This window comes from Archangium sp. Cb G35 (assembly GCF_001896145.1).
Lineage (GTDB): Bacteria > Myxococcota > Myxococcia > Myxococcales > Myxococcaceae > Archangium > Archangium violaceum.
This window is the reverse complement of the sequence record NZ_MPOI01000015.1, coordinates 285,165-342,835: the sequence shown is the minus strand read 5'-3', so window position 1 is coordinate 342,835 and position 57,671 is coordinate 285,165. Positions and strand designations below refer to the sequence as shown.

41 protein-coding genes (2 of these 41 cut by a window edge) are annotated in these 57,671 nt (G+C 68.6%); 14 read left to right on the top strand and 27 right to left on the bottom strand.

The features are described from left to right. From BO221_RS57475 to lspA (BO221_RS40240), 4 genes are all read right to left on the bottom strand, one after another. On the bottom strand, positions 1-390 hold the beginning of the coding sequence (locus tag BO221_RS57475; RefSeq protein WP_158080001.1) for an MXAN_5187 C-terminal domain-containing protein. It extends 729 nt beyond the left edge of the window; the window shows 390 of its 1,119 coding nt (coding positions 1-390); its start codon is at positions 388-390; the stop codon falls past the left edge of the window. Positions 391-431: 41 nt separating this feature from the next. Then, entirely contained in the window at positions 432-1,748 is a 1,317-nt protein-coding gene (locus BO221_RS40250; RefSeq protein ID WP_073566215.1) for a prolipoprotein diacylglyceryl transferase, read from the bottom strand. Between the two features lie 111 nt (positions 1,749-1,859). Beyond that, entirely contained in the window at positions 1,860-2,489 is a 630-nt protein-coding gene (gene lspA, locus BO221_RS40245) for a signal peptidase II (protein ID WP_073566214.1), read from the bottom strand. A gap of 9 nt (positions 2,490-2,498) precedes the next feature. Continuing rightward, complete coding sequence (gene lspA / locus BO221_RS40240; RefSeq protein WP_073566213.1) at positions 2,499-3,116, bottom strand: signal peptidase II; 618 nt, start codon at positions 3,114-3,116, stop codon at positions 2,499-2,501. A 133-nt stretch (positions 3,117-3,249) separates the two neighbouring features. Between lspA (BO221_RS40240) and BO221_RS40235 the strand changes: the two genes are divergently transcribed. Next, on the top strand, positions 3,250-3,603 hold the full coding sequence (locus tag BO221_RS40235; RefSeq protein WP_233166472.1) for a hypothetical protein: 354 nt from the start codon (positions 3,250-3,252) through the stop codon (positions 3,601-3,603). Continuing rightward, positions 3,600-4,352: a Mut7-C RNAse domain-containing protein gene (locus tag BO221_RS40230; RefSeq protein WP_073566212.1), complete on the top strand. Its 753-nt coding sequence runs from the start codon at positions 3,600-3,602 to the stop codon at positions 4,350-4,352. Before BO221_RS40235 ends, BO221_RS40230 begins: the two co-directional genes overlap by 4 nt. Before the next feature lie 15 nt (positions 4,353-4,367). On the opposite strand, the gene BO221_RS40225 is transcribed toward BO221_RS40230, so the two are convergent. The 12 genes from BO221_RS40225 to BO221_RS40170 all read right to left on the bottom strand — a co-directional run bounded on the left by BO221_RS40225 (position 4,368) and on the right by BO221_RS40170 (position 23,148). Next, positions 4,368-6,368, bottom strand: coding sequence for a hypothetical protein (locus tag BO221_RS40225; RefSeq protein ID WP_073566211.1), 2,001 nt, complete (start codon positions 6,366-6,368; stop codon positions 4,368-4,370). A 71-nt stretch (positions 6,369-6,439) separates the two neighbouring features. Beyond that, the gene (locus BO221_RS40220) at positions 6,440-10,894 is read right to left on the bottom strand and encodes a M15 family metallopeptidase (RefSeq protein WP_073566210.1); all 4,455 of its coding nucleotides are present in this window, start codon (positions 10,892-10,894) and stop codon (positions 6,440-6,442) included. Then, a complete protein-coding gene (locus BO221_RS40215) occupies positions 10,891-11,715 on the bottom strand; it encodes a hypothetical protein (RefSeq protein WP_233166471.1) in 825 nt (274 codons plus the stop codon). The genes BO221_RS40220 and BO221_RS40215 overlap by 4 nt, the downstream gene beginning before the upstream one ends. A gap of 220 nt (positions 11,716-11,935) precedes the next feature. Then, positions 11,936-12,691, bottom strand: coding sequence for a hypothetical protein (locus BO221_RS40210; protein ID WP_143195968.1), 756 nt, complete (start codon positions 12,689-12,691; stop codon positions 11,936-11,938). 15 nt (positions 12,692-12,706) lie between these two features. Further along, a complete protein-coding gene (locus BO221_RS40205; protein ID WP_073566207.1) occupies positions 12,707-13,495 on the bottom strand; it encodes an SDR family NAD(P)-dependent oxidoreductase in 789 nt (262 codons plus the stop codon). A gap of 68 nt (positions 13,496-13,563) precedes the next feature. Next, positions 13,564-14,265, bottom strand: coding sequence for a hypothetical protein (locus tag BO221_RS40200; protein WP_143195967.1), 702 nt, complete (start codon positions 14,263-14,265; stop codon positions 13,564-13,566). A gap of 193 nt (positions 14,266-14,458) precedes the next feature. Continuing rightward, complete coding sequence (gene ileS, locus BO221_RS40195; RefSeq protein WP_073566205.1) at positions 14,459-17,353, bottom strand: isoleucine--tRNA ligase; 2,895 nt, start codon at positions 17,351-17,353, stop codon at positions 14,459-14,461. A 94-nt stretch (positions 17,354-17,447) separates the two neighbouring features. Continuing rightward, positions 17,448-18,245: a hypothetical protein gene (locus BO221_RS40190; protein WP_073566204.1), complete on the bottom strand. Its 798-nt coding sequence runs from the start codon at positions 18,243-18,245 to the stop codon at positions 17,448-17,450. Beyond that, complete coding sequence (locus BO221_RS40185) at positions 18,227-19,186, bottom strand: TadE family protein (protein WP_073566203.1); 960 nt, start codon at positions 19,184-19,186, stop codon at positions 18,227-18,229. Before BO221_RS40185 ends, BO221_RS40190 begins: the two co-directional genes overlap by 19 nt. Next, a complete protein-coding gene (locus BO221_RS55630) occupies positions 19,180-20,787 on the bottom strand; it encodes a pilus assembly protein TadG-related protein (protein ID WP_073566202.1) in 1,608 nt (535 codons plus the stop codon). Before BO221_RS55630 ends, BO221_RS40185 begins: the two co-directional genes overlap by 7 nt. Beyond that, entirely contained in the window at positions 20,787-21,542 is a 756-nt protein-coding gene (locus tag BO221_RS40175) for a TadE family protein (RefSeq protein WP_233166470.1), read from the bottom strand. Before BO221_RS40175 ends, BO221_RS55630 begins: the two co-directional genes overlap by 1 nt. Before the next feature lie 157 nt (positions 21,543-21,699). Beyond that, on the bottom strand, positions 21,700-23,148 hold the full coding sequence (locus BO221_RS40170) for a sigma 54-interacting transcriptional regulator (protein WP_083682167.1): 1,449 nt from the start codon (positions 23,146-23,148) through the stop codon (positions 21,700-21,702). A gap of 69 nt (positions 23,149-23,217) precedes the next feature. Between BO221_RS40170 and BO221_RS40165 the strand changes: the two genes are divergently transcribed. The 4 genes from BO221_RS40165 (at position 23,218) to BO221_RS40150 (ending at position 27,540) form a co-directional block, all read left to right on the top strand. After that, a complete protein-coding gene (locus tag BO221_RS40165) occupies positions 23,218-24,258 on the top strand; it encodes a RimK family alpha-L-glutamate ligase (RefSeq protein WP_073566200.1) in 1,041 nt (346 codons plus the stop codon). Positions 24,259-24,395: 137 nt separating this feature from the next. Further along, the gene (locus BO221_RS40160; RefSeq protein ID WP_073566199.1) at positions 24,396-25,067 is read left to right on the top strand and encodes a DsbA family protein; all 672 of its coding nucleotides are present in this window, start codon (positions 24,396-24,398) and stop codon (positions 25,065-25,067) included. A gap of 115 nt (positions 25,068-25,182) precedes the next feature. Next, positions 25,183-26,499 carry a hypothetical protein gene (locus BO221_RS40155; RefSeq protein ID WP_073566198.1) on the top strand — a complete coding sequence of 439 codons (1,317 nt, stop codon included), beginning with the start codon at positions 25,183-25,185 and terminating at the stop codon, positions 26,497-26,499. Positions 26,500-26,682: 183 nt separating this feature from the next. Next, the gene (locus BO221_RS40150; protein WP_073566197.1) at positions 26,683-27,540 is read left to right on the top strand and encodes a carboxypeptidase-like regulatory domain-containing protein; all 858 of its coding nucleotides are present in this window, start codon (positions 26,683-26,685) and stop codon (positions 27,538-27,540) included. Positions 27,541-27,600: 60 nt separating this feature from the next. Here BO221_RS40150 and BO221_RS40145 read toward each other — a convergent pair whose 3' ends face one another. The 4 genes from BO221_RS40145 to BO221_RS40130 form a co-directional block, all read right to left on the bottom strand. Then, positions 27,601-28,227 carry a hypothetical protein gene (locus BO221_RS40145; RefSeq protein WP_073566196.1) on the bottom strand — a complete coding sequence of 209 codons (627 nt, stop codon included), beginning with the start codon at positions 28,225-28,227 and terminating at the stop codon, positions 27,601-27,603. Further along, complete coding sequence (locus BO221_RS40140) at positions 28,224-28,739, bottom strand: hypothetical protein (RefSeq protein ID WP_073566195.1); 516 nt, start codon at positions 28,737-28,739, stop codon at positions 28,224-28,226. Before BO221_RS40140 ends, BO221_RS40145 begins: the two co-directional genes overlap by 4 nt. Before the next feature lie 283 nt (positions 28,740-29,022). Further along, positions 29,023-30,174, bottom strand: a complete 1,152-nt coding sequence (locus BO221_RS40135; RefSeq protein ID WP_198956289.1) for an LpqB family beta-propeller domain-containing protein — start codon at positions 30,172-30,174, stop codon at positions 29,023-29,025. A gap of 13 nt (positions 30,175-30,187) precedes the next feature. Continuing rightward, on the bottom strand, positions 30,188-31,798 hold the full coding sequence (locus BO221_RS40130) for an N-acetylmuramoyl-L-alanine amidase (protein ID WP_073566194.1): 1,611 nt from the start codon (positions 31,796-31,798) through the stop codon (positions 30,188-30,190). Positions 31,799-32,012: 214 nt separating this feature from the next. Here BO221_RS40130 and BO221_RS40125 point away from each other — a divergent pair, with 214 nt between their 5' ends. Next, complete coding sequence (locus BO221_RS40125) at positions 32,013-32,747, top strand: metallophosphoesterase (protein WP_073566193.1); 735 nt, start codon at positions 32,013-32,015, stop codon at positions 32,745-32,747. A gap of 63 nt (positions 32,748-32,810) precedes the next feature. Here the strand turns inward: BO221_RS40125 and BO221_RS40120 are convergent, their stop codons facing one another. From BO221_RS40120 to BO221_RS40110, 3 genes are all read right to left on the bottom strand, one after another. Further along, positions 32,811-35,105 (bottom strand): HYR domain-containing protein, encoded by a 2,295-nt coding sequence (locus BO221_RS40120; RefSeq protein ID WP_143195966.1) that lies wholly within the window; start codon positions 35,103-35,105, stop codon positions 32,811-32,813. 253 nt (positions 35,106-35,358) lie between these two features. Continuing rightward, positions 35,359-36,102 (bottom strand): retron system putative HNH endonuclease, encoded by a 744-nt coding sequence (locus BO221_RS40115; protein WP_073566191.1) that lies wholly within the window; start codon positions 36,100-36,102, stop codon positions 35,359-35,361. Continuing rightward, positions 36,099-37,466 carry an AAA family ATPase gene (locus BO221_RS40110; RefSeq protein ID WP_073566291.1) on the bottom strand — a complete coding sequence of 456 codons (1,368 nt, stop codon included), beginning with the start codon at positions 37,464-37,466 and terminating at the stop codon, positions 36,099-36,101. Before BO221_RS40110 ends, BO221_RS40115 begins: the two co-directional genes overlap by 4 nt. Positions 37,467-37,619: 153 nt before the next feature. On the opposite strand from BO221_RS40110, the gene BO221_RS40105 reads away from it, so the two are divergent. After that, the gene (locus BO221_RS40105; RefSeq protein ID WP_198956284.1) at positions 37,620-38,471 is read left to right on the top strand and encodes a bifunctional 2-polyprenyl-6-hydroxyphenol methylase/3-demethylubiquinol 3-O-methyltransferase UbiG; all 852 of its coding nucleotides are present in this window, start codon (positions 37,620-37,622) and stop codon (positions 38,469-38,471) included. On the opposite strand, the gene BO221_RS40100 is transcribed toward BO221_RS40105, so the two are convergent. Then, the gene (locus BO221_RS40100; RefSeq protein WP_073566190.1) at positions 38,472-40,385 is read right to left on the bottom strand and encodes a potassium transporter Kup; all 1,914 of its coding nucleotides are present in this window, start codon (positions 40,383-40,385) and stop codon (positions 38,472-38,474) included. A 300-nt stretch (positions 40,386-40,685) separates the two neighbouring features. Here BO221_RS40100 and BO221_RS53100 point away from each other — a divergent pair, with 300 nt between their 5' ends. The 3 genes from BO221_RS53100 to BO221_RS40070 all read left to right on the top strand — a co-directional run bounded on the left by BO221_RS53100 (position 40,686) and on the right by BO221_RS40070 (position 46,014). Then, entirely contained in the window at positions 40,686-43,931 is a 3,246-nt protein-coding gene (locus BO221_RS53100; protein WP_158080000.1) for a GAF domain-containing protein, read from the top strand. 114 nt (positions 43,932-44,045) lie between these two features. Then, positions 44,046-44,300 (top strand): DUF378 domain-containing protein, encoded by a 255-nt coding sequence (locus BO221_RS40075; protein ID WP_198956283.1) that lies wholly within the window; start codon positions 44,046-44,048, stop codon positions 44,298-44,300. Between the two features lie 43 nt (positions 44,301-44,343). Beyond that, on the top strand, positions 44,344-46,014 hold the full coding sequence (locus tag BO221_RS40070; RefSeq protein WP_073566189.1) for a hypothetical protein: 1,671 nt from the start codon (positions 44,344-44,346) through the stop codon (positions 46,012-46,014). A gap of 58 nt (positions 46,015-46,072) precedes the next feature. Here the strand turns inward: BO221_RS40070 and BO221_RS40065 are convergent, their stop codons facing one another. Next, positions 46,073-48,043: a lipoxygenase family protein gene (locus BO221_RS40065; protein WP_073566188.1), complete on the bottom strand. Its 1,971-nt coding sequence runs from the start codon at positions 48,041-48,043 to the stop codon at positions 46,073-46,075. 198 nt (positions 48,044-48,241) lie between these two features. On the opposite strand from BO221_RS40065, the gene BO221_RS40060 reads away from it, so the two are divergent. From BO221_RS40060 to BO221_RS40050, 3 genes are read left to right on the top strand one after another with little or no spacing between them, the layout of a single operon-like run. Then, complete coding sequence (locus BO221_RS40060) at positions 48,242-51,505, top strand: kelch repeat-containing protein (protein WP_158079999.1); 3,264 nt, start codon at positions 48,242-48,244, stop codon at positions 51,503-51,505. A gap of 5 nt (positions 51,506-51,510) precedes the next feature. Further along, complete coding sequence (locus tag BO221_RS40055; protein WP_073566186.1) at positions 51,511-53,898, top strand: tetratricopeptide repeat protein; 2,388 nt, start codon at positions 51,511-51,513, stop codon at positions 53,896-53,898. Between the two features lie 2 nt (positions 53,899-53,900). Continuing rightward, on the top strand, positions 53,901-55,361 hold the full coding sequence (locus tag BO221_RS40050; protein ID WP_073566185.1) for a CHAT domain-containing protein: 1,461 nt from the start codon (positions 53,901-53,903) through the stop codon (positions 55,359-55,361). Positions 55,362-55,590: 229 nt separating this feature from the next. On the opposite strand, the gene BO221_RS40045 is transcribed toward BO221_RS40050, so the two are convergent. Next, positions 55,591-57,276 (bottom strand): C25 family cysteine peptidase, encoded by a 1,686-nt coding sequence (locus tag BO221_RS40045; protein ID WP_073566184.1) that lies wholly within the window; start codon positions 57,274-57,276, stop codon positions 55,591-55,593. 11 nt (positions 57,277-57,287) lie between these two features. Further along, positions 57,288-57,671, bottom strand: the 3' portion of a protein-coding gene (gene mtnC / locus BO221_RS40040; RefSeq protein WP_073566183.1) for an acireductone synthase. Its footprint extends 294 nt past the window's final position; the window shows 384 of its 678 coding nt (coding positions 295-678); its start codon lies off the right edge, out of view; the stop codon is at positions 57,288-57,290.

The window sequence follows — 57,671 nt, the reverse complement described above, 5'->3', positions numbered from 1 at the left end:
GGTGCCGTTCTCGATTTCCTGCAGCGTGCGCTGCCAGAGCCGCTCGTACGTGGCGAACTTGGTGGCGATGGCCTGCACGCGGAACTTCGCCGCGGTGTTGCGGATGAAGCTGGTCTTCAGCCGCTCCAGCCGCTTCTTGAGGTCCTCGTACGCCCGCGTCGGCGGCAGGCGCTCGTTCCCCATGAAGTAGAACTCGTAGGCCACCTTGAGGGCGGCGATGTCGGCCTCGATGGCGTCACACTCCTGGAACGCCACCTCACTGCCCGACATCGTGGGCATCCCGGACTTGGTGTCACCACTGGCCGCTGCCAGCTTGGCGGACGACTTCGCCGAGGTTCCGGCCTTCAAGGCCTGGTTCTTCGTGGACGACTTCGAGGACTCGTACGCCATGGGTTCCTAGAGTGTCCTCAAGACGCGGCCGGGGATCAACCTCAGGCAGGGCTCGGTGTCGGGCCGACGCCAGCCGCCTCGCCTGCCCGGCGGATCCGCCGGTACAGCAAAGTCGCACCGAAGGTGAACATGCACAGGGAGATGAACTGGCTGGTGGAGATGTTGTACCAGGCCTCCAGGGGCACCGAGTCGGCCAGCCGCGAGGCGCCCAGGGACTCGAGCAGGCCGTGCAGGGTACCGCGCTCGGTGTCGCCGCGGAACAGCTCCACCGAGGTGCGCAGCACCGCGTAGCACATCAGCCACATGGCGAAAATCTGGCCGTGGAAGCGCCGGTAGCGCCGCGCGAAGAGCAGCGCCAGGAAGAGGACGAGCTGGCCCACGGACTCGAAGATCTGCGTGGGGTAGATGGGCAGCGTGGTGCCGTGCTGCGCCACCCAGTCCGAGATGCGCACGGCGCCGGGGGCCATGTGGTGCAGGATTTCCCCGGTGGCCTCCACCACGTAGCGCGAGTCCTGCGCCTGCGACTGGAAGGCGAGGCTGGAGGTCCCCCCGAGCCGCCCGAAGAGGTCCTTGGCCAGCCCCGAGCCGGGGAAGTGGACGGCGAAGCGCGTACCGGCCGCGGTGACGTCCCCCCAGCAGCAGCCGGCGGAGAAGCACCCCAGGCGGCCCAGGCACTGGCCCAGCGACACGGTGGGGATGGCCAGGTCCGCCAGCCGCATGAACTCCATGTGGTGCTGCTTCGCGAAGAGCAGCGAGGCCAGGGCCGCGCCGATGAGGCCGCCGTAGAAGACGAGCCCTCCGCCCAGGGAGAACACCTGCGTCCAGTCGCGCGCGTAGTCCTTCCAGTTGACGAGGATGAAGAGGACGCGGCTGCCCACCAGGCCGCCCACCAGCGCGTAGAAGCCGAAGTCCATCATGGCCTCCTGCTTGCGCGGGCCCTCGGTGTCCACCCACTGGCCGCCGCCCTGGGCGTCCGGCACCCACGTGGGCTTGCGCCACTCCTCGCGCGCCAGCCGCGCCGCCACCGTCAGGGCCGTCATGAAGCCCGTGGCCAGCAGCACGCCGTAGGAGTGGATGGGGATGCCCTCACCCTTGCCACCGGGGATGGCGGACGCGGGCAGCGCATAGCGCAGGCCGAACCACGCCAGGACCGCGGCGAAGGCCCCGTAACCGAGCGCGCGCTGCATCCGGTCGCTGGAGGTGGGGGCCTCGGGCTTCTCCCCGGGGGCCTTGGGCGTGCCCACGGCACCGCTCCAGCCGTTGTAGGCGATGTAGCCCACGACGCCGAGCGCCAGGGCGTACAGGACGAGCTGGGACCAGAGGGAGGTGAAGGTGAAGTGGACGAGAACGGGAAGCATGGGCAGGAGCCTCGGAGACGCGAGGCCGCGCAGGTTACCCGTTCACGGCGCCGCGAGGGTGGGGAGTGGCGGTCCTCGCTCGGGACCGCCCGCAGGGGGAGCGGCCCGCCGTCAGGCGGTGGCCGACTTGTCCTGCTTGGGCGTTTCCTTGTCGTCGGGCGTCTCCTTGCGCACGAAGGCGTCCACCATGAGCAGCCCCACGCCCACGACGATGGCCGAGTCCGCCACGTTGAAGGAAGGCCAGGCGGCCTTGTCGTACCAATGGGCCTCGAGGAAATCGATGACGAAGGCCCGGGCGATGCGGTCGATGTAATTGCCGATGGCGCCGCCCAGCACCAGGGGCAGGCCCCACAGGGCCCAGCGCTCCTGGGGGTCCTTCCCGCTCAGCTTGCTGAAGTACCAGGTGATGAGCACCACCGCGGCGATGCTCACCACGTGGAAGAGCATGCCGCGCGTGGCGGGCGGAAGGGTGCGGAACAGGCCCCAGGCCGCGCCCGGGTTCTCCGCGTAGCGCAGGCGGAAGAAGGACTCGGAGACCTCGATGTACCGCTTGGAGCGGTAGTGCAGCCCATCGAAGCCCAGGGGAGGGGGCTCGCCGTACATCGCCGACAGCCGCTCGCCCAGCGTGGGCCGGTCATCGAAGCGCGTGGTCAGCTCGCGGACGACGAGGTACTTCGTCCACTGGTCGAGGACGATGACGCCGAGCGCCACCGCCAGCAGGAGGATGTATTTGCGAGGCACGGGAGGTGTTTATACCACCTGCCCCCCGGGCGTCACGGTTTCCACGGGCTTGCGCTCCAGGAAGGAGTCCAGCAGGAGCAGACCCACACCGACGCAGATGGCGGCATCGGCCACGTTGAAGGTGGGCCAGCGCATGCCGGGCTGGTTGCGCCAGTGCCAGTCGATGAAGTCGATGACGTAGCCGCGCAGGAGCCGGTCCACGAAGTTGCCCAGCGCGCCGCCCGCCACGAGCGCGAGCGCCCAGCGCACCCGCCTCTGGTCCGGGGTGAGCCGCACGTACATGAAGCCGATGAAGCCGAGCGCCACCAGGCTGACGAGGTGGAAGAAGGGCCGGCGCACGGAGTCGGGCAGGTTGCCGAAGAGGCCCCAGGCGGCACCCGGGTTCTCCACGTAGCGGAAGTGCCAGTAGTTCTCGATGAACTCGTAGTGCTTCAAGCGCCGGTCCCCCTCCGGTGCTGGCGGCCTGTTGTCCAGGTTCTGCTCGGAGACGAAGCCCGTCACGCGGGCGAAGCCGGTACGCCCATCGAGCGCCTCCGTGAGGTGGGCCACGGCCAGGTACTTGGTCACCTGGTCGGCGGCGAGGGTGGCGAGGCCCACGAGGATCAGGACACGAAAGCGGTGCATCATGAGACCCCCAGGTCTACCCTGGTGCTGGGGGCCTGACAACCGGCGCCGAAAGCAGCCGGGCGGGCATCGGGTTGACTCGCTGGAAGCCTCGAAGTGGGGCATGGTGGGGACGATGGAGACTGTTCAGCCACCCGTGACGCCGAATCCAAACGAGACACCCAACGCCCCGGCCGTGGCCCCGGCGAAGCCGAAGCTGATGGAGCGCCTGCAGGCCTTCATCGTCCGCTACGGCCCGCTGGCCCTGGTGGTGCACTACGCCATCTTCGGCCTGTGCCTGGTGGGCTTCATGCTGCTCATCCGCGCGGGCTTCCAGGTGGAGGGCGCCATGGGGGCCGCGAGCACCTTCACCGGGGCGTACCTCGCCTGCCAGGTCATCAAGATTCCGCGCTTCGCCGCCACGTTCGCGCTCACGCCGCTGCTCGACAGGCTCATCCGGCGCCTGCGCAACAAGGGTCCCAACCCGGCCGATCCGCCCGCCGGGCCATGACGCGGCTCCAGGTCCGTTTCTACGGCGCGCTCAACGACTTCCTCGCACCCGAGCGGCGCGGGGTGGAGTTCGTCCACACCGTGCAGGGCACGCCCGCGGTGAAGGATCTCATCGAGTCGCTCGGCCCGCCCCACCCCGAGGTGGACGTGGTGCTGGTGGATGGAGAGGCGGTGGATTTCTCCCGCCGCGTGGGGGACGGGCAGCGGCTGGCCGTCTACCCCGCCTTCACCTCCATCGACGTGACGCCGCTGGTGCGCGTGGGGCCCCCTGCCCTGCCCGAGCCGCGATTCCTGCTGGACGTGGGGCTCGGCCGGCTCGCGGGCCTGCTGCGCATGCTCGGCTTCGACACGCTGTGGCGCAACGACTACGCGGATGACGTGCTCGCCCGGCAGTCACGCGAGGAGCGGCGCATCCTGCTCACGCGGGACATCGGCGTGCTCAAGCGCTCCGAGGTCGTCCACGGGTACTTCCCCCGCGAGACGGACCCCTCGCAGCAATTGGTGGAGGTGGTGCGGCGCTTCCAGCTCACCGCGCACATGCGCCCCTTCTCGCGGTGCATCCCGTGCAATGGCGTGCTCTCGGGGGCCTCGCCCGAGGAGGTGCGGGGCCGCGTGCCCGAGAACGTACACGCCACGTTCACCCGCTTCCAGCAGTGCCCCGAGTGCAAGCGGGTGTTCTGGGCGGGCTCGCACCACGACCGCATGCAGGTCATCATCGACAAGCTGCGCGAGCTGGAGCAGCAACCGTAGGCGCGGCGTACACGCCTACGTCTTCTTGGCCTCGACGGTGGCGGCGTACAGGAAGAGCGCCTTGCGCCAGGCGTTCCGGTTCTCAGGCGTGCCCATGGTGTGACAATTCTCGGCGGCCACGGCCCAGTTGCGGGCCATGGCGGCCTTGGTGAGCGTGTCGAACAGGTAGTCCTTGCCCGGCTTGTTCGCCTTCCCCGGGAACTTGCCCACTCCCACGTTGTAGACGATGTCGAGCAACCCGCGACGGGCGGCGCGGGGATAGCTGTGGAAGTTGGGGAACTTTGTCACGAGGTGGGGGAGGAACTCGTCGACGAGCCGCTTCCTGGCGAGCTCGCGGATGGTCTGGTCGGTGAGCGCGATGGTCGGCCGCAGCGCGTAATCCGTGGCCCGCATGGCCTTGGGCAGATTCTGGACGTCCGTGAAGGCCTTGGCGATCTCCGCCTCCGTCGCCGGCTTGCCGGTGTCCATGTTCTGGAAGGGCAGTCCCTTGGCCGCCATCACGTCGTTGGGAGCGTTCTTCTCCAGGCGGCTGAGCATGTTGCCGGCCCCCACCGTCACATGGCCCACGGTATCCCGGTACATGTACGGGACCACGCCTTCCCAGGCGATGATGTCGAGCCACATCTCCTCGAAGGTGATGACCGTCTTCTGATCTCCCGCGTCGACCGGCGGCGCCGGGTTCGTGGTGAGCCCCGAATTGCGCCGCTTGGGCTTCGGGGGCCGCGTCATCAGCGAAACGCCCTCTTGCGAGCAGATCCAATCGGCATCCGGGTCCCAGGACAGCCCCTGACCCTTGAAGGCGGAGAACTTGTCCTCGTCGAAGTCCAGGTAGGCAGCCATGGGGCCCGGCTTTCCGTCGCGCGCCGCGGCGGGGAACGAGAGGATCGCGAAGGCTTGCGGCTCGGCCTGGGGGATGAGGCAGAGGGACTCCTGAGGAGCCGTGGCAATCAGGGGCGGCGCGGGCTCCGAGGGGGCCAGCGGATCCGCCTTCCAGGGCAGGTGCCGTTCTCCCAGGTAGGCCTCGAAAACCCCTTCGTCATCCAAGGCGATCTGGATCCGGGACGCACGGTAGTCCGGAGGCTCCGCTCCAGCGGCGGCCGCGGGTTCCACCAGCGCCACGTCGAGCATGAGATGGGCGCGCGGGGCCACGCCGGAAATCTTCCCGCTCACCTCCCAGGTGCCATGCCAGCTCCTGTCATACTCGATCTTGAACTCCTCGAGCTTCGGCTTCGGGAGCCGGATGAAGTCCCGCTTTTCGAGCAGCAACGTCTGGGGACCGCCCGCCCGGCTCGCCCCCCAGAGCTGCCAGCCGAACTCGTAGCTTCCGGCTTCCTCCTCGCCCACGTCCGCGAGCTGCTCACAGGAATCGCCCGTGAAGCCGATGGCCCAGTTCCGATCGCCCGACCACCAGCTGCCCGCATCCCACCGGTGGGAGAAGGCGCTCCGGGGCACCGTGGCCGCGATCTCCGTCGAGCCGTCATCCACCTCGATGACACGCAGCTCGAGCTCCGCCTTCTTGAAGATCCACCCGAAGTCGGGCGAGAAGGTCACGAGCGAACCCAGGAGCATCTGCTCCGGCTTGGGCAGCTTCGTGTGGATGGCACAGGTGTTGTTGAACCGGAGGGACGGCGGGAAGGTGGCCATCTCGGAGTGGGGGAAGTCCGGCGTGAGGGAGAAGCCCACCAGCCCCTCGCCGACCAGACGCTGGGCCACCACGTCGAGGACAGGGCTCTTGCCCGCGACCTCGACATGGAACTGACCATCCGGTGCGACCTTCATCACCGCGTCATCCACGGGGTACGAGGCCGTCTTCTCCCCGATCTTCACCAGCCAGGTCAGCGCACACTTCACGTCTCCAGGCTTGAAGTTCTTGCCCTTGCCTCGGATGGGGACGTCGATGAGCAGCTCGCCCGGGCTCGCGAGGTTCCGCGTGGCCGCGGTATCCATCGAGTTGAACGTGATGGAGGTCCGAGGGACGAGCACGAAGGAGATGGAGTTGCGATACCCCGCGCTCAAGCGGGTCGACTCGGTTTCCCTCACGGCGCTCGGAACCGGAGCGGCGGTCTGTCCTGCGCTGCCTTGTGTGCTCATTTGACGAGTCCCAAGTCCTTGGAGGTGACCTCAGGGGTGGAAGCCGCCTGGACGGCGATGCCGTGAATCGTGAGCGGGTCTCCTTCCCTGGCCACCCGGGGACGCCAGGTGAAGCGGAAGGGGCCCTGGTCCTTCTTGAGCGCGGCTTTGGGAAGGGTGGCCTCGAAGACCCCCGTCTCCGTGCAGCGCCCGAAGTGCGCGCGGGCCGAGACCGTGTAGCGGATGGACCCGGTGATGACCGCGTCCTCCTGCCACAGCGCCTCCACCGGCTGCTCACCAGCGCCGTCCGCGGACAGATCACCGGTGAGGACGGAAACCTCCTGCCCCACGCCCGCCCGGACCATCCGCTCACAGACGAGCTGGAGATCGACATCGGTGGGGACGAAACGGGCCTTGCCCACGAACCGGATGTCCGACTTCCGGGGCTCCAGCGTGAGCTCATCGAGGCTCGGCTTGACCTCGACCTTCCAGCGCACCGGAGGCGGAGGCGTGGCCACCTTCTGGGGTTGCGTGATGCTGGCGGAGAACTCGAGCGTCGCGCCCCAACGGTCCGGGAGGACCTCGTTCTTCTTGAGCAGCTCCCAATCCGCCCTGACCACCGAGCCCACGAGGGTGCTCTTCGATTCCGCCCCTCCGGTGAGCTTGAGGGTGGGGCCGGCCGCGGTCCATTGACGGACATCGCCGTGGAGACGCACCTCCGTGATGAGCTTGCCCCGGCCCATCTTGATGACCTGGTCGCCGAACTCGAACCGGCTCACGGGGGGCAATTCCTTGTCCGCGGCGAGCTCGAGGAAGTCATTGCCACAGGCGGCCTTGATGTCCTCCACCGAGGCCTCGATCAGGTTCGCCTCGCCCTCCACGGCGGGCTTGCCTGCCAGCAGCGTGTGCCCGCCGTTGGGCGCGATGAAGTGGGGACGGACATGGAGGCTGTCCCCCTCCTGGGAGAGCGCCTGCGCGGCGAGCCGCCCCAACGCGGGCCCCGGATCGAACTCGAAGCCGAGCGGGCCGGAGTCCGGCTTCGGCTCGTAGGTGAGCCGGATTGCCGGTTCGTCCTCCGCCCGCACGACCTGGAGGTCGGGCTGGTCGGAGAGCTGCGGCAGCCTGTCCACGATGGCCTGGAGATCCTCGGCTTTGTTCGAGGCGGGAATGACAAGCAGTTCAACACCGGAGTCCTCGAGCCGCATCACCGTCAGGGGAATGTCCTTGTCCGTGCGGCTCCTGGGCCGGCAGACGTCCCGCAGTTCCTGGAGCCGGCGCGCCAGGGGAACCGCCAGGACGAATTCCGTCGCGACACCCATGAAGACCGGTCCCAGACGCTTGTGGCTCACGAACTCCTGGAAGGAGAAGTTGGGCGTGACCTTGGGGTTGCTCTTCGCCTTCTCCACTCCCACGATGAACTCACCCTTGAACCGGAGCCCTCCCTCCACCCGTTGCTCGGGAGGTCTCTGAGCGGTGACGGGAATCGCCAGCTTGCTGAAAGCCCGCGCCTCGGGCTCACCCGTCTTGGGTACTCGCCAGTACTCGAACACGATGTAGCCGGAGAGGGCAGCAGGCCAGTTCGCGCTGATGGTGAAACCACCCGTAACGAGGGTCCGGAGCTTGCCGCTGGGATCAGGCTTGCCCGTGCCAAGCGAGAAGCTCTGCCCGGAGAGCTCGGGCTTGGACATGTCGAGCACCGTCGTCCCGGTCTTCACGGGCTCGAAGCGCTGGTCTGCCCCGTTGGTGGCGTACAGTTCCCACTTCCCCCAGAAGGAGAAGCGGAAGCGCCCCAGGGCGACGCCCTCGTTGTAGGCCGTGCGGCACACCCGCATCGGCCCTTGTGACGGGCCGCCTTCCCGTGCGCTCACCCAGAAAGAGACATCGGCCGCGTTCGTGCCGTCCGTCGTGCCGTAGCCGTGCTGCACCAGCACGGGAAGCATCTCCGTTCCAACCAGCGGCCGTGGATCCTTGTAGAGCACGCCCAGGTAGGGCGGCTGCTGGGTACTCTCGTCGCGCTTGAGCGTGCCCGGCGGCCACGTCTTCTTGAGTGCAACGGCGCCCTTCTCGATCAACAGGTCGGTGAGCCACAGCGCCGTGACCGGGTGCATGGTGATGATCTTCGCGTCCTCGGGCAGCAGATGGCCGTCCGCCCCGAAGAGGCTCTTGCTGGCGTCCGGTCCCAGCACCGGAACCTCACCGAACTTGTCCTCACTGGTCTTCGGACGGGACCACCAGCACAGCGGCAGGAGCTGTTTCTTCACCTCCTTGAAGGCATCTTCCTCATCCGGCAGGTCGATGTGCCCCGCCTTTTTGCGAGCCTCGAGCTGCTCGCTCAGACCCTTCGGCGTCCACTCGTTCAGATGGTCCAGCACGAGGTTGCGCCAGCGCTGGGTCACGGCCTTCTCGAAGAGGGCCTCACGGCTCTCCAGGCGCTTCGGACGCACCTCCTCCGCCTTCACCACCAGGGGCTGATCCAGGAAGAAGTGCTCCGACCAGAGCACGATCTCATCCGCTTCCGCGGGCACGGTCAGAGTGACCTTGCCCTGGTTCGGAGTGAGCGTGAGGCGCTGCCCTCGCCGGGCTTCCGGCAGCGGGACGCCCGCCTTCTGGTAGGTGACCTCAAGGACACAGGACTCACTCCCCGGCTCGCCCTTGTACTCGTGCGGATTCGAGAACTCGAGCTCGAAGGGATAGGTGAACGGTGGGGCCTGGGTGTCACTGGAAGACCCACCCGCCGGAAAGAACATCTTGCCGTCGTTGAAATGCCTCCGCAGCGCCGTGCCGTACTTGTCGTTGAGCAGGTCCTTGACGAGATCGACTCCGGTCTGCCCGAGGATGCTCTGGACCTCGTTGGTGGCATCCGTCGTGCCCGATGCAGGCATCTCCAGGAAGTTGTCCGGCCGGTGCTCCTGGACCTGCTTGAACAGGTTCTTCAACCTCCCCGACTTCTCCAGGAGGAGCTCGAGCCCCCCCTCGCCGCCCGAGAGGGAGAACAGCTCCCAGTGCAGATATTTGGGCGGCGCCTCGGTGACGAGAGGGCCCTGGGTGACGAAGCCGATCGTCTCACCCGCGGCCACGGGGAAGATGGGCCGGTCGAAGGTGACGATGGAGCCTTCCTTGAAGGCCTGGATGGCTTCCTCGACGTCCTTGGGGCTCGGCTTGCCGAGGGCCACGATGCGCTCGCCGCTCCTGGCGGGCAGGGGCTGCTCGCGTCCCTGGACCTTGAAGGAGGCCGCCTCGGGCGCCACCTTCTCCTTGGCCCAGAAGGTCTTGCCAACATCCGTGCTGAGCGGATCCAGGTTCACCACTCCGCCAAACTGCATCTTCAGGAAGGACGCGAGCCAGGGAGCCTTCTCGAAATCTTCGTTCGCCCTGTCCCACTGCGGGGACGCCAGGTGCATGTACAGGCTGTAGAGCGGATGGACCTGCTCGGACTCCTTGCCCTCCTCGACCGCCGCCAGCTCGTGGCGGATCAGCACGAAGCCCAGGTGGCGGCCCTCGGTGACTTCCCGGAGAAACGCGTTGTCTCCACCCGTCCCGGGCGCCATGAGCCGCGCGGCCACGACGTACCCGGGCATGGCCGCCTGAACCGGCACCAGGGTCTTGGGCGAGTCCGGCTCCAGATGCACACCCCCGTGCAGGTTCTGCTGCTGTCCGAGCGGGAAGTAGCCCCCCTTGCCGCTCTCGTTGAGAAAGAAGTACTTGAGCGGCGACTCGCGCTTCTGCTCCGCGTTGAAGGGGAAGAACACCTGCGGTGGCTCCTCGTCGGGGAGCCCGGCCACGGTGGCGCGCAGGTACTCGAAGTGCATGTAGTCGTGGTAGTAGCCACCCCAGTGGAACCCGAAGCTCGCCATGATCTCCACGATTCTTCGTGGCATGTCGAAGCGTTTGGTCTCATCGAACGGGTTCGTCTTGTCATTCAGGTCGATGGCGTTGCCCCAGGAATGATTGGAGAGCAGCTCCTTCTTGGGCCTGTGGCCCTTCCTCCACGGAACGAGCTCATCGAAGGACTGGTGTTTGAGATCGTGCCTGGCGCACTCGACGTTCCAGTTGCCCATGAAGCCAGGCTGCTTACGCAGCTCGGCGTATTCAGGACGGTCCACGAGCACGGCCTTGACCTGGTCATTCAGCTTGTAACGGAAGTAGTGGCCGCCGACCGCATGCAGCACATAGGGCAGGTTGGCTGCCTTGATCTTCTCGAACGCCGCCGCGAAGAGAGGCGCCAGCTTGCGGTTGACGTCGATCTTCCGGACCTGGTTCTTCAGCGGCCCGAAGCCCACCAACTCCACGGGAACGATGTGGTTGGCGCAGAAGCTCTCGAGAAGGGGATTGCCGAAGACCTTGGAGATCTTCCCGAACGAATCGCCGCCCTCGAATTCGTCCTTGGTCTTCGGATCACCGTAGTTGGAGGAGTGCCTGACCTCGACCTTGGTGGTGCACAGCCGGGTTGGCTCCTGATAGCCGTAGCTCATGGGACCTTCACCTTGGTGAACTTGCCCTTGCCCCACTTGAGCACCGACGTGCGCTCTCCGGTGCCGGCGATGGTGTGGACGATCTCGGGCACGCCGTCATTGTCGATGTCCTGGACGCTCATCAACTCGGTCTCCGGACCACCGTCATGGCCCGCGTCGATGGAGTGGAGCCGCTTCTTCTTGGGAACGTCGTAGACGCGCAGACGGACCTGCGTGCCCTGGGCCGGCGCCGAATAGGAGTGCGCGAACGCGAACACGCCTGGCACTACGGTGTGGATGCAGGAGGTGACCTGTTCCGCATCGCATGGCGCCGACACGGAGTCGGTCATCAGGTTCTTCATCCCGTCGCACGACACCACGGTGATCGTCTTGGTGAGCTGGTCCTTCTTACACTCCGTCTGTGCCCCAACGAGCAGGACTCCGTCCTTCTCCAGGATCCACGAGGCGGGGTCAATGACGGGGTTCTTGCGGCTGATCTTGCACGTGGGCGAATCGGTCACCAGATACGCCCCGGGAGTGGTGAGGCGCGGGAGATAGGCGCCCGTATAGAGATGGGTCATCTCCGTGTACACCTGCTTCTCCATCGCCTCACCTTCCGCCCGATCCTGGAACCTGCCCACGGCCCTGTAGACCTTTCCCTTCTGACGAAAGAGATGGCGCTCCCCGAGAAACTCGTAGGGCTTCATCGGCTCCCGAGGGTCGTATGGCGCCAGGGGCGTGCCATCGTTCTTCCGCTCACCAATCTGGATGACGAGAGTCCGGCCATCCCAGTCCTGGTCGCAGAGCGGCTCCGCGCGGGCCCATTGTGGCGCGGCGAGCACCACCAGGGCACCTACGGCCGAAAGGGTTCTCCAACCCGCCGCGCAACCGCGGGAAGCACCTTCATTGACAGGCAACATCGAGAGCCACCTTTCTGGATTCAAGAATCCCCCCCAAGGCCACATGGCATTCCAGCCAGCGGCGGGATTCTAGAGCAACAACACGACAACGGAGCACCTGCCCTTCACGACGGCAGGTACCGCCCGGAAATTTACGATGCGGTCATCGCAGGCGTTCCAAGACCTGGAAAACGCCCTTCGGATGGGTACGGGTCAGCACGAAAGCCGCCAGGTCGGCAATGCTTCCACCGGTGGCACCCAAGCTGCGGAAAACGAGCACGTCCTCGTACCCGTCGGCATTGAAATCCCCGGTCGCCCACCACTGCAGGTAACCCTCGTCACTTTCACCTTGAACCTGGAGCTCACGCCACTGAGCGCCGTTCGGCGCCATCTCGAATCGCAGCGCCTTGTCGACGTCATGCCAGGAGCGCCCCGTGCGCGCGGCCTTGGCGAGCCGCCCGGCGTCTTCATCGGAGAACGCCGCCGCCAGGGCCGCCGGAAGCACCTCGCCGGGAGCCTTCATCGTGAGGACCTCCCGCACATGACTGACACGCGAAGGTTGGGCCCGGGCCACCCGCTGCAGGGCGCGGCACTGGATGAACTTCATCTGGAAGGCGTGGAACTCGTGGGTCACCGTGACGTCAACGTCGTTCACGCCGACTCCATCCAGGTCGGTACACCGGCGAAGCTCGCGCTCCCGCCGCGCCGGAAGTTTCCCCTCGCGAAGCGTATAGGGTGCACGCCACTCATGGGTGAGGGCCGCGGCGGCCTCCTCAGGTGAGGTGGCCTGGAGCCCTGGCATCACCTGCACGGGCAGAGACGCGGAAGCCTCGCGCTTTTGCGCATGGGCCGCGGCGAAGGGCATCAGCCAGGTGAAGGACAGCAGCGCGAGAAGAGTCCGTGTGCCGTTGATGCTCATGCTCATCCCCTCGATTCAGTCCACGAAGCGGTTGAGCTGGTAGCCGCCATCCACGTCCCAGATGGCGCCCGTCACGAAGCCGCCATCCTTCTCGTCGAGCAGCGTCAGGGCATGCCGAGCGAGCTCCTCGGCGGGGAGGACGCGCTGGATGAGGCTGTTGTCGAGCGCCGCCTGCTCGAAGCCCGGCACCGCATCCGCCACCGAGCGGAAGGCCGGTGTCTCGATGGCGCCGGGGCACAGGGCGTTCACGCGAATCCCACGCGCGGCGAGCTCGATGGCCCACGTCTGCGTCAGGTGCTGCACCGCCGCTTTCGTCGCGCCGTAGATGGCGATGTTCGGCAGGGGGCGGCGGCCCGCCGCCGATGAGATGTTCAGGATGGCCGCGCCCTTGCGTCCGCTCATCACCTTCACGGCCGCGTCGGTGAACACCACCGTCCCCCGCACGTTCACCGCGAACATCGCGTCCACGTCCTCCATCGAGAACGCACCCACCACCCCGGGGCGGAGGATTCCCGCGTTGTTCACGAGCAGGTCCAGCCCTCCGTGGCGGCTCACCGCTGCTTCCACGGCGCGCTCGGCCGTCTCCCGGCTCGCCACGTCTCCCACCATGTACGAGGCGTGGTGCCCCAGCTTCCGCACGGCCTCCTCGAGCTTGTCCTCGCGCCGGGCAACCAGCACCACCCGCGCGCCCTCCTCGACGAGCCTGGCCGCTATCGCGAAGCCGATTCCCTCACTCCCACCCGTGATGACCGCTGACTTTCCCGCGAAGCGCATGTGCTGCCCCTTGAGTGCCACGTGTCCCATCGTGGTGGTCTCACTGTCACTCCGGGCACCACCCCGCGCAAGCCACCGCGGGTCAAAGGCCGGCCAGGTCACTCGATGACGATGGGCGCCTCGACCAGATTCGTGAACTCCGCCTCACAGGAGCTGAAGCCCTCGCACGCCTCTACCCCCATGGTCACCTGGCCGGTCAGGAGCAGGCGGTAGCGGCCGGGCCGCAACGCGGGCAGGGTGAACCGGACGTGGTTGCCCTGCACGGAGAGGTTCTGGATCCCATGCCATCCCCCGCCCTCGTCCCCCACCACATCCAGCATCATCTTCCCGGGCCGATCGGTCACCGGTAGCCACTCGAGGTCGACCTCCGCCCCAGGGCGGAGGATGGCCTCCTGCTGACCGTTCACCCGGATTTGCCGTGGCGAAACAAGCGACTGGAAGACCGCTCGCATCCTCGAGCGGCCATCCGAGAGGACGAACTCGGTGAGCGGCTCGTCGGCCGGGCGTGACGGGCTACTGAAGTGGGGGTACGCGCAGGAGGAGACCTTACCGACACCCATCTCCACATTGCCCCGGTTCACCAGGGTCGTGCTCTCCCCGTCGAAGGTGAGATGGGTGTCGGCGGGAATCCGGTAGCAGTCCTGGCCCAGGCTCCAATCGAAATAAACGATGGCCGCCGTGGACCCGCTCGTGTACGGCACGAAGAGCTTCAGGCCCGGGATGTCCCGCAGCTCCCGGTCGAGCAGCGTGGGACCACAGGCGGTGACGGCGAAGGCCAACAACGGCATCAGCTTGTTCATGAGCACGCCGCGTTGCAGGGTCCACGCCAGCACCTGTACACGGCACGTTGCGCGGCACTGTGTGCAACCGGTGTCACGGCGGCTGCACACGTCAGGACACGCGTTGCACGGAGCGCGCACACAGGGGCTCGATACCCTCACCCCGTCCCTCTCCCGGTGGGAGAGGGGTTGTTTCCGGGCCCCTGCTCCCGGCTCAGCCCAGCGCTTCCTGGCACTTCTCGCAGACGGGCGCTCCCGAGGCCACCTTCTCGGAGTAGGTCCAGCAGCGCGGGCACTTCTCGCCCTGCGCCGTCAGCACCTCCGCCTTCACGTCCTCGCCCAGCGCCTGCGCCACGTTCAGCGCCTGCGCCTTCTCGCCCGCCGCGTCCGCCAGCTCCACCTGGCTCACGATGAACAGCCCCGGCAGCTCCGCCGCGTTCGCCTTCAGGAACTCCAGCGCCTTGCCACTCGCGCTCAGCACCACCCGCGCCTCCAGCGATGCGCCAATCATCTTGTCCCGGCGCGCCGCCTCCAGCAGTCCCTGCACCGCGCTGCGCACCGCGAAGAGCTTCCCGTACCGCTCGGACAGCGCCGCGTCCGGCTTCACCGCCGGCTCCGGGAAGTCCGTCAGGTACACGCTCTCCGCCTTCTTCCCCGGCAGGTACTGCCACGCCTCCTCCGAGGTGAAGCTCATCACCGGCGCCAGCAGCTGCAGCAGCACCGTGGCCACCTCGTGCAGCACCGTCTGCGCGCTGCGCCGCGCGTGGCCCGCCGCCTTCGACGTGTACAGCCGGTCCTTCAGGATGTCGAAGTACACCGCCGACAGGTCACTCGCGCAGAAGTCCACCACCGTCGCGTACACCAGGTGGAACTCGTACGCGTCGTACGCCTTGCGCACCCGCGCCACCACCTCCGCCAGCCGGCCCCGCGCCCACGTGTCCAGCGGCAGCAGCTTGTCCGCCGGCACCGCGTCCTTCTCCGGCTCGAAGTCGTACAGGTTGCTCAGCGCGTAGCGGATGGTGTTGCGGATCTTCCGGTAGCCCTCGCTCAGACCCTTCATGATCTGATCCGACAGGCGCACGTCGTTGCGGTAGTCGCTGCTCGCCACCCACAGCCGCAGCACCTCCGCGCCGTACTGCTGGATGAGCTTCTCCGGCGCCACGGTGTTGCCGAGGCTCTTGCTCATCTTCTGGCCCTGGCCGTCCACCACGAAGCCGTGCGTCAGGCATGCCTTGTACGGCGACATGTCGCGCGTGCCCACCGCCACCAGGATGGACGAGTGGAACCAGCCACGGTGCTGATCGCTGCCCTCGAGGAACAGGTCCGCCGGCACCCGCTGCCGCCGCTCGGACACCGCGCTGAACGCGCACGCCGAGTCGAACCACACATCCAGGATGTCCGTCTCGCGGCGGAACTCCGTCTTGCCGCACTTCTTGCACGGGTAGCCCGCGGGGAGGAACTCCTTCACCGGCGTGCGGTACCACACGCCCGCGCCCTCCTTCTCCACCGCGTCCGCCACCTTCTCCATCAGTTCCGCGGAGATGATGGAGTCGTCACACCCCTCGCAGTACGCGATGGGGATGGGCACGCCCCACGTGCGCTGGCGGCTGATGCACCAGTCCGGCCGCGTCTCCAGCATGCCCCGGATGCGGCTGTGCCCCCACGAGGGCACCCACTGCACCTTGTCCACCTCGTCCAGCACCTGCTGCCGGTACGACTTGTCCCCCTTCAGCGGCTTGTCCAGCGGGATGAACCACTGGTACGTCGCGCTGAGGATGACCGGGTTGTGGCAGCGCCAGCAGTGCGGGTAGCTGTGCTCGACCTTGTCCGACTTGTCGTTGAGCAGCACGCCCTTCTCTGCCAGCATGTCGATGACGATCGGGTTGGCCTCGAAGACCTTCTTGCCCGTCAGCCTCTCGCCCACGCTCTCGTCGTAACGGCCGTCCAGGCGCACCGGGTTGTAGATGTCGAGCCCGTACTTCAGGCCCACCTCGTAGTCCTCCTGGCCGTGTCCCGGCGCCGTGTGCACCAGGCCCGTACCGGCCTCCAGCGTCACGTGCTCGCCCAGGAGGATCTTCCCCTGCCGCTCGTAGAAGACGTGCTGGTAGGTGCAGCCCTCCAGCTCGTCTCCGCGCGCGTAGGCGACAATCCGCTCGGGGTCCACCAGCGACGCCGCGGCGACTTCCTCGCCGCCCGGCAGCTTCGCGTTCTTCACCGCCAGCTCGTCCGCCTTCACCTCGGCCAGCACCTTGGGCAGCAGATCCTTCGCCACGCAGATGACGCGCTCGCCGAGCGTGTAGAACACGTACTCGTACTCGCCGTTCATCGCGATGGCGAGGTTGGCCGGCAGCGTCCAGGGCGTGGTGGTCCAGATGACGAAGGAGACGTTCTTCCCCTTCAGCTTCGGCACCTTCTCCGCCACCTCGGGGCCCGCCGGGAAGGCCACGTACACGGAGGGGCTCGCGTGGTCCTCGTACTCCACCTCGGCCTCGGCCAGCGCCGTCTGGTCCGTCACGCAGAAGTACACCGGCTTCTTGCGCCGGTAGAGCATGTCCCGCTTCGCGAACGTGGCCAGCTCGCGGATCTCCTGCGCCTCGTAGGAGAAGTCGAGCGTGCGGTACGGATGGTCCCAATCACCGAGCACGCCCAGGCGCTTGAACTCGGTGCGCTGGATGTCGATGAACTCCATCGCGTACGTGCGGCACTGCTCCAGGAAGGACTCCCGGTCCAGCGTGCGCTTGTCGATCTTCTTGTCCTTCAGCCGCTTCTCCACCGCCTGTTCAATCGGCAGACCGTGGGTGTCCCAGCCGGGGATGTAGTCGCACCGGCGGCCGGCGAGGTTGCGGTACTTGACGACGATGTCCTTGAGGATCTTGTTGAGCGCGTGGCCCGCGTGGATGTGGCCGTTGGCGTACGGGGGCCCATCCGTCAGCACGAAGGGCTCGGCGGCCGCGCGCCGCTCGAGAATCTTCCCCCAAATCCCCTTCTCCGCCCACCAGCCGAGCATCTTCGGCTCCAGCTGGGCCAGGTTCCCCTTCATGGGGAAGTCCGTCTTCGGGAGATTGACCGAGTCCTTGTAATCCTTCGGAGGGGTGCCGGTGTCGCTCATGACCTCGGGCCGTAACACGGGCCCGCAGGCGCTTCAATCCGCAAGCGTACCCGGTGCCTCCCAGCGACGGTCCCGGGCGGATCGCCTCCGGGGCTCAGCGCTTGCCCGGTTCGAGCTGCGAGCGGCCGGGCTGGGGGCCTTCCCGGACGTCCCGTTCCAGCACGTCCTCGACGACGGTGCGGCGCAGGACGATGACCGCCACGCGGCCCTCCTTCACGGGGCGCACCGACACCCGAAGCTCCTCGCCGCCCCGGCGCCACGTCCCCTCGGACGTCTCGGAGTACCCCGCCCCGCGCAGCTCCTTCAGGTAGAAGTCCCGTACCTTGTCCTGCTCGGCCGCCGCCAGGTACGTCATCGTGCGAGCGCCCTCCATCTCGCTCTGCATCAGGTCCGTCCCGCCGGGGAAGACGGGGGCGAAGGCGGACTGCTCGCGCCGGGCCAGGCCCAGGTTGGCCTCACCCAGCACCACCGTGGTGGACCCATCCGGGTTGGGCTGCAGCACGAAGGTGTAGGAGATGAGCCGGTCCGTATCCAACGCGGTGAGCTGCGGCTCCGCCAGCCATTGGGTGCGGTGATGGTCCGGCGGAATGTAGAAGCCCGCCGCCTCGAAGCGATCCACCAGGTGCTGGAGGATGACCTGGGGCTTCTCCGCGCTCTTCACCGAGCGCAGCTTCACCGGGATGCCATCGGCCCTCATCACCCCCGGCATCTCCACCCACTCCAGCACCCGGGGCACGTCCCAACTGAAGGCCACCGGCTGCCCGGATGCCGCCGCCCGCCGCGCGGACGCCGCCGGCTGCTGGGAGGCGGCCGGCTGCGCGGACGCCGTCCCCACTCCCCACAGCACCGCCAGCAGCAGTCCCCTCCGGACGCTCACGTGGAGGAAGGACATTTGTTTCCCAGGAAGCACGTCTTCCGATTCCTGTACGCCCTGTCGTACTCCTGGCTGCGGCTGTTCAGGCCCGGCGTCGTCTCCCAGTCCCTCGTGTCCTGGTCACCTCCGGGCATGTCCGACTCCAGGAAGTTGCTCGTCCTGCCCCGGAAGCTCATCCAGAACCTGCCCGGATCGATGGGGGCCTGGCCCACGATGGAGCGCGCCAGCGACACCGAGGAGCCATCCACCGCGTTGTGCTTGTCGTAGACCACCTTCGCCGAGTCGTAATAGGCGCTGTTGCCGCAATTGCGCAGCTGGCACTCGGCGGACTCGGCGCGGCTGGACAGGGCCCAGTCGTCCAGGAGGATGCCGAAGCCCCCGGCGCACTCGCCCCCGTTCGCGCGGCCCATGCCACACACGGGAATGGAGCCCATGGTGTAGTGGGGCACGCTGAAGAAGCCGCCCTTGCCCTTGTCCAGGAAGCTGCGGGTGAACTTCTTCACGGGCGAGAGCTCCGCCTGCGCGTTGCAGCGCATGCCGCCCACGTTCCGGTACACCGTGTTGTTGGTGGACGCGGAGGGCTGGAAATGGATGTCCACCGCCTCACCGCAGGTGACCTGGAGATCCTGGGCCGAGGTGAAGAGCTGGACCAGCCGGGTGCGCCCCTGTTTCGAGGCGCGGCCGTCGAAGTCCTTGTAGCGCTCGGTGGCGAGCTGGCCCGGCTTGTTCGAGCTGATGAGGTTGGTGAGGGCGTCGAAGTTCCTCGGCAGCTCGTGCATCTTCGCGCTGGTGGTGTCCCACAGCGCGCTGGCGGCCGCCTCCTGCACCTTGAGCGAGAGGTAGCCCACCTCGGCGAAGTGGATGCCGAAGATGAGCACGGTGACGAAGAGGAGCAGCCCGAGCGCCAGCTCCGTGGTGCCCTGGCCGCGCTCCGATGCCCTGCCGCGAAGCCTTACCATCCCTTGTACCCCTTCTTCTTGAGCGCCTCGTAGGCCTCGGCGGTGAAGCCCGCGGCATCGCTCAGCGTGTCCCTCAAGTCCGAGGTCTCCCCTTCCCTGTCCACGTGGGCCGACACGAGCGTGGCCCGCCAGAAGGGATTGAGGAAGTTGGGCGGCTCCTGCCAGTGGGGGCCCCAGCGCTTGTAGTAGGCGATGCCCGCGGAGAGCGCCGTGGCCTTGGAGATGTCCGTGCCGCCATTGGCGTCGGACAGCTCGATGCCCCGGTTGTCGAACTCGACGCCCTCCTTCTTCGGGGAGAAGCGGAAGCGGAACATGAGGTTCCACGGGTCCGCGCGCTTGAGGGGGCGCTCCTTGTAGTTGCGCTGGATGACGGCGTAGTTCTTGGGCTGGCCCCAGTTGTCATCCCCCTGGTTCACCAGGTTGAAGTTGTAGTCCATGTGCGAAGGCCACATGCCCGGGCACAGGGTGCACTCGCCCATGGTGTGCCGCTGCTCGGCGTCGGGGTCACCCCGGCGCGTGCCGCCGCCCTCCCACCGGTGCCTGTCCCCGGTATCCCCCAGGTGGGTGCTGCGCACGTGCGCCCGGGCTTCGGCGCTGCCCGGCCGGGACGTTATCGGGCACGGCAACTGGCCCCGGCCGAAGGTGACGCGCACACTGCCATGGTCATCCCCCCACACCTCGGTGGCGTCGATGGTGGGCCCGGCATGCGCCTCCTGCCCCTCGGCGGGGAAGTAGCTGCTGCCGCTGTTGGAGACACTCACGACGACATCCAGGGGGGGCAGCAGCGTCTGCAGCTTGCTCTTGATGGCCCCACCTGCCCCGCGCCCCGTGACGAAGGAGAAGCCACGGCTGCCCATGGCGGCATCGACGAAGTGCAGCTTGCGGCCCGCGCTGCGGCGCAGGCAGGCGGCGCCCTTGCCCGTGCAGCTCGCGCGGCCCTCGAGCTCGTCCCTGTTGACCTGGAACACCTTCGGCTCCATCAGGTCCCTGCCACCGAACGCGGCGCCCTTCTTCGCCTCGGCGACGATGCGCCGGGAGAGCTCCGCCCCGATGACGGCCGTCTCGAGCCGCCCATAGACCTCCTTCTGCTCCTCCCAGATGGAGGAGAGCTGCAGCGCGCCCGCCTCGTCGCCCGCGGGCTTGTCCAGGCCATCCCAGGCGCGATCGACATCCTTTTCCTTCTGGAGGAGGTCCTTCTGCGTATCGAGGATGTCCTTCACCGCCTGGGTGGCGCAGCGGCAGAGCGCGGCGTTGCCCGAGGCACAAGCGGAGGCGGCGATGGTCTCGTACTGAAGGAGGGGCCCGTCGTAGGCCTTGCTGGCCGCGAGGATGGTGCCGCGGTAGTAGCCACTCCAGGAGATGAGGCTCTCCACGCCCGTCATGGCCACCATGTGGCCCATCAGCGCCCGGTTCATCAGGGAGATGGAGTTGAAGGCGCGGGCGGTGGCCACGGCGTTGGAGTAGGCGGCGGCATCCGCCAGCGTCTGCAACTCCATCTTCTCCTTGGCCTTCATGCCAATGGAGAGCGTCATCGTCACCATCAGCACCAGCAACAGCAGGCTGAGCGCGAAGACCACCAGCGTCTGTCCACGGCGTCTCATCACAGCCCCTCCGGAGTGGAAGCGCAGTTCTGCTGCTCGAAGTGCACCGCGCGCGCGGGCGTCATCATCCGCATGCCGTAGGTGGCCTGGATGGGGAAGACGTACTGTTTGGCGTTGACCCGGGAGCTCAGCTCGTCACGGATTTGCGGATCCAGGTTGATGACGGTCGCGGAGCCCTTGTCCCAGCCCGCCTTGGCGTCCGCCGGATTGAGCGGGTTGGCGGCGTCGTACTTCTTCAACCCCAGGTGGGCCAGCATCATGCGGCTGATGACCCAGTCCGCGAAGGGGATGCGCAGCCGGTACCAGTAGATGAGCCGGACCTCCAGGCGCATGGCGTCCGAGCCATCTCCCGTGGGCAGGTCGAAGTTGGCATCCTCCGCGCCGGCGATGGCGGACGCCCGGGGCGACTCGCGCACCAGCCAGAAGATGGGGCCATCGTGCCGGCCATCCTTGCCCCTGCCCTTCTGGTACGCGGGCTCCGGATTGTCGGCGTTGGAGCCGATGCGGTCCTTCCACGCCGAGGCCAGCTTCTCCGCCGCCGAGCCGCCCCCCGAGAGGTAGGGCGTCACGCTGGGCAGCAATCCCGCCAGCGCCGCGTGCACCATGGGCACGCAGTCACCGTGGTTGCGGCTGCCCGCACGCACCGCCTGGAACGCCGCGTACTCCGCCATGATGCGGCCCTGCAGCATCATGAAGAGCTGCAGCGTCCCCAGCACGAGGAAGATGACGAGCGGCAGCGTCAGCGCGGCTTCCACAGCCGCCTGACCGGATTCATGTCCCTGGGGGGATCGGGACTCCACGGTGCTCATATCAGGGCCTTTGTCACACTCCACCGCTGACTTTCCCATCGGTCAACTGGACCGGTGGAGGGGCTCGGACGCCTGCTTGCGACATTTGTCCTGACGCACCGCATCAACGCGGTTTCATGCCCTTGGCGTCGAGCTGGTACTTCTTCACCAGGCGCTCGATGGACTTGCGGTGCAGGCCACTTTCACGGGCAGCGCGGGAGAGGTTGCCCTCGCAGCGGGTGAGGACGCTGGTGACGTACTCGCGCTCGAAGTTCTCCAGCAGCTGCTCCTTGGCGTCCTTGAAGGTGAGGTGCTCGTTGAAGGGCAGCGGCCCCTCGCGCTGCTGGCCGCGTACGCGGGGCGGCAGGTGCTCGGGCAGCACCTCCTCGCCGTCGCTGAAGGCCAGCACGTGGGAGAGCACGTTCATCAGCTCTCGCACGTTGCCCGGCCACCCGTAGGCCATCAGCAGCGACAGGGCCTCGGGGGAAATCCGCTTGCGCCCGTGCCGCGCCATCACCTCCGGGTCCGCCAGCCCCCGCTTGAGGATCAGCGGAATGTCCTCGCGGCGCTCGCGCAAGGGCGGCAGCTGGAGGTTGATGACGGACAGGCGGAAGAAGAGATCCTCGCGGAAGTTGCCCGCCGCTATCTCCTTGGGCAGGTCGCGGTTGGTGGCGGCGATCACCCGGCAGTCCACCTCCAGGGTGTCGTTGCCGCCCACGCGCCGCACCTCGCGGTTCTCCAGCACGCGCAACAGCTTGGGCTGCAGGTCCAGCCGCAGCTCGCCCAGCTCGTCCAGGAAGATGGTGCCCCCGTGCGCCCGCTCGAAGGCGCCCGGCCGCGCCGCCATGGCCCCCGTGAAGGAGCCCTTCTCGTGGCCGAACAGCTCGCTCTCGATGAGGTTGGGCGGAATGGCGCCGCAGTCCAGCACCACCATGGGCCCCTTCTTGCGCCCGCTCAGCTCGTGGATGGCCTGTGCCACCAGCTCCTTGCCCGTCCCCGTCTCGCCTCCGATGATGACGGACACGTCCATGGGGGCGATCTTCTTGATGAGCGCGAACACCTGCCTCATCTTCACGCTCTGCCCCACCAGCCCGCACAGCTCGCCCTCGCGGTCCGGCTCGACCGTCACCTCCTCGTCGATGGGGGCGAAGGTGAGGGTGGAGGAGCCGGCGCGAATCTGGGCGCCGGCCGAGAGGTAGGCGCGTTCAATCCGCCGCCCATCCAGGAAGGTGCCGTTGGTGGAGTTGAGGTCCACCAGCAGCCAGCCCCGCTCGGTGTTGATGATTTCGAAGTGGTGGCGGCTGGCGGTCCGGTCCTCGGCGAGCACCAGGTCGTTGGTGGGGTGGGCCCCACAGCGCAGACGCTCCTTGTCGGAAACGAGGGACTTGCCCTCGTCCGGCCCGGCGGACACCTGGATGCGACACTTGCGCAACTTGAGCGTGGCACGCGACTCGAGCACCAGGACCTCGGTGCCGGAGCCCACGCCCCCATCGGCCGGGGCGATGATGGAGTCGAGACCGTTCTCTCCGGGGTTGGTGAGAACGTCGTCCGGGTGCGCTTCCTTTGGATTCATCACTTTTCGATGATAGCAAACACGGGCGACGCCACCCGCCTCCGCCCGTGGTAGGCTCGCCCTCCTTCCATGCCCGCCAAGAAGGTCTCGTCCAAGAAGGCGCCCGCCCGGGCCCGCCCGAAGGCCCCCGCTCGCCCCGTCGAGCCACAGCCGTCCGACACCCCGGAAGCCTCGGCTCCCCGGAAGCCCCGGGCCAAGAAGACGGTGGTCATCCTCTCGCGGAAGCGCTCCCTGTACTCCACCCGGCGGCTGGTGGAGGCCGTCAAGCAGCACGGCCACCGGCCCCTGGTGCTGGACACCCTGCGCTGCACCATGGTGCTCGCCCCGGGCCAGCCGCGGATGCTCTACCGCGGCGTGGACATCAAGGGCGTGGATGTCGTCATCCCCCGCATCGGCGCCTCCATCACCGGCTACGGCCTGGCGGTGGTGAAGCACTTCGAGATGATGGGGATAGCAGTGCTCAACGGTGCCGGGGCCATCTCCCAGAGCCGCGACAAGCTCCGGGCGCTCCAGCTCTTGTGCGCGGGCGGGCTGGACGTGCCCCGGACGGTGATGGCGCATGACCGCAGCAACGTGCGCAAGCTCGTGGAGGAGGTGGGCGGACTGCCCGTCATCATCAAACTGCTGCGCGGCACCCAGGGCGTGGGGGTGATGATCGCCCATTCGCTCCAGGAGGTGCAGACCATCGTCAACACCTTCTGGGACCTGGGGCAGGAGGTGGTGCTCCAGGAGTTCGTCGCCGAGAGCAAGGGCCGGGACGTGCGCGCCCTGGTGGTGGGCAACAAGGTGGTGGGCGCCATGCAGCGGCGCGCCAAGAAGGGCGAGTTCCGCTCCAACATCCACCGCGGCGGCGAGGGCCACCCGGTGGAGCTGCCCTCCTCCTATGTGGAGGTGGCGGTGAAGGCCGCGCACCTGCTGGGGCTGGAGCTCGCCGGCGTGGACATGCTCGAGGGCCGGGACGGGCCGCGGTTGATGGAGCTCAACTCCAGCCCGGGCTTCGAGGGCCTGGAGCGAGCGACGAAGCAGGACATCGCCGGGGCGATCGTCGACCATGCGATCACCCTGGCGCGGACGCACGCGGCGGCGGGAGTTCCGTTACAGGCAGTGTGAAGCGCGGCTGCGACGCCCGTGGGGCAGGCGGACGGACGAGCCTCTTGCTCGGCCCTCCTGGGAATGGGCACTTCCGCAAAATGGCGGAGGGGATTGGCAGTGGGAGTGCGACCTTCGTAATCTCGCGGCGCTCGCACATGAAGCCCCTGCCCAAGCCGCTGCAGATCACCGTCTACCAGGATGTGTTGTGTGCCTGGTGCTACCTGGCCGACCTGCGGCTGGAAACCCTGAAACAGGAGTTCGGCGACCTCATTCGCTGGCGCGTGCGGCCGTACCCGCTGCGCGTCCACGACAAGAGGCCCACGGAGAAGGAACTGCGCGGACTGACGGAGGAGGTACGCCGGGCCCAGCAGGAGCCGGAGCCGGTGGCGAAGCTGCTGACCCCGGAGCTGTGGCAGGGCGGAGACGCCCCACGCACCAGCATCCCCGCGCTGGCGGCCCTGGAGGCGGCGCGGCTGCAGAGCCCCGCGGCGAGGAACCACCTCGCGCGCGCCATGCAGCAGACAGCGCTGCAGCAGGGCGTCAACGTCACGCGCACGGACGTCATCTTCGAGCTGGCCAGCCGCGTGGGCCTGGAAATGAGCCCCTTCTCGGCGGCGTTCCACTCGGACAACACGCGCAAGCTCATCCTGGACGAGCACCAGCTGGCCTCCAGCCGCGGCGTGCGCGGTGTGCCCACCCTGGTCATCGCCGGCCGGTGGATGGTGTGCGGCCTGCGCGACGTGGCCGAGTACCGCGAGCACATCCTCACCTGCCTGGGCAAGCTGCACGCCCCGCGCTCCGGCTCGTCCGAGCGCGTGGTGCATTAGCCCCCCTCGGAAATGACGGAAAACGGGTGTTGAATATCCTCAGCGCCCGCCCGTCTGCTTCCATGTCGTTGATGAACTGGGCGGGCTGGCCCACGACCGGCCCCGGAGAACCGCCATGCGTCGCCTTCTGCTCCTCACAGTCCCCACCGCCCTGATGATGGGCTCCGGCTGTGTCGCTCACTACCACCAGCCCGGCTACTACTCGGACAACACCCCCCCGGCCACCGTCTACCAGTACCACTACTCGGGAGCCCACCCCGACGCGTACGGCGGCTGGTGCACCGAGTCGTACAACCACGTCCACGGCTACGCGCCCTCGGAAGTCAACGACTACACCTACTCGAACGACGTGTACGTCTACCGGGCGCCGCGGGTCATCTGGTACATGGACTACCACCCGATCGAGGGTGGCCATCACTGCTACATGCACGGCCGCCACAGCCACGACTACTTCCCGTACACGTACACGGGCAGCTCGTACCGCTGGGACCGCGACCGCTCGGTGTACGTCTACAGCAACTACCGCCCGCCCCCGAAGCCGCGTGACTGGGACAACCACCACGACGCCTCGCCCGTGAATGGCGGCGGCAACCGGCCTCCTCCCTCCAACGGCGGCTGGGGCAACCAGAATCCTCCGCCCTCCAACGGCGGCTGGGGCAACTCGCAGCGGCCTCCGCCCCCTCCGGGCACCGGCGTCGGCTCGCGCCCGCCCACCAGCAACGGTGGCTGGGGCAGCCAGAACCCGAACCCGCCCTCGCAGGGCGGCGGCTGGGGCCAGCAGCCTCCTCCTCCTCCGGGCACCGGCGTCGGCACGCGCCCGCCCCAGAGCAACGGGGGTTGGGGCAACCAGGGTCCGAATCCGCCCTCGCAGGGCGGCGGCGACAACAACCCGCCTCCGGGCCATGGTGGCACGCCTCCGGGTCATGGTGGCACGCCTCCGGGCCAGGGCGGGACTCCTCCGGGCCAGGGCGGCTGGGGCAACAGCCCGGGCCAGGGCCGCAATGACGATGCGCCGCCTCCTCCTCGCGGCGGTGGCTGGAGCAACGGCGGCCGGGACAATGATGACCGTCCCCGTGGTGGCGGCAACAGCAGCCCTCCCCCGCCTCCTCCCCGTGACAACGGCGGCAGCAGCGGCGGCGGCTGGGGCAACAGCGGCGGCAACAGCGGCGGTGGCAACAGCTCCCCGCCTCCTTCCCGCGGCAACAGTGGCGGCAGCAGCGGTGGCGGCTGGGGCAACAGTGGCGGCAGCAGCGGCGGTGGCAACAGCTCTCCGCCTCCTCCCCGTAGCAGCGGCGGCAGCAGCGGTGGCGGCTGGGGCAACAGTGGTGGCAGCAGCGGCGGTGGCAACAGCTCTCCGCCTCCTCCCCGTGGCAACAGCGGCGGGAATGGCAACAGCGGCGGCAGCAGCGGTGGCTGGGGCCGCGGCCGGTAGGTCCTGACTTCCCGTAGTCCGTGACTTCGAGGGCCGCTCCCTTCCTCTCGCGAGGCAGGGGCGGCCCTCCGCCTTTTCCGCTCGTGCGCAACAGGGAACGAAGTGTTCCGTCTTCCACGAGACGTCCGGGGCTCGGGGGAGGATTGCCGATACGCGGGAGCGTGGAGATCTTGGCGCCCAGTCATGAAGCGTCCGAGTCTCGTCATCTGCTGTGCTCTTCTCGGGCTCGCCCCGGCCGCCTGTGGCGACGCCGTGGACCCGGATCCTGGTGTGGACCGCGGTGACAGTTCGATGGTGGATCTCGACCACCTGACCATCGGCGTCACCGGTCAGGCCGAGCTCTTCCCCGAAGCCGCACGCCTGCTCGAATCCCAGGGCCAGGCGGTGCCCTCTCTGGAGGGACTCCCCCTCATCATCGAGGAGCCCCTGCGCGTGGGCGTGAGCGACGCGAACTCCGTGCTGGGCCGGGGTGACATCGGCTCCACGGGTGCGTTCTCCGTGGCCGATGTGCCCGTGCGCGACATCCACCTGAGCCTCGCCGCCAGCTTCGAGCACGAAGGGTTCGTGCGCAGCTCCACTGTCGTCTTCGACACCGTCTTCACCCGCACCCGGCCGCGCACCGACATCATCGGCGCCCGCGTCTGGGCACTGCCCACCTCCTTCCACGACGCCCTCACCCGCGCCGTCGGCGAGCCGTGGATCCGCGCCCATACCGATGACCGGGCCCGCACGCTGCGCGAGGCCGGCTTCATCCTCGGCCGCGTCGTGGATGCCTCGGGCGCGCCCGTCGCCGGCGCCCACGTGGCGCTCGACCGCGGCGACCTCGCCCACCGCATCTACTACCCCGCCCCGGACTTCCAGAGCGCCACCCAGGACGGCACCAGCGCCACCGGCCTCTTCATCTACGTCCACTCCGGCGCGGAAGCGGAGACCTTCAGCCTCGCCATCCAGGGCTCCAGGGACTACCAGGCCCGCAACGCGGGTGCCGCCGCCGGCATGGGGCTCGTCCTCACCCTGTATCCGGGCAGCTACCCTCCGTAGTTTCAGGGAGGGCAGGCGGCCGGAGGCAGGCCCGTTCGCCCGGTAGCCCTCCGCGCTTCCTTACGTGACCGCGGAGTCCCGCTCCTCGGGTACGGGCCGGTGTCCCGCCCCGAGCGCCAGTTGGAGTGCCCGGACGAAGGCGTCGAAGCTCTTGTCCTTGCCGCGCATCCGCTCGGGGTCCAGGTGGCGCGCCACGCGCTTCTGCTCCCTGGGTCCCCACCCTCCCAGCAGTTCTCGCAGGACGTCCTCGGGCCGGCCCCGCTCGTGCGGCACGTCTCCGGTCCAGCGCCTCCCCGCGGCCCGCGCGAGAGCCTCCTCGTCCGCGAGCACCCAGCTCTCGATCGAAGGCACCAGGGGGATGATGGACACCTTGTCCTCCAGTCTCGCCCGAACCATTGGCTCGTGGATCTCACTGGCCATGTAGGCGATGCGCCGCCGGCTGGTGGAGCCCGTGTTGAAGAGGATGAGAAAGCGCTGGTAGTCCTTGGTGAGCATCACCTCGACCAGGGAAAAGAGGCCTTCGCGCGGAGTGCCCGCCAGCCGGAGGGTGGCGAGGACGGGCTGTGACGCGGGGCGATGCCGCTCCATCACCTTTCGCGCCAGTGCTTCCACGAGCAGCTTCTCTTTGTCCCCGTCGACGAAGAAGGCAATCTTTCGCTGCGCCGGGTGCCTGACCGGTCTTCTCATGAGGTCCTCCAGTAATCCCTGATGACCCTGTAGGTCGCGTGGCACTGCCCGTAACTCACCGCGTACCGGAGCTTCAGTTCGAGCACCTCGCGGAACGAATGCCCCGGGGACAGGGCGTCATCGAGGTCGTGCTCGCTGAACAGCAACGTGTTGATGCCCTTGCCCCAGGTCATCGCCTGGATGGCGCCCTTGCTGAACTCCGCTCCAAGGTAAAGGAAGACACCGAGCGTCCCGGCCAGCTTGCCTTCGAGCTTCCCCCGAAAGGCGAACACATCCCCCACTGATACCCGCGCCCTCCACCGGGCCTCCAACAGGAAGTGCCGGTGTCCATCCGTGAAGGACATGTCTATCTCCTCCCCGGGTGGCCGGGTGTTGCGCCGGGGACTCAAGGACTCCGACTCGAGCAGTTCGTACACGAGCCCTTCGAGCCTGCGGCCCCGCGCGTGTGCCTCCATCCCGCCCTTCTTCAGCGCCTCGTACTCCCTCCTCAGGACCGCCTTCCCTCGTCCCATCCCCACACACCTCCGCATCCGGGACAGGCCCCCCTGGCCTGCCCTCTCACTGAACCTGCTCAGTATAGCGGAGGCCCCTGACGTCTCAGGTCAGGTAGTCTGCGGTCCGTTCCCGGGAATGACAAGAGGCCCCCGGGGAACTCCACGGACGGAGCTCAGGACCCGGGGGTCTTCTTCCAGGTGGGAACCCGGGGGACTGATACCCTCACCCCGTCCCTCTCCCGAGGGGAGAGGGGATATTGGGGAACATGGGGTGATGGATGGAGTGAGGCCTGGCCCGGGCTCAGGTGCCCTCGGCCCGCCCTGCTCCCTGCCCCGCGGGCGGAAGCGTCTTCGGCACGAACCAGCGCGGCAGCCAGTCCGCTCCCTTCGTGTTCGTCAACTGCGTCTGGCCGCTCCCGTTCGCCCTCATCAGGAACAGCTCCACGTCTCCCGTGCGCTCCGACGCGAACGCCAGGTACTTCCCATCCGGACTCCACTCCGGCTGGTCATCCGTGCTCTTCCCATCCGTCAGCGCCACCGGCTCCCCTCCCGCCATGTCCGCCACCCAGATGCGCGACTTCTGGTCCTTCGCCCTCCCCACGAACGCCAGCTTCTTCCCGTCCGGACTCCACACCGGCTCCCGCTCCTCCCCCGTCTGCTGGCTCCCCGACACCGCCCTCAAATCCGTCCCGTCCGGCTTCACCACGAACACCCTCACCCTCCCCTCCCGGTCGCTCAGGAACGAAATCCTCTTCCCGTCCGGACTCCACTTCGGCGCCATGTCCTCCTTGTGGAACGACGTCAGCCGCCTCACGTCCGTCCCGTCCGCCTTCATCACGTAGATTTCCGGATCGCCCGTCCGGCTCGACACGAACGCCACCTGCGTCCCGTCCGGTGACACGCTCGGCTCGAAGTTGCCCTCGGGCGCCTCCGTCAGCCGCGTCACCTCCGCGTTCTCGCGGGGCGCCTGCTTCACCACGTCGCTGAAGCTCTGCGCATCCGACTCGGCCACGAACCAGCTGCCGTCCGGCGACCAGCTCGGGTTGCGCGCACGGCCCCGCGGCGGCGCCAGCATCACCACCGGTCCACCGTCCAACGGCGCCAACCTCAACTGCTCCACGTGAATCCCCTGCACCTCCGCCGCCGCCACCACCACCAACGACGCGCCATCCGGAGACGGCGCGCCGGGATACTCATCCTCGGGACCTCGCGTCAGCTGCGTCTGCTCACCCGTGGCGGGCCGCACCAGCCAGACATCCTTCTGGGGCGCTCGCTCCGACACGAAGGCAATCACTCCCGGCAGCCCCTTCCGCTCCTGCTCGGAGAGGGGCCCGGAGCCGGATGCGCCCGAGCCACACGTGCCCGCCTTGCATCCAGCCCCGAGCAGGGCGAGCACCGCCAACCGCCGCGCCGCTCCACCCCACCACACCTGTTTCGCGAAGTCCCGAGTCATCACGACCCGACTTCTACCGCACCTGCACGGCGTCCGCGATGACCTGGAAGCCCGACGTGGTCCAGCGGCTCAGCTGCACCTTGTTCCAGCCGGCCGTGAAGCTGTACGTCCCCAGCGTGTTCCACCGGCCGCCGTTGGCCTGCTGGTTCACGTTCACCGTGGCCAGCTTCGTGCCGCTCGCGTTGTACATGATGAAGGGCGCCGTCGTGGAGCGGTCCGTCGCCGAGGTCCACCAGGCGTCGACCGTCTTGGTGGCCGCCGAGGGCAGGTAGAACCAGAACGTCACCGGCTCCGACACCGCCGCGGTGGGGGCGGCGTAGTAGCCCGAGCCGTAGTAGCCGCCCACGTTCGTGGAGGACACCCAGCTGCTGCCCGCCACCTCGACGTAGTACTTGGAGGTGTCGTTGTTGGCCTGGTTGCTGTCGATGATGATGCTGGTGGTGGGCGTGGAGGTGCCGCAGTAGCTCTGCACCTTGCTGATGAACGTGCTCCACGGCCAGTTGGGGCCCGGGTCCGTGCGGGTGGCGGGCTGCAGCCGGCCGTGCGCCACGATGTGGTAGCTGTCGCGGACGATGCCCTGGCCCTTGGTGATGTCGCACGTCAGCTTCGCGGAGGCGTCGATCTGCCCGGCCGGGAAGGACGTCTGGCTGGCGAAGCCGCCGTGCTCGATGCCCACCGAGAAGTTGTTCGACGACGTGCCGTTGAGGCCGCACATCACGCTGCCGTTGAGGCTGCAGTCATAGGTGGCGCCGATGTGCCAGCCGCGGTTGGACTCGAGCACCAGCTGGGAGATCTCCGAGCCGCTCTCGTTCACCACGTAGTGCGCGCTCACGCCGGAGGCGGTGTTCGTCAGCCAGCTCCAGCAGCTCGAGTAGCTGCCCTCACAGGTGTGGATGACGACCAGGGAGACGTCCGTGCCCGCCGGACGCGCGTTGAAGTTGGGCGAGGGCCGCCAGATGGCCGGGGCGTAGTCCGCGCTCATCGAGCGCACCACGCCGGGCGAGGGGAACTTCGCCTGCGCCTGGGTGGGCATCAGCGACACGGCCAGGTCGCCCGCGGGCGTCTGGGCCACCGCGCCCTTGCGCATGATGTCGTAGACGTTCTGGTGGATGTACTGGGCCTGCGCCTCGGTGTTGTCGATGCCGCTGAGCTTCGCCGCGGCCGGGGCCCACGCGCCCACGTCCGCACGGTCCACCTTCAGCTCGTTGGCGTACGAGGACAGCAGCGCCGCGGCGGCCCGGATGTTGGCCTCGGGCTGGGTGCGCACCGCCTCCTCGGACACGCCGGCCAGGCGCGCGCCCTCGGAGAGCTTCTCACCGCGCAGCGCCATCAGACCGTACGCCGCGGGCATGCCCTGGAACTCCACCTCGCCCCGCACCATCTCCCACCGGGTCTCGGTGTAGGAGATGGCCTTGAGCAGGTCCGCCGGAACGCCGAAGTCCTTGCCCGCCTTCGCGAAGGCCTCGTCCAGCTCGTACGGGGTGCGCTCGGCCTCACGCTGGGCGGGCGTACGGGAGTCCTCGGTCACGGCCGGGGTCTGGGTGGGGGCGGGCTCCTGGGGACCACAGGCAGCCAGGGCGAGGGCGGCGGCCAGGGTGGCCAACGGCTTACGGAACGGGTGCATGTACAGCACTCCTTGAAAAAACGAGGCTGGGGGGACTGGCGCGATAAGATGCACTTTCTCAATCCCCAAGGGAAGCGCGTTTTTCCAGGAATTCACTTGAGGTCCCAAGTATCCCAGGTATGTTGAGCGGTTGGCTTCCGGGCGCCAGGGGAACAGACGAGCGCGGTGCGACAGGAGGGGCGACGCGGGAGGCGGGCTGGGTTAGGAGAAGGGCATGCGTCTCTTCGCCATCGGGGACACCCATCTGCCGTCCACGCGTAACAAGGACATGCACCGCTTCGGGTGGACGGAGCATCCGCTGCCACTGCAACGCGCCTGGGACGAGAAGGTGCGGCCCGAGGACGTGGTGCTGGTGGTGGGCGACATCTCGTGGGCAACGCGGCCCACGGAGGTGCTGGACGACCTGAAGTGGCTGGACGAGCGGCCGGGGCGCAAGGTGCTGGTGCGCGGCAACCACGACTATTGGTGGGGAGACTCGGCGTCGAAGCTGCGCAAGCTGCTGGAGCCGTACAAGACGCTGGAGGGCTTCCTGCAGAACAGCGCGGTGGTCATCGGGCGGTGGGTGATCGCCGGCACGCGGCTGTGGACGGCGCCCGAGGCCCCGCCGATGCCGGGCGGGGAGATGGGGGACGAGTCGGGGGACGCGGGGTACGTGGAGCGGGAGACGCGGCGGCTGGCGACGTCCATCGCGGACGCGGAGAAGAAGGAGAAGGAGAGCGCCGAGCCCCTGACGCGGGTGGTGGCGGTGCACTTCCCGCCGCTGTACGCCAACGAGAAGACGACGGCGTTCCTGGGCCCCATCGAGGCCTTCAAGCCGAAGGTATGCGTGTACGGGCACCTGCACGCGGGAGGCATCCCCGCGGGCTTCACCGGAGAGCGGGGAGGCATCCGCTACGTGCTGGCCTCGTGTGACGCGGCGGGCTTCTCGCCGATGCTGCTCGACGAGTAGGCCCCACTTCCCCTCTCCCCTCGGGAGAGGGACGGGGTGAGGGTGCCACGCGCCCCGGATTCCCTACTCGGCCACCGGAATCGGCTTCCAGGCGAGCCCCTCGCCCGAGGTGCGGCAGGAGCGCCAGGACTCGCCGCTGTCGACCACGGGAGCACCGCCGCGCTCCAGTGGCACGCCCACGGGGCAGATGCCGCGGATGAGATTGCCCGCAGTGTCACGCACCTCGAAGTGGAGCGAGTACACGCGGCCATTCCCAGTCGCCGCGCGGTCCACGCGGACCTTCACGGTGGTGGCGTCCACGAAGACGACATCCGGCTCGGAGCCACCGCGCGGCTCGTCGGAGGAGACGCAGGAGATGGAGGCCAACGCCCCCGTCTGCGTGAGCCCGCCGCTGCACTGGTCGTGCACGACGATGCAGTCCTCGAGGCGGATGGTGCGGTACTGCTGGTCCACGGGCCACAGCGGCTCGGGCGGAGACAGGGTGACCACGGGAGGCGTCTGGTCCACCACGTCGATGGCCGAGGTGCACGAGGACTCGTTGCCCGAGCCGTCCCGGGCGGTGTAGCGCACGGCGTTGGAGCCGAGCGGGTACCAATCCGCCCCCGGGCCGGAGACCTGGGCGGGAGTGCAGGCATCGACGGCGGTGGCCACGCCGGGCACCACATAGGCGGAGTTGCGGCCGGTGCACTCGGCGACGATGCGCTCGGGGCACACGAGGTAGGGCGAGAGCGTGTCCACCACGGTCACCTTGGGAGCGCAGGTGGCGGTATTGCCGGACGCATCCACCGCCGAGTACTCGAGCGTGTGCGAGCCCAGCGGCAGCGCGCGGGCCACCGGCTGCGTCACGGAGGCCGGGCCACAGTTGTCCGTGGCGGTGGCGGGAGGCGGCGAGACGACGGCCCCACCCTGGCCGGAGCACTCCACGCGGAAGTCCGCGGGGCAGACGAGCGCGGGGGCCTCGCAGTCGCGCACCGTCACCTGGGACCAGCACGAGTCCTGCGCCTGCCCATCCGAGGCGGTGACGCAGACACCATGCGTCCCCGGGGCATACGGGCCCCGCGGGTGCAGGTCCCACGACACGGCATCCCCATCCAGGTCCGTGGCGGTGGCCACGCTGGCGGGCACGTTGGCCACGCACACGCCCGCATCGGTGCACACCGAGACATCGCTGCAAGTCACATCGGGCGCGCGGTTCTCCTTCTGGCACGTGGCGCCACAGCCATCCCCGCTGGCCTGGTTGCCATCGTCACACGCCTCGCCCGGGTCGACGCGGCCGTTGCCACAGCGCGGCTCCAACTGGCACGCGGCACCGCACCCATCCCCGTCCCTCACGTTGCCGTCATCACACGCCTCGCCGGGGTCCACGGTGCCATTGCCACACACGTGGCAGTCCGTGTCCTGGCCGTCCACCGCTCCATCTCCATCGTTGTCATGCCCGTCGGCACAGTCCTCGGCGGTGAGGATGACGGAGGAGCCTCCGAGCATCACTGGCGCGCCCGTGTACGGGTTGAGGGCCTCGTCGTTGTAGGCCAGCACGCGCAGGCCCGAGAAGCCGCTCGGCCCGGTGAAGACGTTGTGGAAGGACTTGTGGCTGAGCTCGAAGGCGGTGAGGGAGGGCGAGAACTCCCGCAGGGCCGGCGTGGGCTCGGCGACATCGAAGGGGATGTCATGGGTCTGCAGCGGCATGGGGAGGAATCCCCAGCCCCCGGGAACCTCGGCCTGGGTGAGCGCGATGAGCGAGCCACCCCGCTCGTTGACGAAGCGCGCGAGGTCCGGCTGGCGCGCGTTGAGCGCGGAGATCTGCTGGTCCGTGAGGCCACCAATCGTGTGCCGCTCCGACGAGGGCAGGTAGACGAGCGCGTACCGGTTGAAGTCCACCCGGGCAATCTCCCCGGCCGAGCGCACGTGGGTGACGAGCGCGTTGGGGCCACCGTGGGTGGGGCTGTTCCAACTGTTGAAGGAGTCCAGCGCCTGCCCACCGTTGGCGCCAATGGCGAGGATGCCCTTGCCACCCGAGCGCGACTTCGCGAGCGCGGCCTTGAAGAGCGAAGGATAGAGGCCACCGCAGCGGCTGCCCTCGCAGTGCCACATGTCGTCGGCATCATCGCCCGTCACGATGACGAAGCCGCCCCGCGAGCCGGTGGGGATTCCAGGCGGGGGCTCGTGGGAGGTGGGAATCCCGGGAGGCGTCCGCGGAGTCTCCTCCACCACGGGCGGCGCGGACTCGGTCAGGGAGTCCGAATCCCACTCCACGGAGTAGACACCGCAGCCGGACACGAGACCAACGAGCGTCAGAAGCGAGAGGCCCAGGCAGGTATAGGCGCCAGGCGAGCGAGCAGGCGGACACGTATCGTGCATGAAGATTCCCCAGCGAGGGCAACGCGGCACCCACGCTGGGCAAATCAGTAGTGACGGTGTGCCCCGCGCGAGGAGCGTGCTCGCGGTGCAATGTCCAGAGAGCACGCACCCAACGTCCGCTCCGCGACGGACACCCCGGGGCTTCCGTCCACCACTGACGTCCACCCCGCCCCGTGGGGCCGTGGCATTGTCAGGAACGAACGTTTCTCACGTGCGGACAATCCGAGACACGGCAGAGGGCGAGCAGCCGAGCTCAGAGCCACTCTTTGATGTCGGGGTACTTGTCGAGCACGGTGAGGCAGCGTTCGTCGATGAACGTCGCCGCGTATGGCGCCGAGGCGATGTCGAGGAACCAGACGAAGACACTGGCGAAAGGGAAGCGGCAGAGAATCCGCTGCGTCTCGATGGCTCGCATCCAGTCCCCGCGCGAGCAGAGGTCGTCGTAACGCAGCAGAAGCGCCGGGATGGCGTGCCACGCATCCTGGCGTCCCTTCTCCAGGATGTCGCGACCCAGTCCGAAGACCTCGATGCTCTCCTGGCCTTTACGGCTCGTCTGCCCTTCACGTGTCCTGGGACGGTATTTGCCGGTCTTGACCGAGAGGACCAGATGCTCACGGGGGTCCTCCACGGTGGGATCGATCAAGAGCGGCGCTCCTGCTTCATCCAGCGGAAACTTCTCGCGCTTGTAGTTGCTGTTGCAGCCACTGCACGCCAGCAGGTAGTTGCTCCAGGAGAAGGCCCGCTCGGGGTACTTCGACTTGGGCCAGAAGTGCTCGATGTCCGTGGCGGCGCTGTCCTCGCAGTACATGCACCGCTCTCGGCCCGTCGCCATCGACTTCAATGTCGCACGGATCTCCTCGAACGACTGGTTGCCTTGCAGCCCCCACAGTCGCTGCGCCTCCTCCTTCGGGTCCGGAGCATCACGCACCTGCTGGGTGCGCGCGTCGAGCAGCGCCAGCGTCGACGTGCTGAGGGGCTCGCGGTTCAGCTTCTTCATTTGTCGAGCCCGAGTTTCCGCACCGCGCGCTCCACGAGCGCGCTTCCTGTGTCCGGAAGTTGTGCGGAGAGCCGCTTCAGTTCCTCGCGCTCTTCGGAAGTGGCATTTCCTTCGAGGAGACGTGCTTCCAGATTCGCCACCCGCTCGCGAAGCCGCTCAGACGCATCTGAATGAACGTGCTCGAGCCCGAACAACTCGGTCAGTGCTGCTTCATCCACGGTGCCGTTGACCACGGTCTTGTACAATTCGTCGGAGACATGGTCCGCGGTCCTATCTTCGCCTGGGGCTGGAAGCCGGATAAGTCCCTTCGGGTCCGCAGCCTGGCAGACGAACGGACTATGCGTAGTGACGATGAACTGAATGTTCGGAAAATGCTCCTTGAACCAGAAACCGATACGTCGTTGCCAGGAGAGGTGCAGGTGCAGTTCGACCTCATCGATCAGCACGACACCAGGATAAGGCACGACCCATGTGCCATCCTGTTGGACCAGTTTGAACTCCTGGTAGGCAGTATGGAGTTGGTAGGCGAGATCCAGAATGAGCGCGGTCACCGTCCGGTAACCATCACTCATATCCCACAAGGGCAGTGACACCCCACCCTGAGTGACCCAAAGCCCGTCGGAATCAACCTTGTCGATCCGAACACCATCCGGCAACAAGCGATCGTTGAGCAGACTCAGAACCCCATCAAGGAGTTCCCCCGCCCCTTCCCTCTTCTCCAAGCGTCGGAGATGCAGTTCCCTCAACCACTGAACGCTTCCGACCAACGATGCATCTTCACGGAAGAGACTGACGAGCCGAGCGATTTGAGGAGGCCCACTCATCAAGCGTTGCGCATCGAGAGCATGCCCTGTCAGCCGCCGGTGAGGACCATATCCGGCAATGAACCACCCCTTTGGATTGTTGGCCCAGGGTCCATCCAAGTCACCTTCATGCGACCGGCCATCGCCATGGGAAAGGAGCAATTCATCCAGGGATGAAGTGGCTGCGAGCACCGGTTCCAGGGCTGAGGGGTCATCCTTGCCCCATCCCAACGCATTCCAAAAAGAACCTGTCACAAGAGCAGCATCTGCTTTGGGCTTGTCGAACCGCTCATCGAAAACAAGCTCGGTGGCAGCAGTTCCACGATCCTGCCCCGCGTGGATCCACCCACGGAAACTCTGCTGTAAAACACGAGCGCTCTCTGGGCCTGCAATGACGAGTGCAATCGCCTTCAGAAAGGTGGACTTCCCAGTCCCGTTACGCCCCGCGAGGACAGTCCAGCCCGCGAAGCGTCCATCCGGCCTGCGCAGATCCAGATCCACGGTCTGCAGCCCGGAGCGGAAGTTCCGGATGTTCTCCAGGTGGATCTTGCTGATGTACATGGCGTCCGACCTCACTCCCACACGCCTCACGGACTACAGGAGGCTGGCTCCCTCCATACCCCGTCCCCCGCCTCCTCGCACCTCCCTGTCAGCTCGCCGCGCGCATCCGCGTCTCCCGGCGGTAATCTCATCCCTCCAACCGGAGACGCTCCCATGTTGAAGAAGGACCTGCACGAGGCCAACCGCCTCTCCTGGAACGCCGCCACCCGCGCCCACAACAGCCACAAGGGCGACCAGGCCCGCTTCCTCCGCGACGGCGGCTCCACCCTCTTCCCCGAGGAACTCGAGCTGCTCGGCGAGCTGCGCGGCCGCTCGCTCCTCCACCTCCAGTGCAACTCCGGACAGGACACCCTCAGCCTCGCCGCCCGCGGCGCCACCGTCACCGGTGTGGACATCAGCGACGAGGCCATCGGCTTCGCCCGCTCCCTCTCCGCCGGCTCCGGCATCCCCGGCACCTTCGAGCGCTCCGACGTCTACGACTGGCTCGCCTCCACTCCCCCCGCCCGCTTCGACCTCGTCTTCTGCTCCTACGGCGTCATCGGCTGGCTGTCCGATCTCAACCCCTGGGCCCAGGGCATCTCCCGCGTCCTCGAGCCCGGCGGCCGCTTCGTCTACGTCGACTTCCATCCCATCCTCTGGATGTTCGACGAGAAGCTCCGCCTCGCCTTCCCCTACGGCGGCGGCCAACACTTCGCCGAGGCCGTCGGCGTCGGGGACTACGTCGCGAAGTCCGGCGAGGGACTCGTGCACTGGGGCTACGAGGAGGGCGTGCGCGACTTCAAGAACCCCCACCCCAGCCACGGGTTCCAGTGGGGGCTCGGGGACGTCATCAATCCCCTCATGCGCCACGGGCTCCTGCTCGAGCGGCTCGAGGAGTACGGCTACGCCAATGGCTGCCAGATCCTCGAGGGCATGCGCGAGGCCCCAGGCCACCGTTTCCTGCTCCCCGCGGGCGTCCCCGAGTTTCCCCTCATGTTCGGACTGTCCGTCCGCAAACCGGGGTAGCTACAGCTCCACCTGGGCGCCCAACTCCACCACCCGGTTGGGCGGAATCCGGAAGTACGCCGTCGCGCTCCTCGCGTTGCGCGACATCCACGAGAACAACGCCTCCCTCCACACCGCCATCCCCCGCTTCTTGCTCGGGATCAGCGTCTCCCGTCCCAGGAAGAACGACGTCCCCATCAGGTTGAACTGCAGCCCCTTCTCCCTCGCCCGCTTCAGGATGTCCGGAATGCTCGGGTTCTCCATGAAGCCGTAGCGCGCAATCACCCGCACGAAGCCCTCCTCCAGCTTGATGACCTCCACCCGGTCCTCCGGCGGCACGTGCGGCACCTCCTCCGACGCGATGGTCAGTAGCATCACCTGCTCGTGCAGCACCTTGTTGTGCTTGAGGTTGTGCAGCAGCGCCGGCGGCGTGCCCTCCGGATTGCCCGTCATGAAGATGGCCGTCCCAGGCACCCGCACCGGCGGATGGTCCCCGAAGCTGTCCAGCAACTGCTTCAACGGGATGCTGCTCCCCCGCAGCCGGCTGGCCAGGATGTCCCGCCCCTTCTTCCACGTCGTCATCAGCGTGAACACGCACAGCGCCATCAGCAGCGGGAACCAACCGCCCGCGGCGATCTTCACCAGGTTGGACCCCCAGAAGGACAGGTCCACCACCATGAACAGCGCCGCCACCGGCAGCGCCACCAGCCGCGACACATTCCAGCGCTCACGCGCCACCACGTACGCCAGCACCGTGGTGATGGTCATCGTCGTCGTCACCGAGATGCCGTACGCCGCCGCCAGGTTGCTCGACGACTTGAAGCCCAGCACCAGGAAGATGATGCCCACCAGCAACGCCAGGTTGATGCCCGGCAGGTAGATCTGCCCCCGCTCCTCCGCCGAGGTGTGCACCACCTCCAGGCGCGGCGTGTACCCCAGTTGGATCGCCTGCTGCGTGAGCGAGAACGCCCCCGAGATGAGCGCCTGCGAGGCAATCACCGTCGCCCCCGTGGCCAGCACCACCAGCGGGTAGAGCGCCCACGTCGGCGCCAGGTGGAAGAAGGGGTTGGACGCCTTGCTGGGGTCCCTCAGCAGCAACGCCCCCTGCCCCATGTAGTTGAGCATCAACGCCGGCAGCACCACCACGAACCACGCCCACCGGATGGGCCTCCACCCGAAGTGGCCCATGTCCGCGTAGAGCGCCTCGCCGCCCGTCACCACCAGGAACACCCCGCCCAGCACCAGGAAGCCGTGCCCCTGGTTGTGCAGGAAGAACTTCACCGCCTGCAGCGGCGACACCGCCCAGATCACCGCCGGGTACTGCACCAGCTCCTTGACGCCCAGCACCGCCAGCGTGAGGAACCACACCATCATGAACGGCCCGAAGATGGCCCCAATCCCCGCCGTCCCATGCCGCTGAATCATGAACAGCCCCACCAGGATGACGATGGTCAACGGCTGGATGTAGGGCTCGAAGAACGGCGTGGCCACGCTCAGGCCCTCCACCGCGCTCAGCACCGAGATGGCCGGGGTGATGAGCCCGTCCCCGTACAGCAGCGCCGCGCCGAAGACGCCCAGCGTCACCACCACCGGCCGCACCTTCACCTCCTCACCCCGCTTGCGCTGCATCGCCAGCGCCATCAGCGCCAGAATCCCTCCCTCGCCCCGGTTGTCCGCCCTCATCACGAAGACGAGGTACTTCACCGACACCACGATGATGAGCGCCCAGAAGACGAGCGACAGCACCCCCAGCACGTTGTCGTGCGTCGGCTCCACCCGGTGCGGGCCACTGAAGCACTCTCGTAGCGCGTACAGCGGGCTGGTACCGATGTCTCCGTAGACGATGCCCAGCGCTCCCAACGCCAACATGGCGATGCGTTTGCTCGGCTCCGCGGCTGCCGGAACGGTGGGGGTGGAACGTGACGGTGCACTCATAAGGCGCCTCCTCTAGCCCAACCCCGCCCCGGGAACAGCCCTTTGACACCCCCCGGAGCCCGGTGAACTCAAGACTTCCAGGTTTTCCCGGCCCAATTCAACACTCCCAGTCACCGCTTCCACACACTCTCCGCGTACCGCATCCATTCGCTGGAGCGCCAACGATCTCACGCGGAGACCTCATTCGTCGGGAATCCATCGTTTGCCCGCTCTCCTCTGGGTTGGCCAACCTCATGGATTCTCCAGGGCCCGGGGTTTCGTGCTCACATGCGCCAGCTCAGGCGATTGTCGGAGACCCCGGTGGGAGCTGGAGCCAGAGAGGCGCGCACACAGGTGGGAGCGCCGGACGCCGAGCGTCTGGCCCTGCTCGTCGACGCGTCGCGACAACTCGCCGACGCCGGCCTGGAGCCCCCCGCCGTCCTCGAGCGCCTGTGCCAGTTGGTGATGCCCCGGCTGTGCACCTCCTGCCATGTCCGCCTGCTGTCCACGGACGGCCGCTGGCTGGAGTCAGCGGCCTCGGCCTATACGAGCGCCTGGTCCCCCGAGCTGATGGAGCGCTTCGTGCTCGGCCCCCGGCGCGCCGACGAGCCCCCCCACGTGGGGGTGCTGCGCTCCGGCCGCGCCTTCCTCTGTACACCCGCGGAGCTGGCCGAGCTCCAGGAGCAGATACCACCCGAACAGCAGGACTCCCTGCCCCGGGTCCTCTCCGCCCACCTGCTGCTGCTGCCGCTGCGCGGACGCCAGCGGCTGCTGGGCACGCTCGCCGTCTACCGCGAGCCGGAGGAGCCCCCCTTCGACAGCGCCGAGCGGCTGCTGCTCCAGGAGCTGGCGGACCGGGCGGGACTGGCCCTGGAGCTGGCCCATGCCCACGAGGCCGAGCGCCGGGCCCGGCACACGGCGGAGGTGGCCGCCGCGCGGCTGGAGCGGATGCAGCGCGTCACCGCCGCCCTCAGCGAGGCCGTCACCCCCGCCGAGGTGGTGCGCATCATCGTCGAGGAGATGGTCTCCGCCATCGGCGCGGACCGGGCCGTCGCCGTCCTCCCGCGGGCGGATGAGCCCGAGCAGTTGGAGGTGGTGAGCCATCGGGGCCTCGCCCCAGAGGTGGTCGCGTACGCGGGCCGATTCCATGTCAGCGTCCCCCTGCCCGTGGCCGCCGCGTACCGGACGGGCGAGCCGGTGTGGCTGGAGTCTCGCGAGGCGCTCGCCGCCACCTTCCCGGAGTGCCTCGTCATGGGGCAGGAGGTGAACCGGGCCGCGGCCGCCCTGCCGCTGCGGGCCCGCAGCCGCCCCCTGGGAGCCGTCTCCTTCGGCTTCGATACCTCCCGGACGTTCGGCGCCGACGAGCGCGGCCTCATGCTGGACCTGGCCCGGCAGAGCGCCCAGGCCCTGGAGCGTGCCTGTCTCTACGAGGCCGCGCAGCAGGCCCGCACCCGCGCCGAGCGCGTGGCCTCGCGCACCGCCCGCCTGCAGACGCTCAACGCCGCCCTCTCCCAGGTGTTCACCCCGCCCCGCGTGGCGGAGGTGGTCATCGACCAGGGGGTGGCGGCCGTGGGCGCCCAGGTGGCGGCCCTGTGGCTGGTGGACGAGTCCAGTGCCCATGCCCGGCTGCTGCGCAGCGTGGGGCTTCCACCGGACGTGACCGGGGCGTTGGCCGCCCTTCCGCTCGGACACGGCACGCCCCTGGACGATGCCCTCCAGCAAGGCCAGCTGGTGTTGCTCGAGTCCCACGAGGAGCTCGTCCGCCGCTACCCCCTCCTGGAGCAGCGGGTGCGCGAGGCGGCGCCCTCCGCGCTCCCGCTCGCCGTGGCCTGGCTGCCCCTGCGGGTGGATGGGCAGGGCCTGGGCGTGCTCGCCCTGGGCTTCCCCGGGGTGCACCGCTTCGACGACGACGAGCGCGTCTTCCTCACGCTGCTGGCCCACTACGCCGCCCAGGCCCTCGAGCGTGCCCGGCTCCATGCCCAGGAGCGCAGTGCCCGTGAGGCGCTGCACGACGCCCACCACACCCTGCAGGCCATCATCCAGTCCTCGCCCGCCGCCATCACCCTGATGGAGCTGGATGGCACCGTGCGCCTGTGGAACCCCGCCGCCGAACGCATCTTCGGCTGGAAGACCGGGGAGGTGCTCGGCCGCTTCACCCCCGTGGTGCCCGAGGACAAGCGCGAGGAGCTGCACGACAACCTCGCGCGCATCGCCCGGGGTGAGTCCATCCTCGGCCAGGAGACGCGCCGCCTCCGCCGCGATGGCAGCACCATCGAGGTGACCCTGTGGTCCACCGCGCTGCACGCAGCCGGAGGCCAGACGCTGTGCCTCACCGTCATCGCGGACATGACCGAGCGCAAGCGCGCCGAGGAGGCCCTGCGCTTCCTCGCCGAGGCCGGCTCCGTGCTGGCCAGCTCCCTGGAGCACGAGGTGACGTTGGAGCGCGTGGCGCACCTGGCCGTCCCCACCTACGCGGACGGCTGCTACGTGTACCTGCTCGGCGAGGGCGGCTCGGTGAGCTGCGTGGCCACGGCCCGTGACGGAGAGCAGCGGGAGCTGCCCCGGAAGCTGGGGCCCCTCGCGCTGGGAGGGTCCGCCGTCTCGCGCGTCATCACCTCGGGGCAGCCGGAGCTGTGCGCGGACCGCGGCCACGTCCCCGCGCCTGGCGAGGACTTCCTGCTGCCGTGCGAGCGGGCGGCGCGCTCCTACCTGTGCGTGCCCCTTCTGGTGCGCGGCCAGCCCATCGGGGCGCTGTCCTTCGTCTCCGCGCGGCACAGCTATGACGCCCAGCACCTGGCGCTCGCACGGGAGCTGGCACGCCTCGCCGCCCTGGCCATCGACAACGCCCGCCTCTACCGCGAGGCCCGCGACGCCATCCGCCTGCGCGAGGAATTCCTCTCCATCGCCAGCCACGAGCTGCGCACGCCCATCACCGCCATCCAGCTGCACGTGCAGGAGCTGCTGAGGCAGCTCGCGCGCAACCCCGAGGGCATCGCCCCGGAGCGGCTGCGCCGGGGGCTCGAGGTGGCGGACCGGCAGGTGAAGCGGCAGCTGCACCTGGTGAACGACCTGTTGGACGTGTCCCGGTTGGGAGAGGGCCGGCTCGTCCTGCGGCCGGAGTCGTTGGATCTCGCCGTCCTGGTGCGCGAGGTCGCCGAGCGCTTCGAGCCGGAGCTGGCGCGCACCGGCTCGCGCCTCACGCTGGAGGCCCCGGCCCCGGTGCCCGGCAGCTGGGACCGGCTCCGGCTGGAGCAGGTGGTGACCAACCTCCTCGCCAACGCGGTGAAGTACGGGCAGGGCAAGCCCATCGGCCTCACCGTGGAGGGCAGGGACGGCCTCGCCCGGCTGGCCGTGAGCGACACGGGCATTGGCATCGCCCCCGAGCACCTGGAGCGCGTCTTCGGCCGCTTCGAGCGCGCCGTCTCCGAGCGCCACTACGGCGGCTTCGGCCTGGGGCTGTGGATCTCCCGGCGGATCATCGAGACCATGGGTGGCCACATCAGCGTGAGCAGCCAACTGGGCGTGGGCTCCACCTTCCGCGTGGAGTTGCCTCCCGGGCCGGCCTGAAGCCAGGGGCGGCCGGGCAGCCGGGCCTCCGGAATGTTCCGCCACCGGCGAGACATCGCCGTCGAAGCCTCTCCATCCATGGCGGACTGATTCTGGAAAGGACGAGCCATGGACATGAGAACGCAGTCGGGCGTGAGCACCTTCACCAAGGTACTCGCGGTGCTGGTCATCCTGGGCGCCATCTCCTGGGGGCTCATCGGCCTCTTCCAGTGGAACCTGGTGGCGGCCGTGTTCGGAGGCGACGCGCGGCCCACGGAGGCGAGCCACCTCAGCCAGCTCATCTACATCCTGGTGGGACTGGCCGGCGTGGCGTTCGCCTTCACCTTCCCGTGGAGGAGCCCCGCGGGCCGGCGGGAAGTCCATCCCTGACGGCCGGGCGGCGCTGAGACTGTGTCTGGGATAAGAGACGGCAATGCCCCATCACAGCGGCGACCTCGAATTGTTGTTGGCTCACGCGGACACGAACACCCCCGTCCTGGGCGAAGGGTTGCCGGAGGACTCGGCTTCCGGAGAACAGGAGCGCCCGGACACCGGCGAGCATGAGCTCATCCGCTTCTGGGACGAGGGCGGAGACCCGAACGACCTCGAGGCCCAGCGCTGGAGTCTCATCCTCCCGGAGGGCTCCCAGGGGGACCGCCTGCGCGCGCTCATCCAACCGCTGCTCGCCCTCCGGCGGGAGCAGCAGGGCGGGCACCCCATCCAGGAGTACCGCGTCCCCTCCCGGCCCATGTCCATGGCCGAGGCCGCGCAGTGGCGCAAGGCCCACTACGACGCGGGCGGGAACACGAATACGAACCTGCCGCGCTACCAGCTCATCCTCGGCGACCTCGATCAGGTGCCGCTCGCCCTCCAGCAGATGCAGGCCTCGGACGGCTACGTGGGCCGTCTGCATTTCTCGGACGAGCAGGGGTACGAGGCCTACGTCGAGAAGCTCCTGCGCGCGGAGAAGCTGCCCCGCACTGCGCCCGGCCGGCTGCTCCTGCACACCGCGCATGACGGCTCGGGCGCGCTCGAGGCGGGCTTCAAGTCGCTCATCACCCCCGGCCTCGAGCTGGTGCGCGGGGAGATGAACGCGGGGCTCTTCCCCGCCAGCGGTTGCGACATCCATGGCCGGGAGCTGGACCCGGGCCTGGATCAATTCCTGGCGAGCACCGCCCACACCACCCCGGGCGTCCTCTTCAGCATGAGCCACGGCATCGGCGCCCCCAAGGGAGGCTGGACGTCGGAGCAGGAACGGCTCGCGCGCCAGGGCGCGATGAGCTTCGGCCGCCAGGGACAGCTCCCCGCGGCCGAGCTGGCCTCGCGCACCTTCATGCCCAACGGCCTCTGGTTCATGTTCGCGTGCTTCGGCGCGGGCACCCCGGACACGAGTGCGTACGGCCACTGGCTCGAGAAGCTCGCCGAGACCGGGCGCTACTCCCGCCTGCCCGACGTGATGAAGACGCTCTCGGGCAGGCCCTTCATCGCCGCCACGCCTCAGAAGGTGCTGGCCAACCCGAACGGCCCCCTGGCCTTCATCGGCCATGTGGACCTGGCGTGGACCTTCAGCTTCCGCGAGGACGACTCCCCCGCGAAGAAGCGCCCCGGCCGCTTCATCAACACGCTCAAGACGCTGCTGAAGTCGAACCGCGTCGGCATCGGCTTCCGCGAGCTGTACCGCTACCTCGCGCTCACCGACACCGAGCTCGCCAGCATCCAGGACGAGGAGGTCCGCACACGCGCCCCCCCCACCCGCGAGGAGCTCATCCGCCGGGGCTATCTGTGGATGATGCGGCAGGATCTCGCCGGCTATGTGCTGCTCGGAGACCCCGCCGTCCGCCTTCCCATCGAGTGGCGGAGCCCCAAGCAGGCCCGGCCTCCGGCGCCTCCTCCGCCGTCCGTGGCCATGACGCCCACGCCCCTGGCCGCCGCGCCGCTCCCCATCCCGGCGGACAAGCTCGAGGAGGCCATTGGCCATGTCATGACCGGTGAGCGGAGCCTCAAGGAGCTCGCCACCGGGTACGGCATCGATCGGCGCGAGCTCGAGCGCCTGGCCGCCATCTACTGCAAGGCGGGCCGCGCCGCCCTCGGCATCCCCGAGTGAGACCCCGCCCGGGGAGCCCCAGCCATGACACGCCGGACCACGTCCGGCCCACGCCGGCTCAGATGTTGATGCTCTGGGGCACCCGGCTCGGCAGCAGGAAGGGATAGGGCCCGAAGCGCGTCCGGTTGCGCTCGGAAATCAACGCCTCGAGCTCCTCGAGCTTCGACTGGAAGCGCGCGAGCGGCTCGCGCACCTTCGCGTCCTTGAACCAGTCCCGCTCGTAGCGGCCGAGCCTCGTGTGGACCACACCGCCCAGCAGGTGCATGAACTCCATCTGCAGCGTGGCCATCTCGAGCGGCGGGAAGTAGTCGAGATAGTCATTGTTGTCGGAGTCGCTCAGGGAGACGGGGGCCGCGCGGTACGCCGCGGGCGGCGTGGCGGGCGCGTAGTTCATCAGCCCCGCCTGCGGCGCGTTGACGGCCGCGTGCTGCGCGCTCGCGGTGAAGACGATCAACGTGAGCGCCCGGCACAGGTACGCGAGGCTCTGGATGCGCCCGTCTCCCGCGTCACCGAAGCCGGGGATGCGCGCGCCGTCCCGCGAGACGATCTCCGCTGCCCACTCCTGGAGGGCCCTGTCCGCCCGCACCTCCTCGTCCGAGCGGTAGTACAGGTTGACGTAGGTGGTCACCCACTCCTCGATGGCGTGCCAGAGCCCCAGCGCGTCATCCCGGTACGGGTACTCGAGCACGGGGTCGTTCACGCCCCGCGCCTGGAGGTCCTCGGGCAGGAAGAGCGAGTTGAACGGCCGCGAGTTCAGGCTGTCCGCGGCGACCTTCCGGCTCGCCCAGATGGTGCCGCCCAGCGACTTGTCCACCTCGTGACCGGGTGCCACCAGCGTGGCCTGCGCCATGTCGTTGATGTTGAGCGTGCCCTCGAAGTGCGGCCGCAGCAGCACGCTCACCGGGTGCGCATCCGGAATGCACCGGCGCGTGGCAATCGCTATCGGGCCGATCAGCAGGTGTGTGAGGCCCAGGTGGGAGACGAGCTCGTGGTGGTTGAAGTCGGCGACGGTGACCACGAGCTTCGCCTTCTTCCAGGCCTCGCCGTCCGCGGGCGTGAAGATGGGGTAGCTGCGCGGGTCCTGCCCGCACTGGATGGCCACGGGATGGAGCCGCCGATGTTCCGAGCCGCGCCGGGGGAGCGCGAACAGGGCGAGCGGGGCGAAGCAATACTTGGGGCCCAGGGGGAAGTTGCCATTCTTCACGTCCGCCAGGGCCGCGTAGTCACACAGGAAGAGCCGCCCCTCGGCGCCCGCCAGCGCCAGCGAGTCCCGCGTGTCGTTCAGGGCGACGTGCAACTGCTCGTCGGTGACCGGGAACTTCTCCCCGGGCGCCGCCACCCGCTTCAACACCAACGGGTTGAAGCCCGCCACGCGCAGGTAGGCGAAGACCTCGTCGGACTCGAACTTGTCGGCGAACCAGGGCCGCTCGAGCGTGGTGAACAGGCGCGCGTAGTCATCCAGGGACGTGGGACGCCCGGAGTGCTTCGCGTCCGCCTTCTCGAGCATGGAGTCGAGGATGACGAGCGGATGGGAGACGCCCTTCTGGAGGAAGTCCCGGGAGACGACCGCGACCGTCTTGAGCAGCGAGAGAATCCCCGGCTCGTGCGCATCACCGCTGAAGGTCAGCGGCCCCTCTTCTTCCTTGGGGAGCGCCACCTCGAGCTGCTCCGGCGTCAGGTGCTCGAGCTGGGCCGGAGCCAACTCGCACATCTCGTGCGGAACCACCTGGTGCAACGGCATCGCGTCGAGATTCACGACACCGAGCCCCACGTGGTGGAGCTCCACATTCGCCGTGTCGTCGTCGGAGAACGAAACCGAGTCATCCCAGTGCAGACGGTTGCGCACGGCCTGGAGCGAGAGCTGCACGCACTGCATGATCCACCGGATGTCCGGCTTCTCCGCCTTCGGCAGCGTGGCGATCATCGCGAGCGGCGCCAGCTTCGTGTAGTCGTACCGGTAGAGCTGCTTCGGGTCCGCCGGGTTGTCCTCGGAAGAAACGGGCGGGGTGTTCTCGGCGGGATTCGACATGGCGGGGCAAACGGTACCAGTTCCTCCTCGCGCCGGACGGAAGCCGGAGCGCGAGACGGGCCTGCCAACACACGCTCGCCAGCCCGGCCGCCCCATCCTCGCGAGGGACACGGTAGAACCCTGTCATGCGGTCCGGGCCCGCGTGAGGCCCGCTTTGTTTGTGGTCACAAGAGTTTGATTCAGGAGCAGTCCCTTCCCATGCACATGTCTTTGATTGACGGTCCTGGCCGGGCCGGGCGTTCGCGCGCGCCCCGGTGGGTGGCCTTGCTGATGGTGGTTGGCCTGGTGGCGTGCAAGACGCAGCCGCCCGAGGAGCAGGCGCCCTCCGGTCCCAGCCTCTACCTGGAGCTGGCGGCCCTGAATGGAGGGGCCGTGTCCAAGGCCCGCGTCCGCCTGTCCTCGGGAGAGGAGCGGCAGACCACCGAGCAGGGAACGGTGCTGCTCGACCAATTGCCCGTGGGACGCCAGGCGTTGCTGGTCCAGGCCGAGGGTTTCTCCTCCACCGTGCTGGCCTTCGACATGGACCAGGACGTCCGCGCGGGCGCCCGCCTCCAACTCATGCCCCTGGGGGAGCCCCACCCCTTCGATGCCAGCATGGGGACCAGTCTGCCCATAGGAGGCATGCAGCTCACCGTTCCTCCGGGCGCGCTGCGCGACGCCCAGGGCAATCCCATCCAGGGAGAGGTGGAGGCCTACCTGTCCGCGCTGGACCTGGACCACGGCGAGCTGCTGGCGGCTCCCGGGCTGCTGGAGGGCGTACCTGTCCCCGGCGCCGAGCCGGTGGGCCTGGAGAGCCTCGGCATCGTGTCACTCGTCTTCCAGCAGAACGGCCGCGTCATCCCCTTCGCCCGTGGAACGCACATCGGCGGCCACCTCCCGGGACGCCCCGGCTCCGCGGGAGATCCAGACGGACGGCCCGGCACCCGGCGCAGCGCGCTGTCGTCCGCGGACACCTATCCCCCCGTGCCCATCTGGCGGTTGGATGCGGAGAGCGGACGCTGGGTTCCGACGGACGATCAGGCCGTGGTCACGGGCTCCAGGTGGGAAGCCACGCTGAACAACACGCCGTCCCTGTTCAACGTGGCTCTGCCCTTCTGGTGGCGCTCACCGGAGGCGAATCCCGGCAAGCCCTTGCAGGCGCCCACGCCACGATGGGTGGGAACGGTCTGCCTGGAGGTGAAGGTCGAGGATGAGAAGGGCCAGCCAGTCGCGGGCCGCATGGTGGTGGCCCAGGGCGTGGAGTACAAGGGCCTGACCCGTGGGATGACGGACGCTGGCGGGCAGGTGCGGCTGGAGGTGATGCGGGGTCAGAGCGTCAAAGTGGATGCCGCTGAGCAGGCGATACCGGTGTTCACGGACAGCGGCGCGGGCACCTGCTCGGGCGAGGGTGCGCCGCCGATGTCCATCACCCTGAAGGTGGCGGCGCCGCTGTGCACGCCGGGCACTGCGAGCGACTGTGCCTACAGCGGCCCCACGCAGGGAATCTGCCGGGCTGCGCGGAAGACCTGTGACGCACAAGGCTCGGCGTGGAGCGCCTGTGAGGGCGAGGCCGGCCCCCAGAAGGAGCGCTGCGACAACTCCGTGGACGACGACTGCGACGGCACCGTCAACGAGTCGTGCAAGCGCCTGTGCCAGGAGGGAGAGACGCAGTCCTGCTACGAGGGCCCCGAGGGGACGGAGAACGTGGGCATGTGCCGTGGGGGCACGCGGACGTGCGTGGCGGGGGGTACTGCCTGGTCCGCATGTGAAGGACAGGTGCTGCCCGCGGCCGAGGACTACACGCGGCCGGAGGACGAGGACTGTGATGGGCGGACGGGAATGTGCCTGCCGGATGTGTCCCAGCCGTGTGACTACACCGGGCCGGTTGGAACGAAAGACGTGGGCCTGTGCCGCGCGGGAACCAAGACGTGCAATGGGACTGGCACGGACTGGAATGTCTGCACGGGTGAGGTGCTGCCCGCGCCCGAGAACTACGTGCAGCCGGAGGACGAGGACTGCAACGGGACAGCAGAGGTGTGCGCGTCTGGCTCGTCCCAGCCGTGTGCCTACACCGGACCGGCGGGGACGGAAGACGTGGGCATCTGCCACGCGGGAACCCAGACGTGCAATGGCACCGGTACGGCCTGGAATGCCTGTACGGGTGAGGTGCTGCCCGCGCCCGAGAACTACGTGCAGCCGGAGGACGAGGACTGCAACGGGACAGCGGAGGTGTGCGCGTCAGGCTCGTCCCGGCCGTGTGCCTACACCGGACCGTCGGGGACGGAAGACGTGGGCATCTGCCACGCGGGAACCCAGACGTGCAATGGCACCGGCACGGCCTGGAGTGCCTGCACTGGCGAAGTCACTCCGCAGAGCGAGAGCTGCACCAGTGCGCTGGATGAGGACTGCGATGGGCTGCGCAATGAATCGCCTTGTGGCTGGGTGCCGACGACCAGCATGGACACGACCCGTAACCATCCCGCGGCGGTCAAGCTGAACAATGGCCACGTCCTCGTCATGGGCGGCTTCAACTCGAGTGGCACAGCCCTCGACACAGCCGTGGTGTATGACCCGGCCGCCCTGACCTGGACTCCCGCCGGCAACATGAAATCGAAACGTGCCCACATGGGCGCCGTGCTGCTGAGCGATGGCCGGGTCCTCGCCGTGGGTGGATGGGACGGCACCGGCCGGACCAACACCGCCGAGGTGTACGACCCCGGCACCCAGACATGGACGCTCGTCCAGGCCATGAGCTCGGGGCGCGAATTCCATACGGTGACAGCGCTGAGCAACGGCAAGGTGCTCGTCACGGGAGGAGCCGGCGCGAGCGGCAAACTCGACACCGCCGAGGTCTATGACCCGGGCGCCAATACCTGGACCAGCACCAGCACGGCCATGGGCTCGGCGCGTACCATGCACACGGCGACACGGCTGAACGATGGCCGGGTGCTCGTCACGGGCGGGCATGACAACACGAACACCCGCCTCACGCTGACCCAGCTGTACGACCCGGCCACCAACGCCTGGACCACTGTCGACGCCATGAACACGGCTCGAACCGCGCACAGGGCGACACTGCTGAGCAACGGCCAGGTACTCATCTCGGGTGGAGCTGGAGTCAGCACACACGCCCTCGACTCCGAAGTGTATGACCCGGCCGCCGACAGCTGGACGACCAAGGGAAACCTGACCAAGGCCCGGGATGAACACGGCACGGTGCTGCTGAGCAATGGCCACGTGCTCGTCACGGGAGGTGATAGTGAGGGCACCAGCACCGCCACCGTCGAGGTGTATGACCCGGGCGCCGGAACCTGGACGACCACCAGCGCCGCCATGAACGCGGCGCGCACCGCGCATGCCATGGTGCCGCTGAACACCGGCGAGCTGCTCGTCATCGGGGGAAGCAGCACCGACTCGGACAGCGGCGCCCTCTCCACGGCCGAGGTGTACAACCCGATGCCCGAGGCCCGGTTCAGCCCGTGAATCCCATGCGCGCCCCCTCTTCCCTCGCCTCGTGGTGTGTCCTGGCCCTGCTGACCTCCACGGCCTCCAGCGCCGAGCCCCGCCAGCTCCGGGGACAGGTGCTGAAGGTGGGCGCCCATGACGAGACCCAGCCGGCGGCCGGGGCCCAGGTGGTGTTGCAAGGCTTTGGCAACCCCGTGCGCACCGGCTCCGACGGCGTCTTCCGCCTCTTCCTCCCCGAGGCCCTGCTGCCCGGCGACGCCCTCAACCTCCAGGTGACGCTCAAGGGCTATCGCCTCTGGGCGCCCATGGAGGGCCTCTCCCAGGTACCGAACGACTTCCAGCGGCAGGTGGTGGAGGTGAAGTTGCTTCCGGCCGGCTCGAAGCGCTTCCTCTCGGACGAGGGCATCGAGAGCCTGCTGCGCGAGGCCTCCGAGCGAGCCAAGGAGCAGGTGAACCAGGGAGGGAATCCACAACAGGTGCAGATGGGGCGCTACGTGGCCGAGTGGGCGCGGCGCAACGGCCTGGGCGCGCAGCAGGTGAAGCAGGAGGTGGACCGGTGGGTGGCCGAGGTGGAGCGCACGCGCGGCGACGAGCACAAGCTGGCCCTGGCCGCCTTCGCCCGCGGCGACTACGCGGTGGCGGCGGAGCACGCCGAGAGCTCGGCCGAGCGCAAGCTGCGGCAACTGGAGGAACTGGAGCAGGAGCGGCGCCGGCTGCAGCTGGAGGCGGTGCGGGACCTGACGCTGAGGGGGGATGCGCACTTCAGCGGCTACGCCTTCGACAAGGCGCTGGAGTCCTACGAGCGGGCGCTGCGGTACGTGTCCGTGGAGGACAGCGCGGAGCAGTGGGCCCTGCTGCTGGTGAACCGGGCGCGGGCACTCCGGGAGATGGGGCAGCGCGCGGCGGGCGCGGAGGCTCGCGAGCACCTGCGGGAAGCGGAGGCGGCGTGCCGGCGGGTGCTGGAGGTGTTGAAACCGGAGCGGTGGCCGGTGCCGTGGGCGCGGGCCCAGAGTCAGCTCGGCACCGTGCTGCGCGAGCGCGGGGAACGGGCCGAGGGCAGGGAGAGCATGGCCCTGCTGGAGGAGGCGGTAGCGGCGCACGAGCGGGCGCTGGAGATCATCACCCTCGAACAGCAGCCGCGGGCCTGGGGTGAGAGCCAGCTCAACCGGGGCACCGCGCTCTTCTCACGGGGCCTGCGGCTACCGGGAGAGCCGGGGGTGCGGTTGCTGGTGGAGGCGGCGGGAGCCAACCGGCGGGTGCTGCGGGCACTCGCTCGCGAGGAGTACCCCCAGCAGTGGGCGCTGGCCCAGCAGAACCTGGCCGTGGCCCTGGAGGAGCAGGGCCTGCGCACGAAGGGGAAGCCGGGGGACACGCTGCTGGAGGAGGCGGTGACGGCGCACCGGGCCGCCCTGGAGGTGCGCACCCGCAAGCGCTTTCCCCAGGAATGGGCGGAGACCCAGTTCAACCTGGGGCTTGCCCTGGGGCGGCGTTTCCAGCGCGCGGAGGGGGCGCGCGCCCGGCGGCTGATGGAGGAGGTGTTGGCGGCGTACCGGGCGGCCCTGGAGGTGTACACGCTCGAGGCGCAGCCCCAGAAGTGGGCCCAGGTGCAGTCCGCCCTCGGTGATGCGTTGACGATGCAGGGGGATCGCACCCAGGGCGAGCAGGGGCGGATGGTGTTGGAGGACGCGGCGGAGGCCCACCGGCGGGCGCTCCGGGTGTTCTCTCGCGAGGCGCTGCCCCAGGACTGGGCGATGGCGCAGAACAACCTGGGGAATGCCCTGTGGGCCCTGGGCAAGCAGGTGGGCGGGCACGAGGCGGCGGCCTTGCTGGAGCAGGCGGTGGAGGCGTACCAGCGGGCCCTGGAGGTGTACACCCGGGAGGCCCTGCCGCGGGACTGGGCACAGGTGCAGTGGAGTCTGGCGGGCGTGAGGAGGTTGCAGGGGGAGCTCGGGGGAGGACGGCAGCGGATGGAGGAGGCGGTGGCGGCCTACCGGAACATCCTGGAGGTGCACACGCGCGAGCATCAGCCGCAGAAGTGGGCGGGTTCCCAGAACGACCTGGGCGTGGCGCTGTGGACGCTGGGAAACCCCACTCCGGGCGAGGAGGGACGCAAGACGCTGGAGGAAGCGGCGGCGGCGTACCGGGCGGCGCTGGAGGTGTACACGCGCGAGAGCCAGCCCCAGGACTGGGCCATGGTGCAGGGAAACCTGGGCGAGGTGCTGCGCGAGCTGGGCAGCCGGACAACTGGCGAGGCCGCGGCGGCGCTGCTATCGGCCTCGGAGGAGGCGTGGCTGCGGGCCCTGGAGGTGTACACGCGCGAGCAGCCCGAGGACCATGAGTGGGCCCGGCAGGAGCTGGAGAAGACGCGGCAACTCCAGAAGCAGCGAGGCCTGACGGTACAGTCCGAGTGAGCATGAAACCCGAAGAGCCGACGCCGTACACGCTGACCATCGAGATCGCCCGGGCCGAGGGAGCGGGAGACCCGCACGCCTTCCGCTGCATGCGCCAGGACTACGTCTTCCGCAGCGCGAAGGGCTTCGGTAGCGCGGAGTTCCCCTGGGACGAGCAGGTGCTGGGAGCGATGGCGCAATTGCTGCGCCCCCGGCCGGACTCCGCGGCCATGCAGCGTCTGGGCGAGCAGCTGCGCACGTTCCTCGAGCAGGGGTTGAGCACGCACGAGGGCTGGGCGCATCACGAACAGGCGCTGCTCCAGGCGGTGGAGGCGGGCCGCCCGGTGTACGTCACCTTCCGCTTCGGCGCGGCCGAGCTCTACAGCCTCCCGTGGGAGCTGGTGACGTTGCGCACCACCGGGCAGCACCTGGGTGAGCTCTCCGGGTGCCTGGTGCAGTACGAGTGGCCGGGCGTGCACCCGGCGCCCCTGCCCTCGCGGCCTCCGGGCCTGGGGCGCGTGCTGCTTGGCTGGTCCGCCGCCGGGGGGGACGTGCCCTGGAAGGAGCACCGCGAGGCCCTGGCTGGCGCCGCCAGCGGCAACCGCTATGGCTTCGAGCCGGAGAAGGACGTGGTGGCGCGGCTGTCGCTCGCCTCGCTGGAGCAGGCGCTGCGCGAGGCCACCGCGGCGGACCGTCCCATCACCGCGCTCCACCTGCTGTGCCACGGGACGCAGCTGGCCAGCGGAACCTCCGGGCTGGTGTGGGACGGCGCGGGGGGTGAGCCGGAGGTGGTGGACACCGCGGCGCTGCGGCGCGTGCTGGCGCCCTACGTGGGCTCACTGCGGTTGGTGGTGCTGTGCGCCTGCTACGGAGGCCATGCGGGCACGCCTGGCAACGCGCTCGGCAGCGTGGCGCAGGGGCTGCACCGCGTGGGCCTGGAGGCCGTGGTGGCCTCGCGTCTGCCCTTGTCGGTGGAGGGTTCGGTGTGCCTGGCCGAATCCTTCTATGGTGCCTGGAAGGGCCCGGGCTCCGTGCGCCCCGCGCTGCTGGAGGCCCGCCGCGCGCTGATGCGGGCCGGTGGCCTGGAGTGGGCCTCGCTCCAGCTCTTCTCCCCCACCGAGCCGGCCCGTCCCGCCGCACGGTTGTGGCGCCGCACGGTGTTGATGGGGCTCGGCGCCACGGCGGCCGTGGGACTCGCCATCGGGGCCGTGAGTGCACTGCCCAAGGCACAGCCCCTCGGCGGACAGGTGTATGACGAGGACGGGCAGCCCGTCGCCGGTGCGCGGGTGACGCTCCTGCAATCCCAGCCCGGCGCGTCCGTGGAGACTCGGACTGATGCCCAGGGGAGCTTCCACCTCGAACTGCGCGCCGAGCACGAGGCGGAGGTGCGCTTCCGCGTGGAGAAGGAGGGCCATGTGCCCTACGAGGGCAGCGCGAACCTCGGCAACACCGGGCTCGGCTTCACACTGGAGCGCGCGCAGTAAACGCCCCTTCGCGCCACGAATCCCATTCAAGAAAGTGATCACATATCCCCTCTCCCCTCGGGAGAGGGTCGGGGTGAGGGTGCCTGTTCCCGTTCTTCAACCCGTGGCCCGAAGTGTGGACAAGGGGTTCAACCCGGGATGCGTGGCACCCTCACCCCGTCCCTCTCCCGGAGGGCGAGGGGAAATGGACAGGGCGAGGGGAAATGGACGCGTTGTCAGCACAAAGGGCTCAGCCCTGGCCCTTGGAACCAGAGAGCGCGGCCAGCGCGGCGCGGCCCGCCTCGCGGAAGGTGCGCTCCCAGTGGCGCAGCTCGGCGAGCGACACACCGGCCCGCGCGGCGATGGCCTTGGGTGACTCCGCTCCCGTCATCAGCGCCACCACCGCCTCTTCCATGCCCTGCACACCGGGCCCGGAGGAGACCGCCGCGGGAAGTCCCACCGGCAGACCCAACAGGGCCGCGGCGTTGGACACGGATGGAGTCACGGCACGGGCCGTGGCCTGCGCCAATGGCAGACGCACGGCCGGGTCTCCCAGCAGCACGTAGCCCGACACATCCTGGCGCATCATCCACAGGTGACCGCGCCGCACGCCGTCCTGCGCATTAGCGCGCCCGGCGGCCCTGTCCGACTCCGCCCCGTCCTCGAGCAACGTAAGCTCCAGGTTGGCCTCGGAGGCGAAGCGCAGCAGCGCGGACAGGCCCACACCAGCGCGGCGTCCCTCCACCAACTCACGCAGCAGACCAAGGAAACGCGAGGCACGGCCGCGCGTCTGGGTGTCCACGTCCGAGAAGCCATAGCTCCACGCCAGGTCCACGTGGGCGATGAGCGCCAGTGGCCCATCCGGGTTGGCCAGCGCGGCCTGCGGGAGCGCGGCGATGAACGGCGGCTCACCGGCCTTGGGCAACGAAGCGAGCACGGCCTCGGGATTTCCCAGCCGCGCCCCCGCGTCCTGGAGGCGCCGCAGCCAATGGAAGTACGGACTCGCCCGGGGCGTACCGCCGCCGAAGCACGCCAGGTACACCCAGAATCCGCCCGGAAGGAAGGGCCGCGAGGCCACGTCCTCGGCGCGCAGATGCTCGCCGGGACCCAGGCTCATGGCGCCCTGGAGGGCCTGCTGCTCGCTCGCCGAAGCCCAGCCCTTGCGCGGCGCGCCCAGCCCGTGGCTCACCGACAGCAGCACGCCCGGACGGGGCATGGCCACCTGGTCCAGCAGCTGCTGGGCGGACCACTCCTCGGTGTTCCCAACCTCCTGGATGTCCGCGTTGAGCTCACCCCGCTGCTGACGGGTGCGGCACGCCTGGAGGCTCGGGAGAACGAGCTGCTGATAGCCGACCCGGGTGGCGGCGGTGCCATCATGCGCGGTGAAGAAGAGCGAGCGCGCCCGGGACTCCATGGACGGAGAGCGCTCCCAGCGCAGCACCTTGTCGACATAGGCGGACAGGCCCCGCTCATCGCGGAAGGCGAGCCGGCCCACGAAGACATCGCTGCCCAGGCCCTGCTGGAACTCCAGCGACACCTGCTCCGGGTCTCCCAGGATGAGCAGATAGCGGGGCCACTCGCGCTCGGGGAGGGACTCGTCGCGCAGCACGGTGTTCTTCCAGCGCACGGCGTCGGGGCCGCCCAGGCCCGGAGCCACACGGAAGCAGCGCGCGGGAGCCCCCTGCTGCTGCTCACGCCACTGGCGCAGCGGCGCGACGAGCGCGAGAAGCCTGTCACCCGCGGGGCCCTCGGGAGCCATCACGGCCCAGCGCTGGGCGGCCAGGTCATTGGCGTCTCCACCCGGGTCCCACAGATGCTTGTGCGTCTGCGAGCGCTGCGCCGACGCGGGAGCCTGTCCCAGCGAGTCATCGGGCAGGCCGGACTCCAGCACGGGGCGTTGGTCGTCGGCATGAGCCAACAACAGTTCGAGCTCCATGGGGACACTCCTTACGGGTGCACGTCGTCGAAGCTCCGGGCCATGGGATGGGGCCCGGGGTCCACCTCGGGGCCCTCGCCCCGGACGAGACACACGGTGCGCAGGCCCGCCGCGACGGCCGCGTCCAGCTCCGCCCTCACGTCCGACAGGAAGAGCACCTCCGCCGCGGGCAACCCCAACTCCCGGACGATGGCCGCGTAGGACTCCGTCTCCTTCTTCCCGCCCACGCCCGTGTCGAAGTAGCCACTGAAGAGCGGCGTCAAATCACCGAAGCGCGTGTGGCTGAAAAGCAGCTTCTGCGCATGCAGCGAGCCCGAGGAATAGACATACAGACGAAGCCCCCGCTCCTTCCACTCACGCAACCGGCGGGGCACGTCCTCGTAGACATGGCCCTG

Bases quoted from the DNA above. Each gene is read 5' to 3' on its own strand.
- BO221_RS40250 (WP_073566215.1), bottom strand. From the start codon at position 1,748: ATGCTTCCCGTTCTCGTCCACTTCACCTTCACCTCCCTCTGGTCCCAG.
- lspA (WP_073566213.1), bottom strand. From the start codon at position 3,116: ATGATGCACCGCTTTCGTGTCCTGATCCTCGTGGGCCTCGCCACCCTC.
- BO221_RS40230 (WP_073566212.1), top strand. From the start codon at position 3,600: ATGACGCGGCTCCAGGTCCGTTTCTACGGCGCGCTCAACGACTTCCTC.
- BO221_RS40220 (WP_073566210.1), bottom strand. From the start codon at position 10,894: ATGAGCTACGGCTATCAGGAGCCAACCCGGCTGTGCACCACCAAGGTC.
- BO221_RS40210 (WP_143195968.1), bottom strand. From the start codon at position 12,691: ATGAGCATCAACGGCACACGGACTCTTCTCGCGCTGCTGTCCTTCACC.
- BO221_RS40205 (WP_073566207.1), bottom strand. From the start codon at position 13,495: ATGGGACACGTGGCACTCAAGGGGCAGCACATGCGCTTCGCGGGAAAG.
- BO221_RS40200 (WP_143195967.1), bottom strand. From the start codon at position 14,265: ATGAACAAGCTGATGCCGTTGTTGGCCTTCGCCGTCACCGCCTGTGGT.
- ileS (WP_073566205.1), bottom strand. From the start codon at position 17,353: ATGAGCGACACCGGCACCCCTCCGAAGGATTACAAGGACTCGGTCAAT.
- BO221_RS40190 (WP_073566204.1), bottom strand. From the start codon at position 18,245: ATGTCCTTCCTCCACGTGAGCGTCCGGAGGGGACTGCTGCTGGCGGTG.
- BO221_RS40185 (WP_073566203.1), bottom strand. From the start codon at position 19,186: ATGGTAAGGCTTCGCGGCAGGGCATCGGAGCGCGGCCAGGGCACCACG.
- BO221_RS55630 (WP_073566202.1), bottom strand. From the start codon at position 20,787: ATGAGACGCCGTGGACAGACGCTGGTGGTCTTCGCGCTCAGCCTGCTG.
- BO221_RS40170 (WP_083682167.1), bottom strand. From the start codon at position 23,148: ATGAATCCAAAGGAAGCGCACCCGGACGACGTTCTCACCAACCCCGGA.
- BO221_RS40165 (WP_073566200.1), top strand. From the start codon at position 23,218: ATGCCCGCCAAGAAGGTCTCGTCCAAGAAGGCGCCCGCCCGGGCCCGC.
- BO221_RS40160 (WP_073566199.1), top strand. From the start codon at position 24,396: ATGAAGCCCCTGCCCAAGCCGCTGCAGATCACCGTCTACCAGGATGTG.
- BO221_RS40155 (WP_073566198.1), top strand. From the start codon at position 25,183: ATGCGTCGCCTTCTGCTCCTCACAGTCCCCACCGCCCTGATGATGGGC.
- BO221_RS40150 (WP_073566197.1), top strand. From the start codon at position 26,683: ATGAAGCGTCCGAGTCTCGTCATCTGCTGTGCTCTTCTCGGGCTCGCC.
- BO221_RS40145 (WP_073566196.1), bottom strand. From the start codon at position 28,227: ATGAGAAGACCGGTCAGGCACCCGGCGCAGCGAAAGATTGCCTTCTTC.
- BO221_RS40140 (WP_073566195.1), bottom strand. From the start codon at position 28,739: ATGGGACGAGGGAAGGCGGTCCTGAGGAGGGAGTACGAGGCGCTGAAG.
- BO221_RS40135 (WP_198956289.1), bottom strand. From the start codon at position 30,174: ATGACTCGGGACTTCGCGAAACAGGTGTGGTGGGGTGGAGCGGCGCGG.
- BO221_RS40130 (WP_073566194.1), bottom strand. From the start codon at position 31,798: ATGCACCCGTTCCGTAAGCCGTTGGCCACCCTGGCCGCCGCCCTCGCC.
- BO221_RS40125 (WP_073566193.1), top strand. From the start codon at position 32,013: ATGCGTCTCTTCGCCATCGGGGACACCCATCTGCCGTCCACGCGTAAC.
- BO221_RS40120 (WP_143195966.1), bottom strand. From the start codon at position 35,105: ATGCACGATACGTGTCCGCCTGCTCGCTCGCCTGGCGCCTATACCTGC.
- BO221_RS40115 (WP_073566191.1), bottom strand. From the start codon at position 36,102: ATGAAGAAGCTGAACCGCGAGCCCCTCAGCACGTCGACGCTGGCGCTG.
- BO221_RS40110 (WP_073566291.1), bottom strand. From the start codon at position 37,466: ATGTACATCAGCAAGATCCACCTGGAGAACATCCGGAACTTCCGCTCC.
- BO221_RS40105 (WP_198956284.1), top strand. From the start codon at position 37,620: ATGTTGAAGAAGGACCTGCACGAGGCCAACCGCCTCTCCTGGAACGCC.
- BO221_RS40100 (WP_073566190.1), bottom strand. From the start codon at position 40,385: ATGAGTGCACCGTCACGTTCCACCCCCACCGTTCCGGCAGCCGCGGAG.
- BO221_RS40075 (WP_198956283.1), top strand. From the start codon at position 44,046: ATGAGAACGCAGTCGGGCGTGAGCACCTTCACCAAGGTACTCGCGGTG.
- BO221_RS40070 (WP_073566189.1), top strand. From the start codon at position 44,344: ATGCCCCATCACAGCGGCGACCTCGAATTGTTGTTGGCTCACGCGGAC.
- BO221_RS40065 (WP_073566188.1), bottom strand. From the start codon at position 48,043: ATGTCGAATCCCGCCGAGAACACCCCGCCCGTTTCTTCCGAGGACAAC.
- BO221_RS40060 (WP_158079999.1), top strand. From the start codon at position 48,242: ATGCACATGTCTTTGATTGACGGTCCTGGCCGGGCCGGGCGTTCGCGC.
- BO221_RS40055 (WP_073566186.1), top strand. From the start codon at position 51,511: ATGCGCGCCCCCTCTTCCCTCGCCTCGTGGTGTGTCCTGGCCCTGCTG.
- BO221_RS40050 (WP_073566185.1), top strand. From the start codon at position 53,901: ATGAAACCCGAAGAGCCGACGCCGTACACGCTGACCATCGAGATCGCC.
- BO221_RS40045 (WP_073566184.1), bottom strand. From the start codon at position 57,276: ATGGAGCTCGAACTGTTGTTGGCTCATGCCGACGACCAACGCCCCGTG.